Origin of the sequence: Bifidobacterium vespertilionis (genome assembly GCF_008698145.1) — a bacterium.
Classification (GTDB): Bacteria; Actinomycetota; Actinomycetes; order Actinomycetales; family Bifidobacteriaceae; genus Bifidobacterium; species Bifidobacterium vespertilionis.
The window spans coordinates 1-57,671 of record NZ_RZNZ01000016.1; the positions used below are offsets into that span (position 1 = coordinate 1).

42 protein-coding genes and 2 pseudogenes (1 of these 44 running past the window's edge) are annotated in these 57,671 nt (G+C 64.3%); 15 read left to right on the forward strand and 29 right to left on the reverse strand.

The genetic code is table 11. The features are described from left to right. Nucleotides 1-656: 656 nt before the first annotated feature. Nucleotides 657-1,550: a hypothetical protein gene (locus EMO90_RS10145; protein ID WP_150354553.1), complete on the forward strand. Its 894-nt coding sequence runs from the start codon at nucleotides 657-659 to the stop codon at nucleotides 1,548-1,550. A gap of 83 nt (nucleotides 1,551-1,633) precedes the next feature. Here EMO90_RS10145 and pyrE read toward each other — a convergent pair whose 3' ends face one another. The 14 genes from pyrE to EMO90_RS10215 all read right to left on the reverse strand — a co-directional run bounded on the left by pyrE (nucleotide 1,634) and on the right by EMO90_RS10215 (nucleotide 21,042). Further along, nucleotides 1,634-2,329, reverse strand: a complete 696-nt coding sequence (gene pyrE / locus EMO90_RS10150) for an orotate phosphoribosyltransferase (protein ID WP_150354552.1) — start codon at nucleotides 2,327-2,329, stop codon at nucleotides 1,634-1,636. A gap of 58 nt (nucleotides 2,330-2,387) precedes the next feature. Next, a complete protein-coding gene (locus tag EMO90_RS10155; protein WP_150354557.1) occupies nucleotides 2,388-3,359 on the reverse strand; it encodes a dihydroorotate dehydrogenase in 972 nt (323 codons plus the stop codon). A gap of 4 nt (nucleotides 3,360-3,363) precedes the next feature. Then, nucleotides 3,364-4,191: a dihydroorotate dehydrogenase electron transfer subunit gene (locus EMO90_RS10160; RefSeq protein WP_150354551.1), complete on the reverse strand. Its 828-nt coding sequence runs from the start codon at nucleotides 4,189-4,191 to the stop codon at nucleotides 3,364-3,366. 45 nt (nucleotides 4,192-4,236) lie between these two features. Further along, the gene (gene pyrF, locus EMO90_RS10165; RefSeq protein ID WP_150354550.1) at nucleotides 4,237-5,208 is read right to left on the reverse strand and encodes an orotidine-5'-phosphate decarboxylase; all 972 of its coding nucleotides are present in this window, start codon (nucleotides 5,206-5,208) and stop codon (nucleotides 4,237-4,239) included. A 54-nt stretch (nucleotides 5,209-5,262) separates the two neighbouring features. Then, nucleotides 5,263-6,813: a dihydroorotase gene (locus tag EMO90_RS10170; RefSeq protein ID WP_190972058.1), complete on the reverse strand. Its 1,551-nt coding sequence runs from the start codon at nucleotides 6,811-6,813 to the stop codon at nucleotides 5,263-5,265. Further along, entirely contained in the window at nucleotides 6,810-7,232 is a 423-nt protein-coding gene (locus tag EMO90_RS10175) for an aspartate carbamoyltransferase regulatory subunit (RefSeq protein WP_150354548.1), read from the reverse strand. Before EMO90_RS10175 ends, EMO90_RS10170 begins: the two co-directional genes overlap by 4 nt. Next, entirely contained in the window at nucleotides 7,232-8,218 is a 987-nt protein-coding gene (pyrB, locus tag EMO90_RS10180) for an aspartate carbamoyltransferase (protein WP_150354547.1), read from the reverse strand. Before pyrB ends, EMO90_RS10175 begins: the two co-directional genes overlap by 1 nt. 313 nt (nucleotides 8,219-8,531) lie before the next feature. Next, on the reverse strand, nucleotides 8,532-11,714 hold the full coding sequence (locus EMO90_RS10185; RefSeq protein WP_150354546.1) for a bifunctional [glutamine synthetase] adenylyltransferase/[glutamine synthetase]-adenylyl-L-tyrosine phosphorylase: 3,183 nt from the start codon (nucleotides 11,712-11,714) through the stop codon (nucleotides 8,532-8,534). Nucleotides 11,715-11,740: 26 nt separating this feature from the next. Beyond that, nucleotides 11,741-12,586, reverse strand: coding sequence for a methylenetetrahydrofolate reductase [NAD(P)H] (gene metF / locus EMO90_RS10190; protein WP_150354545.1), 846 nt, complete (start codon nucleotides 12,584-12,586; stop codon nucleotides 11,741-11,743). An 87-nt stretch (nucleotides 12,587-12,673) separates the two neighbouring features. Continuing rightward, a complete protein-coding gene (gene metE, locus EMO90_RS10195) occupies nucleotides 12,674-14,977 on the reverse strand; it encodes a 5-methyltetrahydropteroyltriglutamate--homocysteine S-methyltransferase (protein ID WP_150354544.1) in 2,304 nt (767 codons plus the stop codon). 414 nt (nucleotides 14,978-15,391) lie between these two features. Further along, nucleotides 15,392-15,949, reverse strand: coding sequence for a SixA phosphatase family protein (locus tag EMO90_RS10200; RefSeq protein ID WP_150354543.1), 558 nt, complete (start codon nucleotides 15,947-15,949; stop codon nucleotides 15,392-15,394). A 25-nt stretch (nucleotides 15,950-15,974) separates the two neighbouring features. Next, complete coding sequence (locus tag EMO90_RS10205) at nucleotides 15,975-17,072, reverse strand: tRNA (adenine-N1)-methyltransferase (protein WP_150354542.1); 1,098 nt, start codon at nucleotides 17,070-17,072, stop codon at nucleotides 15,975-15,977. A gap of 828 nt (nucleotides 17,073-17,900) precedes the next feature. Continuing rightward, on the reverse strand, nucleotides 17,901-18,698 hold the full coding sequence (locus EMO90_RS10210; RefSeq protein ID WP_150354541.1) for a DUF1295 domain-containing protein: 798 nt from the start codon (nucleotides 18,696-18,698) through the stop codon (nucleotides 17,901-17,903). Between the two features lie 196 nt (nucleotides 18,699-18,894). After that, nucleotides 18,895-21,042, reverse strand: a complete 2,148-nt coding sequence (locus tag EMO90_RS10215; RefSeq protein ID WP_223849798.1) for a DUF2075 domain-containing protein — start codon at nucleotides 21,040-21,042, stop codon at nucleotides 18,895-18,897. A 214-nt stretch (nucleotides 21,043-21,256) separates the two neighbouring features. On the opposite strand from EMO90_RS10215, the gene EMO90_RS10220 reads away from it, so the two are divergent. Continuing rightward, nucleotides 21,257-21,628: a hypothetical protein gene (locus EMO90_RS10220; RefSeq protein WP_150354540.1), complete on the forward strand. Its 372-nt coding sequence runs from the start codon at nucleotides 21,257-21,259 to the stop codon at nucleotides 21,626-21,628. Nucleotides 21,629-22,332: 704 nt separating this feature from the next. Continuing rightward, nucleotides 22,333-23,256 carry a hypothetical protein gene (locus EMO90_RS10225; protein WP_150354539.1) on the forward strand — a complete coding sequence of 308 codons (924 nt, stop codon included), beginning with the start codon at nucleotides 22,333-22,335 and terminating at the stop codon, nucleotides 23,254-23,256. Between the two features lie 62 nt (nucleotides 23,257-23,318). On the opposite strand, the gene EMO90_RS10230 is transcribed toward EMO90_RS10225, so the two are convergent. From EMO90_RS10230 to EMO90_RS10265, 8 genes are all read right to left on the reverse strand, one after another. Next, nucleotides 23,319-24,212, reverse strand: a complete 894-nt coding sequence (locus EMO90_RS10230; protein ID WP_150354538.1) for an ABC transporter ATP-binding protein — start codon at nucleotides 24,210-24,212, stop codon at nucleotides 23,319-23,321. A 115-nt stretch (nucleotides 24,213-24,327) separates the two neighbouring features. After that, nucleotides 24,328-25,575 (reverse strand): glycogen synthase, encoded by a 1,248-nt coding sequence (glgA, locus tag EMO90_RS10235; RefSeq protein WP_150354537.1) that lies wholly within the window; start codon nucleotides 25,573-25,575, stop codon nucleotides 24,328-24,330. A gap of 886 nt (nucleotides 25,576-26,461) precedes the next feature. Further along, entirely contained in the window at nucleotides 26,462-27,154 is a 693-nt protein-coding gene (locus EMO90_RS10240) for an L-ribulose-5-phosphate 4-epimerase (RefSeq protein WP_150354536.1), read from the reverse strand. A 45-nt stretch (nucleotides 27,155-27,199) separates the two neighbouring features. Further along, complete coding sequence (locus EMO90_RS10245) at nucleotides 27,200-28,087, reverse strand: L-ribulose-5-phosphate 3-epimerase (RefSeq protein ID WP_150354535.1); 888 nt, start codon at nucleotides 28,085-28,087, stop codon at nucleotides 27,200-27,202. A gap of 44 nt (nucleotides 28,088-28,131) precedes the next feature. Beyond that, nucleotides 28,132-29,499 carry an MFS transporter gene (locus tag EMO90_RS10250; RefSeq protein WP_150354534.1) on the reverse strand — a complete coding sequence of 456 codons (1,368 nt, stop codon included), beginning with the start codon at nucleotides 29,497-29,499 and terminating at the stop codon, nucleotides 28,132-28,134. 17 nt (nucleotides 29,500-29,516) lie between these two features. Then, nucleotides 29,517-30,479, reverse strand: coding sequence for a sugar kinase (locus EMO90_RS10255; protein ID WP_150354533.1), 963 nt, complete (start codon nucleotides 30,477-30,479; stop codon nucleotides 29,517-29,519). Nucleotides 30,480-30,609: 130 nt separating this feature from the next. Continuing rightward, complete coding sequence (locus EMO90_RS10260) at nucleotides 30,610-31,290, reverse strand: 3-dehydro-L-gulonate-6-phosphate decarboxylase (protein WP_150354532.1); 681 nt, start codon at nucleotides 31,288-31,290, stop codon at nucleotides 30,610-30,612. A 6-nt stretch (nucleotides 31,291-31,296) separates the two neighbouring features. Beyond that, nucleotides 31,297-32,286 carry a phosphotriesterase family protein gene (locus tag EMO90_RS10265; RefSeq protein WP_043167105.1) on the reverse strand — a complete coding sequence of 330 codons (990 nt, stop codon included), beginning with the start codon at nucleotides 32,284-32,286 and terminating at the stop codon, nucleotides 31,297-31,299. 272 nt (nucleotides 32,287-32,558) lie between these two features. Here EMO90_RS10265 and EMO90_RS10270 point away from each other — a divergent pair, with 272 nt between their 5' ends. From EMO90_RS10270 to EMO90_RS10280, 3 genes are all read left to right on the forward strand, one after another. Continuing rightward, nucleotides 32,559-33,557 carry a sugar-binding transcriptional regulator gene (locus tag EMO90_RS10270; protein WP_150354531.1) on the forward strand — a complete coding sequence of 333 codons (999 nt, stop codon included), beginning with the start codon at nucleotides 32,559-32,561 and terminating at the stop codon, nucleotides 33,555-33,557. Nucleotides 33,558-33,658: 101 nt separating this feature from the next. Next, the gene (purC, locus tag EMO90_RS10275; protein ID WP_150354530.1) at nucleotides 33,659-34,411 is read left to right on the forward strand and encodes a phosphoribosylaminoimidazolesuccinocarboxamide synthase; all 753 of its coding nucleotides are present in this window, start codon (nucleotides 33,659-33,661) and stop codon (nucleotides 34,409-34,411) included. Nucleotides 34,412-34,444: 33 nt separating this feature from the next. Continuing rightward, the gene (locus EMO90_RS10280; protein WP_150354529.1) at nucleotides 34,445-36,541 is read left to right on the forward strand and encodes an SWIM zinc finger family protein; all 2,097 of its coding nucleotides are present in this window, start codon (nucleotides 34,445-34,447) and stop codon (nucleotides 36,539-36,541) included. 557 nt (nucleotides 36,542-37,098) lie between these two features. Here the strand turns inward: EMO90_RS10280 and EMO90_RS10285 are convergent. The 4 genes from EMO90_RS10285 to EMO90_RS10300 form a co-directional block, all read right to left on the reverse strand. Beyond that, a complete protein-coding gene (locus EMO90_RS10285; protein WP_150354528.1) occupies nucleotides 37,099-37,578 on the reverse strand; it encodes a tripartite tricarboxylate transporter TctB family protein in 480 nt (159 codons plus the stop codon). A gap of 184 nt (nucleotides 37,579-37,762) precedes the next feature. Continuing rightward, nucleotides 37,763-39,295, reverse strand: a complete 1,533-nt coding sequence (locus EMO90_RS10290; protein WP_150354527.1) for a glutamate synthase subunit beta — start codon at nucleotides 39,293-39,295, stop codon at nucleotides 37,763-37,765. 1 nt (nucleotide 39,296) lies between these two features. After that, the gene (gltB, locus tag EMO90_RS10295; protein WP_150394999.1) at nucleotides 39,297-43,868 is read right to left on the reverse strand and encodes a glutamate synthase large subunit; all 4,572 of its coding nucleotides are present in this window, start codon (nucleotides 43,866-43,868) and stop codon (nucleotides 39,297-39,299) included. Between the two features lie 268 nt (nucleotides 43,869-44,136). After that, entirely contained in the window at nucleotides 44,137-44,745 is a 609-nt protein-coding gene (locus EMO90_RS10300; RefSeq protein ID WP_150354525.1) for a TetR/AcrR family transcriptional regulator, read from the reverse strand. Nucleotides 44,746-44,945: 200 nt separating this feature from the next. Here EMO90_RS10300 and EMO90_RS10305 point away from each other — a divergent pair, with 200 nt between their 5' ends. The 9 genes and pseudogenes from EMO90_RS10305 to EMO90_RS10335 form a co-directional block, all read left to right on the forward strand. After that, nucleotides 44,946-46,238: an NADH:flavin oxidoreductase/NADH oxidase family protein gene (locus EMO90_RS10305; RefSeq protein ID WP_150354524.1), complete on the forward strand. Its 1,293-nt coding sequence runs from the start codon at nucleotides 44,946-44,948 to the stop codon at nucleotides 46,236-46,238. 45 nt (nucleotides 46,239-46,283) lie between these two features. Further along, nucleotides 46,284-47,090 (forward strand): SDR family NAD(P)-dependent oxidoreductase, encoded by an 807-nt coding sequence (locus EMO90_RS10310; protein ID WP_150354523.1) that lies wholly within the window; start codon nucleotides 46,284-46,286, stop codon nucleotides 47,088-47,090. Between the two features lie 712 nt (nucleotides 47,091-47,802). Next, a complete protein-coding gene (locus tag EMO90_RS10315) occupies nucleotides 47,803-49,182 on the forward strand; it encodes an ATP-binding protein (RefSeq protein WP_150354522.1) in 1,380 nt (459 codons plus the stop codon). A gap of 43 nt (nucleotides 49,183-49,225) precedes the next feature. After that, nucleotides 49,226-49,393: a hypothetical protein gene (locus tag EMO90_RS12205; protein WP_190972057.1), complete on the forward strand. Its 168-nt coding sequence runs from the start codon at nucleotides 49,226-49,228 to the stop codon at nucleotides 49,391-49,393. 78 nt (nucleotides 49,394-49,471) lie between these two features. Beyond that, nucleotides 49,472-49,828 (forward strand): annotated as a pseudogene (locus EMO90_RS12740) (D-alanine--D-alanine ligase A); the annotation flags it as partial. After that, complete coding sequence (locus EMO90_RS10320) at nucleotides 49,808-50,752, forward strand: ABC transporter substrate-binding protein (protein ID WP_395953269.1); 945 nt, start codon at nucleotides 49,808-49,810, stop codon at nucleotides 50,750-50,752. The pseudogene EMO90_RS12740 and the gene EMO90_RS10320, both read left to right, overlap by 21 nt. Nucleotides 50,753-50,771: 19 nt before the next feature. Then, complete coding sequence (locus EMO90_RS10325) at nucleotides 50,772-51,704, forward strand: ABC transporter permease (RefSeq protein ID WP_150354520.1); 933 nt, start codon at nucleotides 50,772-50,774, stop codon at nucleotides 51,702-51,704. 92 nt (nucleotides 51,705-51,796) lie between these two features. Beyond that, the gene (locus EMO90_RS10330; protein ID WP_094666790.1) at nucleotides 51,797-52,615 is read left to right on the forward strand and encodes an ABC transporter permease; all 819 of its coding nucleotides are present in this window, start codon (nucleotides 51,797-51,799) and stop codon (nucleotides 52,613-52,615) included. A gap of 6 nt (nucleotides 52,616-52,621) precedes the next feature. Beyond that, nucleotides 52,622-52,918: pseudogene (locus EMO90_RS10335) on the forward strand (ATP-binding cassette domain-containing protein); the annotation flags it as partial. A gap of 62 nt (nucleotides 52,919-52,980) precedes the next feature. Here the strand turns inward: EMO90_RS10335 and EMO90_RS10340 are convergent. The 3 genes from EMO90_RS10340 to EMO90_RS10350 form a co-directional block, all read right to left on the reverse strand. Further along, nucleotides 52,981-54,855 carry an ABC transporter ATP-binding protein gene (locus tag EMO90_RS10340; protein WP_395953271.1) on the reverse strand — a complete coding sequence of 625 codons (1,875 nt, stop codon included), beginning with the start codon at nucleotides 54,853-54,855 and terminating at the stop codon, nucleotides 52,981-52,983. An 89-nt stretch (nucleotides 54,856-54,944) separates the two neighbouring features. Continuing rightward, nucleotides 54,945-56,885: an ABC transporter ATP-binding protein gene (locus EMO90_RS10345; protein WP_223849796.1), complete on the reverse strand. Its 1,941-nt coding sequence runs from the start codon at nucleotides 56,883-56,885 to the stop codon at nucleotides 54,945-54,947. A gap of 498 nt (nucleotides 56,886-57,383) precedes the next feature. Further along, on the reverse strand, nucleotides 57,384-57,671 hold the 3' portion of the coding sequence (locus EMO90_RS10350) for an aminotransferase class I/II-fold pyridoxal phosphate-dependent enzyme (protein ID WP_150354518.1). 96 nt of this gene lie beyond the right edge of the window; only the last 288 of its 384 coding nucleotides appear in the window; its start codon lies beyond the right edge, outside the window — the gene reads right to left on this strand; the stop codon is at nucleotides 57,384-57,386.

The following is a 57,671-nucleotide window of genomic DNA, read 5'->3' on the forward strand; positions in this document are numbered from 1 at the left end:
TTGCATTGTCTGCTGTTGTGATGGTGTATCCATATACCATCCAACACGCGCCGGGTGTCAGCCATGCCCCGAGACACGTGTCAGCCATGCCCCGAGACACCTGTCAACTATCCGCTCGAACTGGACACACCATCATTTCAATCTCCACACTCCACGTCACACGCCATGTCACATCCCGCGTCACATGTGTAGTAGAAACGGACGGAAATCGGCCAGAAATCGTCCGTTTCTACTACATCAACCTGTGCGCGAGCTCCGCCGGCGTCCTGGTGTCTCGATCTGCCCAGTTTGCACAAACCCATCGCAATGGATCCGCTCATCCTGGCGCACAGCGGGAACAGAATGAGCAAATCCGATGGCGTAGCGGCCCAACACAAGCTCAACACAAGCTCCACCACATCGGATTTGCTCAATTTGGCGCACGCCGGGAACAGAATGAGCAAATCCGATGACTGAGAGGGCTAAAACAGACCGCACCGCAATGGATCTGCTCATTCTGATGGAAGTACGGCCCAGAATGAGCGGATCGGATGTCCTGCGGCAACGCTGCGCCCGGCACCAATCCCGCCCGTCCCCGGCCACATGAACAGTGCGTGAACTTCCCTGCCGGGGAATGCCAGAAGCCATAGACTGGAACTGCATGCACTGGAATCGCAATGGCAGATCGCAACGACGTGACGGGAGCGGAACGGAACAAGATGGCCGACGAGCACACCGACAAAACCCACGAATCCCACAAACTCAACGAAACCGGTAAGGCGGACGGGACCGGCAAATCCGGCAAACAGCCTCGGGAATCCCATAAAACCTTCCAAGGCCTGAAGCCCCTGCCCGTTCCGAAATCCTTCCCGGGCATCCCGTCGCTCAAGGACGGATCGATCAGCAAAGCGACCGTGGTCACAACAGCGGTCACGGCTGTCGTCGCGCTGCTGATCGGTGCTCTTGTGGGCTACGGCATGCGCAACCCCGTCGACAGCAGCGAGTACAAGGCCATCTCCGGGCAGCTCGCCGACGCGCAGAACTCCCTGACCACCACGAAGGATCAGCTGGACACCACGAAGGACAAGCTCAAGGATGAGCAGACACACAGCGAGGAATTGGAGGAGGACAACGACACGCTGAACAGCCAGGTGACCTCGCTGACCACCGAGCGCGACAAGCTCAACGAGACGATCAAGCAACTCACCCCGAATGTCAACCCGGGATCGAACCCCATCGAGATTCTGGACATCAAGGACATGGGAGCCGAATACGGCTTTCGCGAGCTCGAATTCACCGTCAAGAGCAACGTGGCCGCCATCCTCACCAGCGTGAGCATCCAATTCCAGATCGTGGATGGCAACGGCAACATCTCGCGCAGCGATTCCGCAGGGGCATACAGCGTGGTGCTCAACCCCGGCAAGACCACGGTGGCCACCACCTTCACCGAGGACCGGGGCTATGGCAAGGGCTCGAAGATCGTGCCGGTCAAATGGACCTACCGAGTGCAGAACGGCAGCTACACCGACGGCGACTACGGCGAGGGCGTGAAGACCGGCGAGATCAAATAGCCAAAGCACCGGCGGTACCGATCCCGCACGGTCTCACGCCCGAAGGCCCGCAGCCTCACATCCGCAGGCCTAACGCCCCAGTCTCACGCCCCGTACTCGGCGAGGTACGCGTCCGCGGCGGCCTTGATCTCCGGCGTCACATACGGCTCACCGGAAGCGGTGCGGATCTGCTGTCCGGCTTCGAAGATCTCACGCACGTTGGCGATGGCGAACACCGGGAAGCCGAACTCCGCCTCAACGGCCTTGACGGCGGACAGATCGGAATCCTTCGTCTTCTCCATGCGGTCGACGGACAGCACCAAGCCCACCACCTCGACGTTGGCCTCGGCCTTGAGCTTGGGAATGACCTCGCGCACGGCGGTGCCGGCGGTCATCACATCGTCCACCAGCAGCACCTTCATGCCGTCCTTCAGCTGGGTGCCCACCATCATGCCGCCGTCGCCATGGTCCTTCTTCTCCTTGCGATCGAAGGTGTAGCCCACCTCCATGCCGTGCGCGCTGGTGAGCGCGATCGCGGTGGACACGGCCAGCGGGATGCCCTTGTAGGCCGGGCCGAACACGGTGTCGATGTCCTGCGGCAGGTTGCCGGCCTTGATCTCATCGGCGATCTTCTCCGCGTAGAACGCGCCCAGGGTGGCGATCTTGCGGCCGTCGTTGAACGCGCCGGCGTTGATGAAGTACGGCGACTTGCGTCCCGACTTCAGGGTGAACTCGCCGAACTTCAGCGCCTGCGCGGCGAGCAGGAACTCGGTGAAGCGATGGTCGAGGCTGGTTGTCATGGGAATGGTTCTCCTTTGGCTTGATACTCGAAAAATTCAGCGCGAACTGCCAGCGCCCCTAGCGCCAGGTCTTGCCCTCGGCGAGTTTGGCGGCAAGTTCGGGGCGGCTGTCCAGCAGATCGTCGAGCTCGCGTGCCACGCGCAGCGGGGCGACCGGATCGAACAGGGCGGCCGCGCCCACCTCCACGGCGTTGGCGCCGGCGTAGAGGTATTCCAACGCCTTCTCGCCCGAATCGATGCCGCCGATGCCGATGATCGGCACGTCCGGCAACGCGGTGCGCACCTGCCACACGCGGGCCAGGCCGATGGGCAGCACGGCCGGGCCGGACACGCCGCCGGTCACGTGGTCGATGATCGGACGGCCGGTGCGCGTGTTGATGCGCATGCCCACGATCGTGTTGATCAGGCTCAGCGCGTCGGCGCCCGCCTCCACGGCCGCGCGGGCCGGCAGGGTGATGTCAGTCACGTTCGGGGTGAGCTTGACGATCATCGGCTTGTCCGTAAGCTCCCGCAGACGCGAGATGAGACGGTACAGGGCGTCCGGATCGGCGCCCACGCTCATGCCGCCGTGGCTCACGTTCGGGCAGCTCACGTTGATCTCCAGCATGTCCGCGGGGGAATCGGCGAGCTTCTCCACCACCTCGGCGTAGTCATCGTCGCTGTGGCCGGCCACGTTGGAGATGACGTTCGCGCCGATCTTCTTGAGCTTGGGCAGATCGTCCACCAGATAGTGGTCCACGCCGGGGTTCTGCAGGCCCACGGCGTTGATGTTGCTGGCCGGGCCCTCGGCCGTGCGCACGCCGGGGTTGCCCTCCCACGGCACGGGCGAGACGCCCTTGGTGCACACCGCGCCGAGCTGGCTCACATCGTAGAACCAGCGCACGGCCGCGTACTGGAAGGTGCCGGAGGCGGTGCCCACCGGGTTCTTCCATTTGACGCCGGCCACCACGGTGGGATGCTTCCACTCGTGGGGCTCGTACAGGTTGATCGCGGGCTTGTTCATGGTCGCCGTCGAGGTCACGTTCGCCATCATCCTACTCCCATCCAAGCTGTTCGCGGGTGAACACGGGTCCGTCGGAGCACACCTTGAGGCGGCCGTCCGTGGTGTCCACGGTGCACAGCACGCAGGTGCCGTAGCCGCAGCCCATGCGCTGCTCCATGCTCAGCTGGCACGGCAGGTCTCGCTTGGCGGCCCAGGAGGCGACGGCCTTCATCATCGGCAGCGGACCGCAGGACAGGATCGTCACGTCGCCGGCGGAGCCGAGCAGGGCGTCCTCGTTGCGGTCGAGCAGGGTGATCACGTTGCCCTCGGATTCGTCGATGCTCAACGTGGTGTCCGCGTAGCGGCCCACGAACCGGTCGGCGAAATGGTCGTTGCGGTAGCCGAACACGGCCGTGCAGGTCACGTCGTCGCGCCCGGCGAGCCGCTGGGCGGCGTGGATGAGCGGCGGGACGCCCAATCCACCGCCCACGAGCACGTAGTGTCCGGGGGCCTTGACGTTGAACGGGCGGCCGAGCGGGCCGAGCACGTCGATCATGTCGCCGGCCTCAAGCGCGGCCAGATCAGCGGTGCCCTTGCCGATCACGGCGAAGATCACGCTGACCAGATCGCCCTCCACCTCGCTCACGCCGAGCGGGCGGGGCATGGGCTTGAGCGGATCGGGGCTGAACAGGTCCACGAACTGCGCGGGCCTGGCGTTGGCGGCGATGTACGGGTCGCGGAACGTCAGTCGCACGACGCCGGCGGTCAGTTCGGCCACGTCGGTGATCTCAACGGGGTGGCGCGGCGGGAAGAACCCGGCCGCGACGGCCTGCGACACGATGTCCGCGGGCGCTGCGGGGGCGGTTGCGGTGATGGTCATGATCCCTCTTCTCCTTGTAGCCGATGGCTGATCGGTCCGCGTCCGTCAGCGGTAGACGGCAACGCGCAGGTTGTCGCGCATGTCGATGGCGGCCTCGCGGGCGCAATCAGCCACGAGGTCCAGGGCGTCGTCCGCGCTCATCGATTCGCTGTACCTGCCGCTCTTCCTCCACGCGCCGATGATGCCGCGCGAGGAGTTGACGATCGCGCCGGAACCGTCGGCGTCGAACATGCCGGCCACGTCGGCCGCGGTTCCGCCCTGAGCGCCGTAGCCGGGCACGAGGAAGAACGTGTGCGGCATGCGATTGCGCAGCGCGCGGCCCTCCTCGGGATGGGTGGCGCCCACAACGGCGCCAACGCGCGAGTAGCCGTGGTCGCCGATCGTCTCGACGCCCCAGCGCTCCACCAGATCGGCCACATGCTCGTACACCTTGCCGCCGTCCGCGAGCTCGAGCTCCTGCAGCTCGCTGGAGGACGGGTTGGAGGTGCGCACCAGCGCGAAGATGTCCTTGTTGGCGTCCACGGCGGCGTCCACGAACGGGGTGATGCCGTCGGTGCCCAGATACGGGTTCACGGTGACGGCATCCTCGTGCCACGGGTCGTACACGGCCCCGCCGTCGGCGTCGCGCACGCCGGACAGATGGTGCGCGTAGGCGGCGGCGGTGGAGCCGATGTCCCCGCGCTTGACGTCGCCGAGCACGTACAGGCCGCGATCGGCCGCGTACTCGCAGGTCATGGCGTACACATCCACGCCGTTGGTGCCCAGCGCCTCGTACATGGCGATCTGCGGCTTGACGGCGGGCACGATGTCCGCGACCGCGTCGATGATCGCGCGGTTGAACTCATAGAAGGCCACGGCGAGCTGGGCCGCGGGGACTTCCTCGGGGCTGTCGACCTCGCCGCGCACCTCGTCGGCGAAGGAGGCGACGACCTGCGGGGGCACCAGGGCCTCGGTGGGGTCGAGGCCGACGACGCTGGGGTTCTGCTTTTCTTCGATCGCGTCGATCAGACGGTCCATGCTCGGTTCCTTTCCTTGAAGTTCCTTTATGTGTTCCTTTACGTTGCTTCGCAGCTACTTCAGCCGGCTGAACACCATCTTCGAGCCGATGATCGTGGCCAGCGGCCTGCCGGTCACGTCCCATCCGCCGAACGGGGTGTTGCGGGCATTGGAGTGGAAGTCCTCCGGATCCACGGTCCACGCCTCGTCGGTGGCGAGCACCACCAGATCGACGGCGTCCGGATCGTCCACCTTGCCCAGGTCCAGCAGGCGGTTGCGGCCTTCGACCACGGTGCCGTCGGACTCGGTCTCGCTGTTCGGCGCGGGTTCGGAGAACGCCTCCACCAGCGCGGCCACGTCGGTGGCCTCGTGGCCCATGAGCCGCTCCGGCGCCACGGACATGAGTTCGATGAGCCGGCGGTCGGAGATGTGCCCGCCGTCCACCAGCACCTTGTGGCACACGCCGTACGCGCATTCGAGCCCGATGATGCCATTGGGGGCCTCCAGGAAGCCGCGCTCCTTCTCCTCGAGGGTGTGCGGGGCGTGGTCGGTGGCCAGCAGATCCACCGTGCCGTCGGCGATGGCCTCGATGGTGGCCCGGCGGTCCGCCTCGCTCCTCAGCGGCGGGTTCATCTTGGCCAGCGTGCCGTACTTGAGCAGCGCCTCGTCGCTCAGCGCCAGATAGTGCGGCGCGGTTTCGCAGGTGATGGGCAGGCCCTCGGCCTTGGCCTTGCGGATCGCGTCGAAGCTGATGGCCGTGCTCACGTGCTGGAAGTGCACGTGGACGCCGGTTTCGCGCGCTTTGGCGATGTCCCTGGCGACGATCCTCAGCTCGGTGTCCTCGGGGATGCCGGGCACGCCGAGCTCGCGGGAGACCGGACCCTCGTTGACGGCGCCGGTCTCGTGGTGCTCGCAGTGCTCGATGAGCGGCAGGCCGGACTCCTTGGCCAGCGCGAACACGGCGTCCAGGGTATCCGGGGTGACGGCCGAGCCGTCGTCGCTGATCGCGGTCACCGGATGCGCAAGCTGGGCCGCGTCCTTGGACCCGTCGTCCACGCCGGGCATGTAGCGTCGCCACTTGGCGAATTCGGTGGCCTCGTGGCCGGCGCGGCCCTTGGACGCGCACACGCACAGGTCGTAGCGCACGGGCAGATCGCCGGCCATCTTGTGCGCCTCGGCGTAGTGCTGCAGGTAGTCGATGACCGTCCCGTAGCCGGCGCCCAGCACCTCGTCCGCGCCGGGCTCGCCCTCCGCCACCGGCTCGCCGTCCATCGCGGGCACGGTGTTGGGCATGATGAGCACGTTGGTGTATCCGCCCGAGGCGGCCGCCATCGCGCCGGAGACCATGGACTCCTTGTAGGTCTGGCCGGGGTCGCGGAAGTGCACGTGCGGGTCGGCGAAGCCGGGGGCCAGCGTGAGCCCCGTGGCGTCGATCTCGATGTGATCCCGCAGTCTTACCTCCACGAAGGAGCCGTTGGCCGGAAGGTCCTTGGGCATGATCAGCTCGCCGGGGATGATACGCCCGGTTTCGTCGATCAGGCCATGGCCGTCGGCGAAACCGGGGACCACGAGGTCGATCACCTCGTCGGTGTCCCACACCTTGATGTTGCGCAGGGTGAGCATCAGAGCTTGGCTTCCTCGTCGCAGTAGTCGCAGCGGTACTCCTGCTTGGCGGTGTGGGCGAGGTGGAACATCTGGTCGATGCCGCGCTCGGTCTTGGTCACGCAGCGCGGGTTCACGCAGGTGATGACGTTGACCATGTGCTCGGGCAGGTTCGGCTTGATCTTCTCCACGATCCTGCCGCCGCGCACCACGTCCACGGTGGCCTGGCGGGCCACGAAGCCTAGCACGTCCAGGTTGACGTCCTGCTCCGGGTCCTCGATCTTGATGATGTCCTTGGAGCCGTACAGCTGGCTGTCGGTGTTCATGATCAGCGCGAGCTTGGCGGTGGACGGGTCGATGTTGAGATACTTGAGCACCGTCAGGGCCGTGCCGGCGGGCACGTGGTCGATGATGATGCCGTTCTGGATGCTGGTGACTTCCATCAGGCCTGAACCTCCTTGGGCGTAAGCGGGACGTAACCGGGCAGCTCGTCGCCGAGCAGCGAGCTTTCGAGGGCCATGCGCATGAGCATGCCGTTCTTGACCTGCTCGAAGTAGGCGGCGCGCGGATCGTTGTCCACCTCGACGGCGATCTCGTTGATGCGCGGCAGCGGGTGGAGCACGGCCATGTCCGGCTTGGCGAGGGAGAGCTTCTCCTCGTCGAGGATGTAGGTGTCGCGCAGGCGCAGGTAGTCGTCCTCGTTGAAGAAGCGCTCCTGCTGGACGCGGGTCATGTACAGCACGTCCAGATCGCCGATCACCGCGGACAGGTCGCGGACCTCCACGTAGGAGCAGCTCGGCGTGGCCTTGATGCGGTCGATCACGTACTGCGGGGTCTTGAGCTCGTCCGGGCTGATGAGCACGAAGCGCACGTTGCCGAAGCGGCACAGGGTCTCGATGAGCGAGTGCACGGTGCGGCCGAAGGTCAGGTCGCCGCACAGGCCCACGGTCAGGTCCGTGACGCGACCGAAGCGGGACATGAGCGTGGCGAGGTCGGCCAGGGTCTGCGTGGGGTGCATGTGGCCGCCGTCGCCGGCGTTGATGACCGGCACGCTCGCGGCGCGGGAGGCGACCAGGGCGGCGCCCTCCTTGGGGTGGCGCATGGCGACGATGTCCACGTAGTTGGAGACGGTCTTAAGCGTGTCCGAAATCGACTCGCCCTTGCTCACGGAGCTCAGCTGGGCGCCGGCGAAGCCGATCACGCTGCCGCCGAGGCGCAGCATGGCGGTTTCGAAGCTCAGACGCGTGCGGGTGGAGGGCTCGTAGAACAGCGTGGCCAGTACACGTCCGTCGCAGGTGTGCGCGACTTCGCGGCGGTGCGAATCGATGTACGCGGCCTTATGAAGCAGTTCCTCGATCTGATGGGTAGAAATGTCGTCAAGTGTGACCAGGCTGCGTCCCTTGAGCGGAACTTCAGTTTGTTCTGACACGGCTCACCTTTCAGTTTTGTGATTCACAAGGTGGCCACGCAAAGTGACCTTGTCAAGGGTACGCTACTTGCCAGACATGGAATGTTCACCGAGTCTTCCGGGGGCGCGGATCCGGCCCGCTGCGCGCCCCGTCACGCTCCCCGTCACGCGGCGCGGGTTGCGTCACGGGGAGCGACCGCGCCGCGTGACGCAGTCCGGGAACCGTTGTGGCACAAGGCCTTTCGAACCACGTCACGCGGCGCGCCCGCTCCCTGTGACGTGGTTCGCTCCCAGTGACAGACTTCGCTCCCCGTGACGCAGCCCGCGCGGCCGACTACCGCGCGAAGCGGGAGTACCGCCGACCGGGGCGCACCGAAAGGATGCGCGGCGGGGTCTTGCGCTCGGCGGGCTTGGTCTTCGAGATGCCGTAGAACAGGCGCTCCACCACCTCGCGGCACTTGCGCATCGCGCCCATGAGCTCGTTGTCGAACTGCTGGCCACGGTGGGCGCTGTGGCCCAGGTACACGGCGATGCCGCCCAGGGAGTACATGTCGTCCGGCAGCACGTCGGCCTGGTTGGCGCGCCCGCTCCACAGGTAGTTGCCGTTGCGCGCGGCGGTGCACATGCGCCACGCATGCTCGAGGATCCTCGCGTCGCCCTGGTCGATGAATCCGAGCCGGACCAGCTGCCCCAGCGCCTCCAGTGTGCCGTTGACGCGCAGTTCGGCGTACTCGCCGGCATGCTGCAACTGCAGCAGCTGCACGGTCCACTCCACGTCCGAAAGCCCGCCCTTGCCGAGCTTCAAGTGCCGGTCGCGACGCACGCCGCGGGGCAATCGCTCGGCCTCCATGCGGGCCTTGAGCTTGCGGATGTCCGCGAGCTGAGCGGGGGTGAGCGGGTCGGCGCAGTAGCGCAGCGGATCGGCGATCCCGGTGAGGAAGTCGTGCGCCAGCACCGCATCGCCGGCCGCGTACCGGGCCCTGAGCAGCGCCTGATGCTCCCAGGTGCTCGCCCAGGAGGCGTAGTACTCGCGGCAGGAGGCGTAGGATCGCACGATCGGCCCGTTCTTGCCCTCCGGGCGCAGATCCAGATCGAGCTCGATCTTCGCCTCCACGCTGGTGGGGCCGGACAGGACCTTGCGCATGTCGTCCACCACGGCCTTGGCGAACGCACCGGCGTCGGCATCGTCCGCATCTGCGGCCGGTCGGTAGATCAGGATCGCGTCGGCGTCGGAGCTGAAGTTCACCTCTCCCCCGCCATAGCGTCCCATGCCGATCACGGCGATCGACGCGGCCGCAGAGGCCATGCCACGCTCGCGCAGCTGATGGGCCACGGACCAATCGAGCGCAGCCTGGATGATCGCGTCGTACACGTCGGTCATGCCCTTGAGGCTGGTGGCGTCGTCGATCAGGCCGCTCATCCAGCCCAGGCCGATGCGCTCGATCTCATGGCGGCGCATGGCGCGGATCGACGTGGCGAAGTCGTTGATGGACTCGGCATAGCGCTCCAGCGTGGCCTTGCACTGCACGTCCAGATTCTCGCGCACGCGGGGAGCCAGGGACTCGTCGCTGCCCAGCCAGGTGACCGATTCAACGGACTTGGTGAGCGCGTCGCCCAGATAGCGCGAATTGGACAGCACGTGGCACAGGCGCTGCGCGGCGGACGTGGAGTCACGCAGGAAGCCCAGATACCCGCTTTCACTGCCGAACTTCTCCTCGAGCTTGCGCCAGCCGAGCAGTCCCATGTCCGGGTTCTGACCGTCGCCCAGCCATTCGAGCACGGCGGGCAGGATGATCCGGTTGATCTTGGCCGCGCGGGACACGCCGCTGGTCAGGGCCTCCACATGGCGCATGGCGGCGTCCGGATCGGCGAATCCGATCGAGGCGAAACGGGTCCTCGCCGCATCGCTGCTCAGCGAGATCTCGTCGGGATCCAGCTGGGCGCTGATCGGCAGCATGGGGCGGAAGTAGATGTCCTGATGCAGGTGCCGCACCTCGCGGCGGATCGCGTCGAACTGCTCGACCAGCTCCTCCGGGTGCACCCCGAGCGCCCTGGACAGACGGCGCAGTTCGGCGTTGCTCTGCAGCGCCTCGCGATCGATCTGCCTCTTGCGCTCGATCCCGCCCACACTGCCGGCGCCGAGGTCCGGGAACAGGTGAGTGCGCTTCAAGGCCCACATCTGCTGTCGGTGCTCCAGCACGCGCTCGAACCGGTAGTCGTGCGAAAGCTTGACGGCCTGTTTGCGAGAAACGTAGCCGCCGTCGGACAGGGCCTGCAGCGATTCGAGGGTGGAGGCGGTGCGCAGGTTCTCGTCGGTGCGCCCGTGCACCAGCTGGAGCATCTGCACGGTGAACTCCACGTCGCGCAGACCACCGCGGCCCAGCTTGATCTCGCGGTCCTTGAGGGGCGCGGGAATGAGATCCTCAACGCGTTTGCGCATTTGTTGGCAATCGTATACGAAGTTCTTGCGCTTGGAGGCCGACCAGACGAACGGGCGGGTCATCTCCCGGTACGCCGCGCCGAGCTCGCGGTCGCCGGCCACCGGACGGGCCTTGAGCAGCGCCTGGAACTCCCAGCTTTCCGCCCAGTGCTCGTAGTAGCCCTTGTGCGATTCGAGCGTGCGCACCAGCGGGCCATCCTTGCCTTCGGGGCGCAGGCCGCCGTCGATCTGCCACAACGTGGGTTCGGCGCAGCCCATGATCACGGACTGGCACACGCGCTGCAGCAGGGTGCCCATCTTTGTGCCCACGCGGATCAGGGCCTGATGGTCCAGCGTGTCGTCCGCCGGCTCCACCACGTAGATCAGATCCACGTCGGAGACGTAGTTGAGCTCCTGCGCGCCCAGCTTGCCCATGCCGATGATCGCGAACCGGCAGTGCTCGCCGCCGTCCACCTCGTGACGAGCGATGGCCAGGGCCCCCTCAAGGGCCGCGTCGGCCAGATCGGACAGCATGCGGCTGATGGCCGGCTGGACGTACAGCGGATCGTCGGCGGTGACGTCGATGGCCATGATCGCGGCCAGATGCCTGCGGTAGGTGCGTCTGAGTTCGGAGGTGGCGTCGGCCAGATCGAGGCCCGCCACAGGGGCGTCTGCGGAGGGGTCGGCGCCGATCGCCTCGAGAATGCTCGCGCGGCGCTGGGCGGCGCTGAGCTGGCCACTGCGGCACGGGTCGGCCGCGGCCGCCGCCACAAGGTCCGGGCGGATGCGCATGAGCTTGCCCATTTCGTCGGAGGCGCCGAGGACGGCGATCAGACGGCGCTGGGCGTCCTCGGTGGGGGCGAGCTCGTCGAGCGTGGTGCGGCGGCTGGGCAGCGCGGCCAGGACGCCGTGCAGGTTGCGCAGGGCGACGTCGGGGTCGTAGGCGCGCTCCAAGGCGGACAGCAGCACCCCGAGATGATGGTCGTCCATGCCGGCCTGACGCAGCAGGTCGATCTGCCGCTTGGCCTCGTCGAGATCGAGGATGCCGGCATGGATGAGTTCGCGCGCGCTCACGGCGCCTTCATGGATTTGTGGCATACGCTCCAATGTACCCGAAAACCGTCTTATCTGGCGAACAGACATCCCACATTCTGCCAGATGCGGCGGGTGCCGCCCGGATGGTTCATGGTGTACAGATGGATGCCGTCCACGCCATGGGCCACCAGATCGGTGATCTGGTCGGAGGCGTAGTTGATGCCGGCCGCGCGCAGAGCCTCGGGGTTGTCCGCCCACTTGTCCAGAATGCGGTTCAACTTGGCCGGGATGCGCGAGGCGTTGCGCTCGGCCATCCTGCGCACGGACTTGGCGCCGCGCACGGGCATGATGCCGGCCTCGATCGGCACGTCGATGCCGGCCGCGCGGGCCTTGTCCAGGAAGCGGTAGAAGTCGTCGTCGTCGTAGAACAGCTGGGAGATCAGGTGGCTGGCGCCGGCGTCCACCTTCTTCTTGAGGTTGGCGATGTCCTCGTCCAGCGACTCGGCCTGGTAGTGGCCCTCCGGATAGCAGGCGCCGAAGATCTTCAGATCGGGGCGCTTCTCGCGGATGTAGGCCACCAGATCGCTCGCGTGCGGGAAGGCGCCCACCGGCTCCTGATCGGGCAGGTAGTCGCCGCGCAGGGCGAGCACGGCCTGCACGCCGGCCTCATCGAACATCTCGAGCGCGTGGTCGATCACCTCGTGGTCGGAGTACAGGGCCGTCAGATGGGCCACGGTGGGGATGCCGTACTCGGTGCGGATGGTGTGCGCGATGCGCGCGGTGGCCGTGCGGTCGGACGCGGTGCCGTGGCCGTAGGTGACGGAGATGAAGTCGGGCTTCAGGCCCTCCAGTCCGTCGAGGGTGTCGTAGATGGTGCCCACGGGCGCGTTGCGCTTCGGGGGGAAGACTTCGAGGGAGAACATGGGGGTGGTCATTGCGGGTTCCTTTGATGGTGAAATGCGATGGGAAACGAATCGGCTCCCCTCGATGCGAAGGGAGCCGATGTCATGCAAGGTCCATGCCTACTTGGCAAGCTTGGCGCGGACGGCCTTGGCGGCCGCGACAAGATGCTTGAGGCTCGGCCAGGTCTCGGCGTCGCCGCGGGTCTTCAGACCGCAGTCGGGGTTGATCCAGACCTTCTCGACGTCCATCTTCTTGAGGATCTCGCCGATGCGCTCCTCGATCTCCTGCTCGGAGGGGATGCGCGGGGAGTGGATGTCGTACACGCCGGGGCCAGCCTCGGTCTCGAAGTGGGCGTCGTGGATGGCGTCCAGCACCACCAGATCGCCGCGGGAGGCCTCGAAGGAGATCACGTCGGCGTCCATCGCATCGATGTCGCGGATGATGTCGTTGAACTCCGAGTAGCACATGTGGGTGTGGATCTGTGTGGTCGGCTTGACGGCGGAGTGCACCAGACGGAACGCGGGAACGGCCCAGTCAAGGTACTTCACATGCCAGTCGGACTTCCTGAGCGGCAGCTTCTCGCGCAGGGCGGCCTCGTCGATCTGGATGACCTTGATGCCGGCGGCCTCGAGGTCCAGCACCTCGTCGCGGATGGCGAGGGCCAGCTGCTGGGTCTGCTGCTCGTGGGTGATGTCCTCGCGCGGCCAGGACCAGTTGAGGATCGTGACCGGGCCGGTGAGCATGCCCTTCATGACGTGGTCGGTGCGGCTCTGCGCGTAGGCGGACCACTCAACGGTGATCGGCTTGGCGCGGGAGACGTCGCCCCACACGATCGGGGGCTTGACGCAGCGGGTGCCGTAGGACTGCACCCAAGCGTTCTTGGTGAACAGGAAGCCGTTGAGGTTCTGGCCGAAGTACTCGACCATGTCGTTGCGCTCGAACTCGCCGTGGACCAGCACGTCGAGGCCGATCTCCTCCTGATGCTTGATGCAGGCGTCGATCTGGGCCTTGATGAACGCGTCGTAGGCCTCCTTGGTGATCTCGCCCTTGCGCAGCTTGGCGCGCTCGGCGCGGATCTCCTTGGTCTGCGGGAAGGAGCCGATCGTGGTGGTGGGCAGCAGCGGCAGGCCCAGGGCCTCGCGCTGGAGCTTCTGGCGCTCGGTGCGGGCGGGCTGGCGGACGAAGTCGGCGTCGGTCAGCTTGGCGATGCGGTCGGCAACGGCCGGGTCCGCGGGGGTGCGGGTGCCGTCGAACAGCGCCTGGTTGGCGGCCAGCGCGGCGTCGGCCTTGAGCTCCTCGTCGCTCTTGGAGGCCAGGGTGGCGATCTCCTTGAGCTCGCCGAGCTTCTCCACGGCGAACGCGAAGTGCTTGAGCTTGTCCGCGTCGATGCCGGTCTCGCCCTCGGTGCTGAACGGCACGTGCAGCAGGGAGCTGGCGGTGGAGACGGCCACGTTCCCGGTCTTCTCGCGCAGGGCGTCGATCAGGCCCAGGCTGATCGCGTAGTTGTTGCGCCAGATGTTGCGGCCGTTGACCACACCGGCGAAGATCGTGGTGGCGGAATTGACGCCGTAGCGCTCCACGGCGTCCAGATTCTCGTCGCGGCCCTCGTTGAGGTCCAGGCCGATGCCGTCGAAGCCGAGCAGGTTGACGGTCTCGTACACGTCGGCGATGTGACCGAAGTAGGTGTTGAGCAGGACCTTGACCTTGCCTTCGCGGGCCGGCAGGATCTTGGCGTACAGGCTCTTGAAGAGCTCCACGTCGCCGGGCTCCTTGTCCAGCACCAGATACGGCTCGTCGAGCTGCACCCATTCGGCGCCCAGCTCGGCGAACTTGGCCAGAACCTGCGCGTACACGGCGGCGACGGCCTGCACGAGGCCCTTGTCCAGATCCAGCTCCTGCGCCTCGGAGTTGCGGGAGAGCTTGAGGAAGGTGTACGGGCCGATGAACACCGGCTTGGTGAGGATGCCCAGCGCCTTGGCCTCGGCGAACTCGTCGAACGCCTTGGTGGAGTTGAGCTTGACCTCGGTGGCCGCGTCGAACTCGGGCACCAAGTAGTGGTAGTTGGTGGTGAACCACTTCTTCATCGGCAGGGCGGTCACGTCGCCGGCCTCGCCCTGGTAGCCGCGGGCCATGGCGAACAGCGTGCCCTCGGCGTCCAGCGACAGGCGCTGGTAGCGCTGCGGGATCACGTTGAGCAGGATCGCGGTGTCCAGCATCTGGTCGTAGTAGCTGAAGTCGTTGCTCGGGATCAGGTCGATGCCGGCCTCCTGCTGCAGCTTCCAGTGCTTGGCGCGCAGCTCCTTGGCGGTGGCGCGCACGGCGTCGATGTCGTTGGCGCCCTTCCAATAGCCTTCGATGATCTTCTTCAGTTCGCGGTTCTGGCCGATGCGCGGGAACCCGGAAACCGAGGTGAGAACGGACATGCTTCCTCCTGAACGAACAGTCTTAACCCGGCTAAACTACCACGGATCGGGAGGGTGTGGGACATCAGGTGAGTCTGCATGTCGGTATAAATGCGGTTTATAGCATCAAGGACTTCACTCGACATCTTTGACACCGAACCGTCAGGCGGACAGTCCGGTGGACTGTCCGTAGGCAGGCCGAGCCGTGAAGCGAACGCCGGCGGCGTTCGCAGGCGAGGACGAACGACAGTGAGCAAATAAAGCCGCGGCCGCAGGCCGACCGCGGTTGCGGTCGAGCCGCCACCAAGGCGGCGACGTGAATGTCAAAGACTTCACTCGACATCTTTGACACCGAGCCGTCAAACGGACAGTCCGGTGGACTGTCCGTAGGTAAGGGGAGCCGCCGCCAAGGCGGCGACGTGAATGTCAAAGACTTCACTCGAAGTCTTTGACATTCAACACGGCAAGCAGATCGCCGGAGTGGACCTGCCACTCGTCGAAGGGCTTGTCCGATCCGAAGATCGCCACGGCCGCAGTGGACATGCCCAGCGTGAGCAGATCGAGCGCGGCGGGATCGGAATCCGACGAGGAAAGCCACTGGCAGCTGATGGACACGGTCGGCTCATGGCCCAGGATCAGCAGCACGCGGGTCTTGCCGGGGGTGTGCGCCAGCTCGTCGAGCACGGCCTGCACGCCGCCGTCGTACAGGCTCTGGCGGTTGTCCACGTTGGGCTTGTCGCCGAAGAACTTGAGCATCCGATCCAGCGTCTGCTGCGCGCGGGTGGCCCCGGACACGGCGATGCGATCGGGAACCAGCTCCAGCTCCGCGAGCCCGCGCCCCACGGTCTTGGCCTGCTTCAGTCCCTTGTCCGTCAACTCGCGGTCCCGGTCGCCTTTAGCGCTGAAGGATTCGGCCTTCGCGTGCCGCATGACGATCAGCACATGCTTGTACGCATCCAGCTTCTTGCCCAGTTTCTTGAGATTGACGCCCATGGTCCGCACTCCCCCTTGTTTGGTTTTATGCATCCAGTGTAGTCGTTCCGGACTCCTCGCCACGCGAGGACCACGCGGCATCGGCTGCGGCCACCTGACGGTCGAGGTCGCGTATCACCTTGCCGAGCTTGCGATCGGAGATGTCGCGCAGCTCAAGCTCCGCCAGATCGCGCGCCTCGGCGCTCTCCGAATCCACATCCGTGTAGGTGTCCTTGGTGGCGCGGTCGCGTTTGCGCAACGGCTCCACGCCATCGGCCATCGCGCGCGAGACCAGCAGGAAGCCCGTATGCCCCACCATCGTGTGGTCGGGTCGGACCGCAAGCCCCTGCACCTTCCACGTGCGCTCCAGCGTCTCGGTGACCTGCGGCTCGGTCCATTGGGCGCTGTCGCGCAGGGCCTCGGCCAGACGGCTCAGCTGGGTGGTCGTGGTCACGTACGCCACCAGCACGCCGCCGGGGGCGATCACGCGGTGCGCCTGCTCGAGCCGGTTCCACGGGTCCAGCATGTCGAGCATGATGCGGTCGAACCAGTGCTCCGGCAGCGTGGCCGCCACTGAGTCAAAATCTCCCACCCTGAGATCCCACCAGGACGGCTTATGGCCGTAGTACACGGTGGCGTTGGCCTCGGCCACATGCGCGAACTGGGGGCGCAGCTCGATCGTGGTGAGGTTGCCGTCCTCCCCCACCGCGTCCAGCAGGTGCAGGCTCATGGCGCCCGACCCGGCGCCCGACTCGAGCACGCGCATGCCGCGGCGGATGTCGCCAAGCGAGAGCACCTGCGCGATGTCCTTGGGGTACATGATCTGCGCACCGCGAGGCATGGAGAGCACGTAATCGGCCAGACGCGGGCGCATCACCGCATACTCCCATCCGCCGATCGCGCGCGCCGACTTCCAAGGCTTGTTCACATCGCGCTCAGGATGGACCTGATTGACCTGCGCGTCCCGCTTGGCATGCACCGTGGTCACCACGGTACCCTCGCTCGAGCCGATCACCTCGTCATGCAGGATCAGCCCATGCTCGGTCTGCGTGGAGCCGCCCGGAACCAGCTGGTCGGTGATCATCTTGCCCCTGCGGTCGGTGAACTGCACCTTCTCGCCCGCCGTGAGTGGTCCGCGTCGCATGTCCGTTCCGTTTTCCTTCCCGTTCCGGTCCGTTTCGATTCGGCTAGGAAGTCTAGCATCGGGGCGGTATCCCCTGGGCACTGCGTCATCCTGAGCACTGAGTCGTGAAGCGGACAGCCCTCTTCGTCATCCTGAGCGGAGCGCGAAGCGCGGAGTCGAAGGATCCTTGATCTGCGCATAAGGTTAAGGATCCTTCGACTCCGCTGCGCTCCGCTCAGGATGACAGCAAACGGCCTCTTCGACACCAATGGCCTACCCACCAGCCATTTTGAACTTGGCCACCGTATACGGCGAAGTCGAAGGATCCTTGAGCCCGGTGGAATGGCTGTCTGCAGCATGTTTTCGAGGTGTTTTCGATGCGCGCGACGGTTGTTCCGCGGCTATTTCGGGGCTATGTTGCACACTGGGGGCGGATTTCGGCCTTTGCGGGATGCTATACATCAAAGTGGGGGCGCGAAAACCCGGGCATCCGCCATATTTGTCGCGTTGGCTTGGCTGTTTTCCGCGGTTTTGCAATGGCCGTCTTTCCCGCGCGCCTGCCATGGCGTGGCCGGGACGCCCCCACTTTGACGTATATCGCTCGGAAAAGGCCCAAATCCGCCCCCACTGTGCAAAATATCGAGTTGAAACCGTGACCCTAAGCGCTAATCCGTGAAGCGGACAGCCCTCTTCGTCATCCTGAACCGCGCAGACGCCCTCCCGTCATCCTGAGCGGAGTCGAAGGATCCTTAACATTGCGCACAAATCAAGGATCCTTCAACTCCGCTCTACGCCGCTCTACGGGCTCCACTCAGGATGACAGCAAACGGCCTCTTCGCCACCAACGGCCTACCCCACCAGCCATTTGAACTTGGCCACCGAATACAGCGGCACGAACGGGATGAGGATCGGCGTGCGAGCCGCATAATCGCGGTATTCCGAATCATCACCGTAGTTGCGGGTCTGGCGGATCTCCAGCCGGCGGGCACCGCCGAACATGATCCACGTGATGCACGTCCAGCCCGCGACCATCGCCGCCCACTGCCAGAAGCCCTGCGCCGCGGTCCATCCGGATATGAATACGCCGGTCCACGTGAGCACCTCGCCCAGATAATTCGGGCATCGCACCAGCCGGAACACGCCCACATCGCAGAACCGCTTCGGATGGGTTTTCTTGAAAGCGCTCTTGGTATGGTCGGCCACCGATTCAAGCACGATGCCCATTGCCATGACAATCGCCCCAATCACGCCCGCCGCATCCGTCGCCGCCTGATTTCCCAATCGGAACAGCACCGGTGATGCCTCACACGCATACAGCAGCGCGCACGCCGCCCACGTGGCGATCTTCGCCACCATTGGCACGCCCGACCCATCCTTGATCTCCCGCTTCATCGCATCGCGGTACGCCCCGCTGCGCCGCTCGCGCGCCAGCAGGAACCCGCCCAGCCGGCATCCGTACACCACGAGCATCACGCACAGCGCAGCCGTCAACGGCGACAGCCCTTTCGCGAACATGATCGCGAGCGCCACGCCTATGCCGGCGATCGAAAACCCGTACCCGAGCGAAATGAACCAGACGAACCTGCGGAACCCGATGGCGCTGACCACGAGCGCCACGGCGAAGAGGATGAAGAATGAAACTGCCATGCGGTCAATCGTACGGGGAACCGCGCTGGAACGCGCACGGGTTATTGCAGGAGTTCGCTGGACAGTACCGATTGGTCGTCGCGCAGCAGGCAGGACAGCAGTACCACGAACCAATAGCGAACTTATCGCGCACTCGAGGGGAAGTACCCGGCACTTCGTTGGACGTATTTTCCACCTTGGTTCCGCAATCGTCCCATCACCCGCAGCATTCCTTCAGCTTCCTCTGCAGTTCGGGATCGACCGCGAACAGATACAGGCCATGCACGCCACGCTTGAGCAGCACGTTAAGCTGGTTGCGCAGATTGGACTCCGAGAAGTCGCCCAGATCGCGCCGCTTGTTCGTCGCCTGACGACTGTGGCTCGCCGACTTGTCGAATACGATGCGCCCATCACGATACTTCACGGATGGGCCTATGATGACACCGGCGAAGTTCAGATCGAATCCCTGAATCGTGAACGTGGAGCCGACCTCGTTGATGGTGTACGGCTTCTCCGCCCACGCCAGATCCTTTATCGACTTGCTTCCCCCGCCAAAAGCGGCTTTGGGAAGCTGATAGTTCCATGGCATGCAGAACCGGTCTTCCCGTCCTTCCGCACCCGACTCGGATTCGGGAACATATCCGCGGTGATCGCCATCCGCCAACCCCATGACCCAAGTACCGTCGGCATCACGATGTAGCGACACCGTCCAGCACCCGTTCGGATCGGCGGCATTCTTTGTCTTCTCAACGTATCGCCAATCATATGTGGCCAATATCCTGGAGAGCCCGACGCCATTCCATCCGTCCGCCCTTTCCTCGGTCTTCTTCCGGATTGCACGGTACAGGTCCACCGGGGAATCGAACACCTTGATCTGGTAAGGGGCGCGAATGAGGTTGCCATCGCGATCCCGGTCCCCATCATCCTTGGGAAGTTTCGAAAGACCACGGCCCGCCGCGAAGTCATCCACCCATTTCACCACGGCTTCGCTGGCGGCGATGCGGAACTGCCGCTCCAAATGAATATGCGCGACATCGACGGCGAGCGGGCGGAGTCCTTGGGCGGCACCGATTTCCACCGTCGAAAATCCGTCGATCATGCCGGCGGTCTTCCTGTCATGTCTGGTCAGCTGATCATTCGGAAACAATTTCGCCAAGGTTTCTGGATGCCACTGCTGAGCAGCCTGCAGAATCTGGTTGGGATCGAACACGGCGACCACCACACGCGCACGGCGAAGGATGTCGTACAGATGGTTCTTGCCTGAATACCCCTGATTGCCCTGTGTCATCAGCAGATGGGCCTCGTCGATGAGCACGACGTCGGCCGTGCCGATGACATTCTCCAAATCGGCTTTGTTGGTTTCGCCCTGTTTCCCGCTGAATCGATTGATGAATTGGGTGGGCAGCATCACGATCTCGTCGTCGTTCTTCTGCAACCCAAGCTTTATGGCGATCTGGTTGTACACATGCACCTGTTCTTTGTGGTTCACCAGCAGATAGGACTTCAAAACCGCCTTGCTGTCCCGATCCACCAATTCGGTGGCGATCCGGTAGAACAGGTGGCTGAGCAGCACGGTCTTGCCGGTGCCGGCGACGCCTTGAACAAAGATGAGTTTGGGAACATCCGTCTCATTCCCGCTGGTGTCCGCAACCAGCGGTTCAAGCTGCTTGAGTATCGCATCCTCGGCGGCTACCTGGCCGGGGCTGAGCCTATGGAACGGCGATGCCTTGAACAGCGCGGAATCCCTGATGATCTCCTCGGCGGGGAACAGCTTCGGATCCTGCTTGTGCAAGCCCAGCCAGATCTCGGAGAACACGCGGTCGAGCTTGTCGGATGTGTAATAGTCGCCCTGCGCGTTCGTGCGTCGATTGCCCAGTTTCGCGACCGCCTCCACGCTGGACATGTAGTGCATCAGCCGATTCTCCACATCCAGCGTCAGCGACTTGTTGAACAGCGGATGGCCGATCACGTACTGGCTAAATGATGAGGCATCCTTCGCAATTGCATCCGCAATGGCTTTCCAATCCTCACGGCTGCTCGGATCGGTTTCAAGATGCTCTCCGGTCCGGCGCATGATGTCATTGGTCTCGCCCACGTACGCCGTGTATTCGATCTCCCCGGTACGTCGACGGCTTCCGTCGGAATACACCACGTACACCGTTGGATAGTCGATCACGTACTTCAAATCGGACTTCTGGCTGAAAGACAGCAACTCCCATTCCAAGTACGTCATGCCATGGCCAGCATCGGATTCCGAATCCGCTTCGCCATGGTTCAAGATCATATAGGCCGTCGCGAAATCCCTGAATTCGTGCTTGCCGTACGGCAGGTTGAGGATAACCGGATCGTCGTCTGCTGTGCTCATGGAGGCCACGTTACGGCTCCGATCGGACCGTCTCCGACTTGGCGATGGCGACGGATCCGCCGTGCCCATCCGGCATGCGCCGCGGCCGCCATGTGACGGAGCTAACAGGCATTTCCTCCCCGGGACACGGCCCCGCATGGGAGAATCGGTATCAGCGGCGGTTCGATTCCGGGCCGGCGCCACACATTCACTGATGAAGGGATCGGCACCAATAATGATCATTCTCACCAACCTCTCCCCAGCCAGGGCCATGGCGATGATCGCCACGGGCCTGCTCATGATCGCGCTGACGGCATGCGCCATGCAACCGCCGCGACCGGCCGTCACTTCTCCCGCACAGAACGGGACCGCCAACGCCCCCGTCGCCACTTCGCCCACCCAGTCGGGCGACGACGATGATCGCAATGACGACCGGGACGACAACAAGGACGACAACACCAACAACGGCAACCAGCCGAACGGCGGCAACGATGGCAATGACGACGCCGACGGCAATGACGACGCCGACGATCGCAATGAGGCCGACAACCGAGACGACCAGGACGATGACGATCAGAACGACAAGGACGACCAGGACGACAACTGATTCATAGCCAATTCCTCCCGTCGTACTGAACGTTCGCGGTCATCCTGAGCGTCTCTCTCAGTCATCCTGAGCGCAGCGAAGGATCCTTAATTCGTGCGCGGATTAAGGATCCTTCGACTCCGGGCTTCGCCCTTCGCTCAGGATGACGAGAGACGAACGCTCACTCAGGATGACCAGAGAGGCAAACGCTCGCTCAGGATCACGGTTTCAACTCGATATCTCGCACAGTGGGGGCGGATTTGGGCCTTTTCCGAGCGATATACGTCAAAGTGGGGGCGTCCCGGCCATGCCATGGCAGGCGCGCGGGAAAGGCGGCCATTGCAAAACCGCGGAAAACAGCCAAGCCAACGCGACAAATATGGCGGATGCCCGGGGTTTCACGCCCCCACTTTGATGTATAGCATCCCGCAAAGGCCGAAATCCGCCCCCACTATGCAAAATAGCCCCGAAACAGCCGCGGAACAGCCGTCGCGCGCATCGAAAACACCTCGAAAACATGCTGCAGACCGCCATTCCACCGGGCCCAAGGATCCTTCGACTCCGCCCAGGATGACGCGAGCTTATCCACAGCACCGCCCCGCGACGCGACTTGTCCACTTATCCACCGCCGCAGGCCCCGCGCTTTCGAATCCAGCCTTGATCTGCCTACGGTGGGGACACGGGAGACCGATGGGCGGTCACCGTCAACGAGAAGGGACACGACGATGGCACAGGTCAATCTGGAATGCCGCGACAGGGACAACACAAATCCCACGATCCTGTATCCGGGGGATGTGGCGAACGTCATGCGCGAGATGCAGCCGGAGGCATATCGCGAGGCACGGCGCACGTTCGTCAAGGAGGTCGGCATTGATCCCCGCAACGTGCGGGACGCGAACTTCCGCGGGTTCACCAATTATCTGTTCAGCGAGTGGCTGACCTACGACGTCCGGCTTGTCGCGGTGGAGGACGATGACGCAGACGACGCGATGGACGATGAGGTCCCAACGTACAAAGGGCCGACATACGAGGAGATAGTCGCGAGGGAAGGCCCGAGCGGCTGCACGCTGGAAGACAAGGTCGCCATCACGCCATTCGATTGGGTCGCCTCGCGCGCGCACGACAACGGCCTGGTCGACGACGACCAGTTCAGGGACATGTGCGAGGTGTCGGACACGAACTTCGCCTCGTGGTTCTGGATCCGGAAGGCCAGCGCCGGCAGCCAGCTGCTGGTGCTGGAGGACATGGAGGAGGGTACCGAATACCAAGTGACGGACAGTGCGACGTCGGCGCGCTACGACGGCACTGCCGGAGGCAGTCTGGTGGGCCGTCTGGCCAAGGTGCGCGACCAGTGGCGTCTGATCGCCCCGCCGCCGATGGTGATCCGGGAACCCAACGACCAGCAGGAGTACAACCGCGTGAATATGCTCGCCCAACTGATGCTGCCGGATTACCTGCAAATGGTCGCCATGCTGCTGCCGATGAGCCCGGTCTATCAGGATGAGATCGCGGCCAGGCATGCATCGGGCCGCCGCAATGCGAACGGCGGCGGACGCGGAAGCAACCACGGTGGCGGATCCAGCAGCAATCGACGCCAGCAGCGCAGGAACCTCAATAACCGGGGCAATCGCAGAAACCGCGGAAAATAGCAGGTTCCGCTATCAGGCGCTATCAGGCGCTCAGCCACACCTCCTGATTCCGGCTGCCGCCATCACACCGCGTACGCGGACCAGCGGCCGTGCGAGTGCTCCACCTCGATGGGCATGCCGAACAGGTCGGACAGCCGCTCGTCGGTGAGGCCCTCCTCGAGCGGGCCCTGATAGACGATCGTGCCGGCAGAGGGGTTGCCGGCCGCGTCGATGCCGTCGCGGAACGAACCCGCCGCCCCGGCCGCATCCTCGGCGGGCACGGGCTTGCGGCCCATGATGGCGATGTGGTCGAATCCGGCGGGGATCTCCTCGAGCCGGTGCGTGACGAGCACCACGGCGCGGCGGGAATCCTCGGAGCCGATGCGGCTCAGCGTGCGCATCACCTGCTCGCGGCCGCCCAGATCGAGACCGGTGGTCGGCTCGTCCATGATGAGCAGCTCGGGGTCGCCCATGAGCGCGCGGGCGATCAGCACGCGGGTGCGCTCGCCTTCGGACAGGCGCCACATATGCTTGCCTTCGAGGTAGCCGACCGAAAAGTCGCGCAGCAGCTGGCGGGCGCGGGCGTACTGCTCGTCCGTGTATTCGTCGCGCCACTTGCCGGTCACGGCCGTGAGCCCTGTGACCACGGCATTGAGCGGGTCCTCGAACTCGGGGAACTGCCGACCCAGATCGGCCGAGGCGAGGCCAATGCGCGAGCGCAGCTTGAACACGTCATACTTGCCCAGCTGGTGACCGAGGATGAACACGCGGCCCTCGGAGGGGAAGGTGCGCGTGGCGAGCATGCCCACGGCCGTGGACTTGCCGATGCCGTTGGGACCGAACAGCACCCAGCGCTCCCCCGCGCGGACCGTGAGATTCACGTCGGTGATGATCACGCGGCGGTTGCGGCGGAATTCGACGTTTTCAAGCTGGAGGACGACGTCGTTGCCGCTGGTGTTCTCATTCACTGTGTACATTCCTTTCGAGTCGCATTGCCAAGACGAAAAAGGGCTTCCCCCAATTGTAGGGGGAAGCCCGTCGCGGCCACCGGCCAGTGCCGGTAACCGGAACGCTACTTGCGCTACCTGCGTGCTACTTGCGCTCGTCGAGCACGGACTGGTAGACCTTCACGGTCTGGTCGGCGATCGACTCCCAGCTGAAGTGGTCGCGGGCGCGCTCGTAGCCGGCCTGGCCCATCTTCTTCGCGAGTTCGGGATCGGCCATGACCTTGTCGATCGCGGCGGCCATGTCGTGCACGAATTTGTCCGGGTTGGTCGGGGTGCCGGTGCCGTCGTGCAGCTGGTCGATCGGCACGAGGTAGCCGGTCTCGCCGTCCACGACGACCTCGGGGATGCCGCCGGTGGCGGAGGCGACGACGGGCAGGCCGCACGCCATGGCCTCAAGGTTCACGATGCCCAGCGGCTCATAGATGGACGGGCAGATGAAGGCGTCGCAGCCGTGCTCCAGGGCGTTGAGCTCCGGGCGGGGCAGCATCTCCTCGATCCACACGATGTTGCCGCGCTCCTCATCCAGCTTGGCGAACGCGGTCTTGACCTCCTCGGCGATCTCCGGGGTGTCCGGGGCGCCGGCGCACAGGACCACCTGAATGTCCTTGGAGATCAGGTGCAGCGCCTTGAGCAGATAGGGCAGGCCCTTCTGGCGGGTGATGCGGCCCACGAACAGCAGGGTGGGCTTGGAGCGGTCGATGTTGTAGCGGTCGAAGACGCCCCAGGCCGGATCGTCCTCGGCGGGGGTCTCGAAGTCGGACATGGTGATGCCGTTGTGCACCACGACGACCTTCGCCGGGTCGACGTTCGGGTAGGCCGCGAGGATGTCCTCGCGCATGCCGCCGGAGACGGCGATCACGCGGTCGGCGTGCTCGTAGGCGTCCTTCTCGGCCCAGGAGCTCAGGTTGTAGCCGCCGCCGAGCTGCTCGCGCTTCCACGGGCGGAAGGGCTCGAGGCTGTGCGCGGTGATGACCAGCGGGATCTCGTGCAGCTGCTGGGCGAGACGGCCCGCCAGGCAGGCGTACCAGGTGTGCGCGTGGATCAGATCGGCGTCCACATCGTTGGCGATCTGCAGGTCCACGCCGAAGGTCTTCAGCGCCGGGTTGGCGTCGGCCAGCTCGGACGGGGTGTCATAGCCCACCACCTTCAGACTGCCCTTGGCGGCCTCGGCATTGGGGATGGCCGGGACGTCCGCCGCGGTGCGCGGGCCGTCGAACGCGCGCACGGTCACGTCGATGCGCTCGGCGAGCACCTTGGACAGCTCCTCGGCATGCACGCCGGCGCCACCATACACATGCGGCGGGTATTCGCGGGTGAGAATGTCGACCTTCATCTGATTTGCTCCTTCATTGGGAATCATCGGACCGGAACGATTCCATGATACCCCGCAGGTGTGGAGATGGGCGGCACCCGAACTACAAGTTCTGCCAGCAAGTCCTCCCGCTTTCGGGTTTGCTGGCAGATCTTGCAACTCGGTTCGATGCCGAGGCATCCTGAACGAAGCCAGTCGTAACGTCATCCTGAGCGGAACGAAGGATCCTTGATTTTGTGCGCAGTCTTCAAGGATCCTTCGACTCCGCTCAGGATGACGTTGGGGGCTCTCGCTACGCCCCGGAGACCCTGGAGGACACGAGAGTGATCGCAACAGCGCCGAAAGCCCCACATCGGTCCGCCCGCAAACTGCCCACCTCACAAACTGGGCAAATGCGGACGTTGGATTCGCGAACTGGGCAGATCCGATCTTCTGCAACCGGTTTTCAGCCTCCAGATGGCAGGATCCGCCCAGTTTGCGCGGCGGAAGTCCCAATCTGCCCAGTTTGCGGCGCGAATTAAACGAATTAGGCACGAACTGGGCAGATCGGGCCGATCCCGGGGTTCGCCGTGACCTGGCGTGTGACCGGGTGCGTGACACGGCGTGCGGTGTGACCGGGCGTGTGACAAGGGATGGGCACGCCCGGTCACGAGGTGCCGGAATCGTTGAAATAGCGCCTTTTTGAAATCCCTGTGACCGGGAATGGGCACACCATGTCACACTCCCGGTCACACCACACACCCGGTCACGTGTTCGATATGCGGGGCTTTCGTCATCCCGAACACCCCGCCATATCAGTGAGGAGCACTGATATGGCGTTTGGCGCGTGTGTCCTCTAGGCGCCCCCCGAGGGAAGGCGTGCGAAGGCACGTCAACCGAGGAGCAACGACGAGGACACTCCGCCAGCTCAGTGCTGGCCGTAGACGTTCTGGTAGCGGTCGTTCAGCTTATCGATATCCGCCTGCGGGATCTCGATGATGTCGCCAAGCTGACGGGCCGCCCACATCGTGTGCGCGACCTCCTCGGTCATGGCGGCGGCCTTGACCGCGGCCTCCGCGTCCTTGCCGATCGTGAACGGGCCATGGTTCTGCATCAGCACCGCCGGGGACTTCGGGTACTTCTTCAGCGTCTCCACCACGCCCTCGCCGATCGCCTCGGAGCCAATCAGACGGAACGGGCCAACCGGCACCGGGCCGCCGAACTCGTCGCCCATCATCGTCAGGCCGCACGGGATGTTCTGGCCCGTGACCGCCCACGCGGTCGCGTACGTGGAGTGCGTGTGGACCACGCCGTACACGTCCGGCATGTTGCGGTAGATGTACGCGTGCGACGCGGTGTCCGAGCTGGGGGCCTCGGTGCCGTCGACCACGTTGCCATCCAGATCGCACACGACCATGGAACCCGGGGTCAGGTACTCGTAACGCACGCCGGAGGGCTTGATCACGAACAGGTCAGCCGTGCGCAGGCGCTGCGACACGTTGCCGGCCGTCCACACGACCAGATTCCACTTGATCAGCTGCTCGTGCAGGGTCGCGACGACCTCGCGCACCTGCTTGACCTCGGCCCGCACTTCGGGACCGTAATCAGCCAACGTTGCCATATTCCATTCTCCTTTCGGATTATTCCAATCAGAATTCCGCCGTCACTATGCGGCGCGGCCCAGAACGGGCTCCTGCGTAATGCCCACACGGTCGAACAGGCCGTCGAAGTAGGCCTTCGCCGCCCTGACCTCGGCGATGGGATCGGCGGACTTGCTCGTCCACATCTCCACCGTGTAGCTCCCGTTGTAATCCAGACGCCTGAACAAGCGCAGAACCGCCTCGAAATCGACGGTCCCGTCTCCGAACGGCACCTCCTTGAACTGTCCCGGGAAGTCGGCTGTGACCGGTTTGGTGTCCTTGAGGTGCACGGCGACGATGTTGTCGATGTTCGACTCGATCTCGTGCGCCACATCGTTTTCCGGCCAGGCGGTGAGATTGCCGACATCCGGATAGGCCTGCAGGAACGGGCTGTGGATCTGGGTCTTGAGATAGTCGACCTTGCTCAGGGAGTTGAGGAACGGATCGTCCATGGTCTCGATGGAGAGCATCACCATCTTCTTGGCGGCCATCTCCACGCAGGTGCGCAGATTCTCGATGAACCATTCGCGGCTCGACTCGGTTTTGGGCTCGTAGTAGACGTCGTATCCCGCCATCTGGATGTTGCGGATGCCCAAGTCGACGGCCAGATCGACGGCCTTGGCCATCATGTCGAGGGCCTTGGCGCGCACCGCTGGATCGGCCGACCCAAGCGGGAAGCGACGGTGGCCGGAGAGCATCAGGGTGTTGATGCGGCTGCCGGTTCGCCACATGGCGTCGCGGAAGCTCGCGCGGTCCGATTCCGTCCAATCAAGGCGAGCGAGCCGCTCGTCGCTTTCGTCGACGGAGAATTCAAGGAAGTTGAAACCCAGATCGTGGACCAGATCGAAGGTCTCCTCCCATGTCAGGCCCGCTGGCAGGGCCTTTTCGTAGATGCCTACGGCATTGACGGTCATATTATTGTCCTTTGCTGGTTGGAGGTGCTGGTTGGAGGAATGTGTCAGAGGGATTCGAGGTCCGCGCCCTTGGTCTCCCGGGCGAACAGGTAGATGATCGCGCCCAGGACGAGGCAAACCCCGAAGAAGGAGAACGCGGTGGTGACGACGCCGAGACTGATGCTCTGCGAGACGGCCCCGCCGCCGATGAGCACGCCCATGAGGCTCGGCCCGACGATCTTCGCGATCGCGCCAAGGCCGTATCCCAGGCCTATGCCCGTGGATCGCACCTCGTTGGGGAACTGCTCGGATCCAAACGCGTTGATGATGCCGAAGACGCCGTCGGCGAACATCATGATGACGAGCACCTCAACATAGAACGCCCAGCCGGAGCCGTGGAACAACGCGGCGGAAAAGCAGGCCGCGGCGCCGATCATGCCGTACATGAACATCGTCCAGCGGCGGCCGATGCGGTCGGCGAGCCATGCGGATCCGAACCGGCCGATGCAGTCGGCGACGGCCACGCCCATGAACAGGTAGGCGACCATCTGGGTGTCGAATCCGAAGGCGTCCTTGAGCAGCGTCTGCCCCCACGACTGGATGGCGAAGCTTCCCAGAATGAAGCAGAACGATCCCAGCGAGACGATGACGAGCGGGCGCAGGTGATGGGCGAACAGCTCGCCGTAGGACGCCTTGCGCTCGATCCTGATCTCCGGAAGCGCGCCGACCTCCTCCTCGGGGATGTCCATCGCCCAGGCGAGCGATCTGCGGGCCTGCTCGGGCTGGCCGTGGAGCAGGTGGAATCGCGGGGATTCGGGGACGAAGTGGATCCAGATGAGCAGCAGGGCGGACACCAGGCTCAGAGAGACCAGCACGCGCCAGTTGTCTCCCACAATGCGCTGGCAGATGGAACCGAGCAGCAGCCCCATCGGGATGAACACCGACGCGAGGCCGGCGAGCAGTCCGCGCTGTTTGGAGGGGACGAATTCCTGCACGTACGGGATGGAGGTGATGTTGAGCCCGCCCACGCCCATGCCCACACCCACGCGGCAGATCGCATACAGGTACCATGCTCCGTCCGGAATGCACAGGGTGAGCACCGTGAACACAAGGAAGAAGATCACGCAGCAGCGGAAGGATCCGCGCCGGCCGATGCGGTCGGACATGCGGCCCCACAGGATCGAGCCGGCGACGGTCCCGAGCCCCGTGCAGGAGGTGATGATGCCGGCTTGGACGCCGGTCAGGTTCCATGCCCCGGTGAGCAGGGCGATGACGAACCCGACCATGAAGATGTCGAAGAACTCGGCTATGTTGCCCACAACGGCAAGCGCGACAAGGCTTTTCTGATGACCGGTGAGCGGCCGGGAATCGATCTGCCCGTACGCGGTGGCGGAGGGCGGTGCGGACGGCGGGGAGACGGTTGACGAGGTCATGTCGATCACCCCGTCTTTCAGCGGTCGATGTCGGTGCCGAGCGGAATATCGAGTTCGCCGGGTCGCACTCGGGTCAGATCGCCGCGATGGGTCAGGGCCACCTTGGAGGCGTACTGGCCCCACTTGACGCCCTCGCGGATGTTGCCGGACAGGTAGCCGTGGATGGTCGCGGAGACGAACGAGTCGCCTGCGCCGGGGCGGTCGATGACGTTCACCGGCGTGGTGCGGTAGGGGTAGAAACCCTCGCGGCCGCGCAGGTAGGGGCCATCGGTGTGGTTGGTGGAGACGATGTACTTGCAGCCGAAGCGGTTCTGCAGCTCGGCGGTGACCTCCTCGGGCGTGCCGGTGATGCCGAACACCTTCTCGGCGTCGGCGATGGAGCAGAACAGCACGCTGGCCTTGGCGGCGATGGGTTCGAGGACCTCGCGGGCCTTTTCGCCGCTCCACAGCTTGCGGCGGAAATTCACGTCAAGGATCACCTCCACGCCGCGCTTGACGGCCTCGTCGGCGGCATAGCGCACGACCTCGGCGGTGGTGTCCGTCAGGGCCGCGGTGATGCCGGTCAGGAAGACGACCTTGGCGTCCAGGATCTCATCCCAGTCGTAGTCGTCGATGCCGGTGGCGCGGAAGGTGGTCCATTCGCGGTCGTAGATGACGTTGGCGGGCATAGGGTATTCGCCGGGCTCCATGAAGTACAGGGCGGTGCGGCCACCGGGGCGGCGGACCATGGCGTCCATGTGCACGCCCACGGAACGGTATTCGGCGAGAATGTAATCACCGAGGTCGCCTTCGGGCAGGGAGCTGGTCCACAGGGTTTCGCGGCCGAGCTGGGAGAGCAGGCCGGCGACGTTGGCCTCGGAGCAGGCGGGATTCATATAGACGGAGCGGGTGAACATCAGCCGTTCGCCGCGACCCACGGTCAGGCGGATCTGGCCCTCGCCAATGGTGGAAAGATCGTACTTGGGGAAATTGGCGGTCATGACGCACTTCCTTGTGACTATAATCAGGTTGGAATTCTTGTAATCGTGATGAATGTCGAGAGTTTCGCGAGGGACGTCCCCGGGCAGGGACGCCCCTCTTTTTTCGGTTGTTCGACGCTTCCGGTTCGGTCTATTCGGGCCAGACCTCGCCGATGACGTCCTGCAGCTCGGTCGCTGCGGTAAGCGGATCGTCGGCCTTGACGATGCCTCGGCCGGAGATGATCACGCCCACCGGCGCTCCACGGAAGAACGGGATGTCCTTGACATTCACGCCACCGGTGACGGTGACGGTGAAGCCCATGGCATGCAGCTCCCGGATGCGCTCGATGTCGTTGGCCCCCCACTTGAGGGTGCCGGCCACCTCGGCGTCGCGCGAGCGGTGGACGATGACATGCTTGGCACCGAGTTCCTTCCACTTGCGCGCCTTGTCGGCGTCGTAGTCCTCGCCGAGTTCGATCTGCACCTCGCCGCCGAACTCGTCCGCGACCTTGACGACCTGCTCGACGGTGGTCAGGGAGGCCCCGGCCACGACCGACACCCAGTTGGCACCCGCTTCAAAGCAGTTGCGGGCGATCAGGGCGCCGGCCTCGGCGATGCGCACGTCGGCCAGAATCGTCTTGTCCGGGTAGAGGGCGCGGATCTCGCGCACGGCCTTCAGGCCTTCGGCGATGATGAGGATCGTGCCGCATTCGATCACGTCGATTTCGCCGATGGCCCGGTTGAGCGGGCGCAGGGCGCTCGGCATGTCGGTGGTGTCGAGCGCGATCTGCAGGCGCGGCCGGGTGAGTTCCGTTTCCGCAATCTCCGCCATTTCGGATCAGCCCTCCTTCTTGAAGGTGAAGAACTCCTGGGCGTTCTTCATGAGCAGCTTTTCGATGTATTCGCGGTCGAAGCCCTCGTCGACCATGCGCGGGCCGTCGACGGCCGGGTTGTAATCCACACCGGAGGTGGCGCCGTACGCCTTCTGGTAACCGCGCTTGCCGGAGTCGGTGCCGAGCAGGATGCGGTCGGCGAAACCGTCCTCGTAGAACGCCTTGAGCTCCATCATGCGGTTGGAGTCGGGCTGATACTTGATGCGGTTGGTGCCATCGATCTCCAGGTAGACGCCGAGCTTGAGGATCTGCTCAAGGTAGTAGACGTCGGCATTGCGCTGGATGTGGCCGATGGCGATCTGGTTGGCAGGCACGCCCAGCTCGAGGAAGCCCTCGGCCTGCTCGAGGCCGCAGGTGCCGTAGGTGGTGTGGGTGTTGATCGGGCAGCCCGTCTCGATGGCGGCGATCGCGGCGGCCTCCATGCACTTGCGCTCGAACTTGGTGATCTTGCCGTACGCGGTGCCGACCTTGATGACGCCGGCCTTGTACGGGGTGCGCTCGACGATCGGACCGGAGTAGTCGTTCTTGTCGATGCCCTCGCGGATGTCGGCGATGACCAGCTCGGCGACCTTGTCGACGTCGTAGCGGTTGATCCAGTGGGACTGGGTCTCCAGATAGACGTGCTCGCGGTGGAAGCCGGTGGCGGCGATGACCTGCAGGCCATCGACAGCCTTGGTGACCTCGGCGAGCTTGTTGAGATCGCGGCCGCAGTTGATCGGGCACATGTCCACGACGGTGCCGCCGTTGGGGCTCCACTTCTTGGAGGCTTCGGCGAAATAGCCTCCCTCCTCGATGGCCTTCTCGACCGAATCGAGCTGGTGGTCGCCGTCGATGTAGACCTCGCCCGCGCCGACGCGGATCAGGTGGTCGTGGCAGTCCACCACGCCGAGGGTGCTGGGGTCGACGTCGCCGAAGATGGTGCGTGCGAATGCCATGGTTGTACTCCTTTGTTATGCATGTTGTTGTTATGCGTTCGGCGTCTTCCGCTTCGAGGCGCCGGTTCCCGTCCCGCCTTGGGTTTCCCCTCGGCTTGCTGACGATCATCAATCTACGGACGACACGCCCAAGGTTCCACAGCACTGGTGAACGGATGTTCATCAACACAATCTTTCACAATAAAGCAGATGCAAATATTGTTGAAATTGCAGCATTATACAGACGTCTTGAATTCTTGCGAAATCAGCCCTATCCGAGATATCATGAACATATGTTCAACGACGACACCATTATGGCGACCACCGCATCCCGCCGGCACATCGATCTGATGCTCAAAGTGGCCCGCGCCTACTACCTGGACGACAAAACGCAGTCCGAGATCGCCAAGGAGATCGGCTACTCGCGCCCCACCGTCTCGCGTCTGCTCAAGGAGTCGCGCGAGATGGGCATCGTGCACATCACGATCGGCCACGCGCTCGAGCGCATGCGCTCACTTGAGGAAGGTCTGAAGCGCAGATACGGGCTTCGGCATGCCCGCGTGGCCGAGGTGCGGCCCGGCGAGGATCCGGCCCTCATCGTTCCCCGGTACGCGGCCTCCCTGTTCACGGAGACCTGCGCGCCGAATTCCCTCGTCACCGTGTCGAACGGCAGCGCGGTCGCAGCCACGGTGCGCGAAGTGCCTGTGCGAGATTGGCCCAAATCGAACGTGGCGCAGATGCTCGGCACGCTGAGTCCAAACAACCCGATGACCGATTCTCCCGACATCTGCCGCATGCTCGCCCAGCGCATCGGCGGCACGTTCACGATCCTGCCCGCACCGATGATCCTGTCGAGCCCCGAGTTGGCCCATGCGATGCGCAAGGAGCCGCAGATCGCCACGGCGCTGGCCCTGGGCGGCGGCGCGGATGTGGCGATCGTCGGCGTCGGCGCGGTCACCACGGAACGATCCGGACACATCTTCGACGCATACATCGATCAGCGCAAGGCGGCCGAACTGCACCGCCAGGGCGTGGTCGGCCACATCTGCGGGCACCACATCGACGCCGAGGGGCGGCACGTCACGACGGATCTGTGCGAACGGACGATCTCCATCGACATCGACAGGCTCCACCGCATCCCGCTGGTCATCGGCGTGGCATGGGGCCCGGTCAAGACGCCGGCCATCCACGCCTGTCTGGTCGGACGACTCATCTCCGCGCTGGTCACCGACCAGTCCACGGCGGAGGCGCTGCTTGCATGGGACGGATCCGAGACGCGCGACACGCCTTGACGCGACACACACCCATTGCTAGCCTGTCACTGTTCCCACACAGTCATTCCGCTTCACGCACCTCATTCGGATGCATTTTCGAATTCACAGGGAAGGTAACCATGGAAAAGCTGGAACTGCTGTATCAGGGCAAGGCCAAGAAGATGTACGCGACCGACGATCCGGACGTACTGTGGGTTGAGTACACGAATCAGGCAACCGCATTCAACGGCGAGAAAAAAGAGCGGATCGCCGGCAAGGGAAGCCTCAACAACCGCATCACCACCCTCATCTTCGAGCTGCTCAAGGCCCGGGGAGTGGACAGCCACTTCATCGGACTCGTATCGGAAACGGAACAGCTGGTGCGGAACATGGACATGTTCCCGCTCGAGATCATCATGCGCAACACCGCGGCCGGTTCGTTCGCCAAGCGTTATGGCGTCGAGGAGGGGGCCTCACTGGACAAGCCGATCCTCGAATTCTGCTACAAGTCCGACCCGCTGAACGATCCGTTCATCAACGGCGATGCCATCGTGGCGCTGGGTCTGGCCACCGAGGAGGAGCTTGCCGAGATCTCCCGCATCGCCCGCGCCGTGAACGATGGCCTCACGGACATCTTCTCCAGGATCGGCGTCCGTCTCGTGGACTTCAAGATCGAGGAGGGCAAAACCCGCGACGGCGTCATCCTGCTCGCCGACGAGATCACGCCGGACACCTGCCGCCTGTGGGATCTCAGGGGCGGTGACGACGGGATCGCGCATCTCGACAAGGACCTGTTCCGCCGCGGCCTGGGCAGCATCATCCCCGCCTACGAGGAGATCCACGCCCGCCTGGCCGGACTCGCCCGTTCCGAAGGTATCGCGATCGACGAGTGACCATCGGCGCTCCATGCCCCTACACTTGGAGGTATGAGCACTTCGCCATCCCACGCCACCCTGCGCAATTTCGAGACGCTGTTCGACTCCGCGCCTCGGATACTCAACCGCGCGATGGACTACTGGGCGAGCGGACGTGTGACGGGCTGCGAGCTGGCGGTGGGTTCCGGCCCGCAGCCTGCACTCTACCGCGCGACCGTCCGGGGAAGCGGGGATGCCGCATACACGGTCGTCATCCAGCTTGCGCCCGCCCAAGATGGGGAAGGCAGGGACGGCGGCGATCCAACGATCGAGACCGCCTCGTGCGACTGCCCGTACACGGCGACGCCGTACTGCAAGCACATCGGGGCGGTGCTCTGCGAGCTGCGCGAGCGGATCTGCGGCGGCATGCCGGACGATGATGGCCGCGGCCACAGGACGCCCCGGAAAACCGCGACGATCCCCCATTATGTGCTCGAACCCGTCATGAACCGCATCGAGCAGGAGGTGCAGGAGTCGGACGGACGGCATGTGCTGTTCTTCTGGTCGGTCAACTGCGTCGACTACGCCGAACATCTGCGCCTCCTCGCCCCGCAATCCGAAGCGCCGCTCATCCCGGCGCCCGAGGCCGGCCGCATGATCCTTGGCCCGATGGAGGAATACCGTCGGCTGCACGGCGGCGATGACGGGGATCCGGACGATCCGGGCGCGCCCGGCCACGGCCTTCCGGGCGCGATGCCGTTCAATCCGCTGCATGGCTCCAACCCGTTCGATCAGGCGCTTTCCGGCCTAGACGCGGTGGTGAGGAATGCGCTGCACTCCACGGATTACGCGAACGCCTGCCTCAATCTGGCCGTGGCCATCCAGGCGCTGGCCGCGTTCACGAACGCCACGCGCGACGATCTGCACATCCTGTCCAACGCGAACGACGTGCTGGTCAGCCAGATCCGCTGCTACATGGAGAATGTCGCCTCCGACGCCGACTCCCCCACCGCCAGCATGGCCCTGGACCGCATCGTCGAGGCCGCGTACAGCCCGGACATCCAGTTCTACGATCCGATGAACGCGGCCATGCTACTGGGATCGGCCCTCGCCTTCGCCCGCCATGACGACAAGACGATGTGGGCGTACGACGTGATCGACACGGCGCTCGAGCGCTTCTCCCCCGCGCACGACGGCGAACTGCCGTTGGCGACGCTGTCCGTTTCCAGGCACATCCTGCGGCATTACCTGCTCATGGTGGCCTACGATCTGCGCACGCTTGCGGACGATCGCGAGGGCCGAGAGGCGTTGTTCCGCGATTACCCGTCGTTCGCGCCGCTGGCTCTGGTCCACGTGATCGAGCTCATACGCGCCGGACGGTTCCGGCAGGCGATGCAGGCAGCACGATCGTTCCTGACCGCGGCCAGTTCCCTGGACGGGTCGAATGAGATCGGACAGGGCGGGCTGCTGGACGGACTGCTGCCGCATGGCTGGCACACGATCATGGAATGCTGCGCAGAGGGGATGGACGATGCGGACGCGCTCGCTTCGCTGTACCGGCGCTACATCGTCCACGCGAATGATCAGGCGGATGTGGCGTACGTGGACCGGCTGCGCCGGCTGCTGCGCATCACGGCCAATGCGGACGACGAGGAATGGCATGCGCAGGCGCTGATGCTGGCACGCGACTGCGCGCGCAACATCGCGTGGCGCATCAAGCACCAGCCGGAGATGGTGGAGAATGACGACGGCAGCGACGGGCGCCACAGTTCCTGGCGCAATCCGGCGTATGAAAGGCTGATCGTTGACGAGAGGCTGTCCGACGATGCGCTCACCTACTGCACGACGGTGGACTATCCCCCGTTGCCCCTGCTCAAGACCATGGCCATCGCGCATCCCGATCGAGCGCGCGATGTGATCTACGCCGCCATGCCGCCGGGCGCGCTGCCGAGCGACCTGACCGGCACCTTCGTTCACGGTTCCGGCTCCGTCTCCCGCGACGATTTGGGCCTCGACGCCCGCCGGCCCGTCTACCGGCAGATCGCCAAGCAGCTCAAGCGACTGGCCACGGTCTTCGGCGAGGACGAAGCCCGCGAACTCGCGCACATCGTGGTGGCCCGCTATCCGAACCGCCGCGCGCTGGCCGAGGAACTGGGATTCATGTTGTAGAAGGAGACTGTCCTTTGGGTCATCCTGAGCGCAGCAGATGGTTGTCATCCTGAGCGAAGGCGCAGCCGGAGTCGAAGGATCCTTACCCCAACCCATTCACACACCCTCCGATCTGCCTAGTTTGCGCCACCACTGGGGCAACACCAAGGACCGCCGATCTCCCGCGACCGGTCCACGGCACCGTCATCCTGAGCACTGAGATGTGAAGTGGAACGTCCAGTGGACAGTCCGTAGGCAGGTCAAGCCGCCGCCGGGCCAAACTGGGCAGATCATGTGCGGGACGGATGGTCGCTTCGTCATCCTGAGCGGAGCGAAGGATCCTTCGCCATTACGCACCGATCATGGGTGCAGAAATGTTAAGGATCCTTCGACTCCGCTACGCTCCGCTCAGGATGACGAGAGAGGTCTACCGGCGCTCAGAATAACAAAGGCCGCGTATCTCAATGCCCCACAATGCCCCATAACACAAACGCCCCGGCATCACTACCGAGGCGTCCAGTCATTCATGAGCGAGCGAACGGTCCCGCCGCATCACACAGCCGCATCACACCGCTATGTCACACCGCGGTGCCGTTGGCGTCCACGTTGGGGTTCTCCCGCGTCGACTTGGCAGCGACGAAGAACAGGCTGAGCACGCCGATCGCGAAGACGATCGACACGGTCAGGGTGGCCCAGATGGGGGCGCCGTTGGGCAGCCACATGATCACGAAGAAGCCGATGACGGACAGGGCGATGAGCACCCAGCTGACGATGCGGAACCAGCCGCGGGCGTTGGACGGGGCGGACAGGCCCTTGGACGGGTTGCGGTAGTCCGGGTTGGTGTTGTACGTGATCTCCTCGTCCACGTCCGTGGTCTTGGCGGTCGGCTTCCACGGGCCCTCGGTATCGGTGCCGTCCTGCAGGCGCTGGGACTTGGCCTGCAGCGCATACTCATCGACCATTCCGGCGCGCTGGCGGCCTCGGGTCTGGTCATACTGCTGCGGGATGCCGCGGCGCTCCCTCTTGGCGGCGGCGCGACGCTCTGCACGATTGGGCATGGAACACAACTCCTTCAATAGTTTTCGGGCATGCGAAAACGCCCGGAATGATTCGGTCCTGCGGTACAGGATACCGCAGGACCGCAATGGTTGGCCACCGACGGACCGCCAATCGGGCCGCCGGTGGCCGGCAACCGAACCGAAACCGAACCGAAACCGGCCGGAGCCAGCCAACCCCGTAGGATCAGCGCGGCAGCATCATCGGCCGCTGGGAAGCGGTGATGGGCGCCGGCAGCTCGGTGGAGCCGGTGAGGTACTTGTCCACGGCGGCCGCGCAGGAACGGCCCTCGGAGATGGCCCACACCACGAGGCTCTGGCCGCGTCCGGCGTCACCGCAGGCGAACACGCCGTCCTGGGAGGTGGCGAAGCCGTCGTTGCGGGCCACGTTGCCGCGCCCGTCGAGCTCGACGGGCAGCTGGTCGACCAGCGTGGTGGTGTCCGGGTGCAGGAAGCCCACGGAGATGAGGACCAGATCGGCGGGCAGCACGCGCTCGGTGCCGGGCTGGCGGGTGAACGGGCCGTTCTCGCCGGGGGCGACGTTGACGACCTTCAGACCGGTCACATGGCCGTTCTCGTCCGCCACGAAGCCCTCGGACGCGGTGGAGTTCTCCACGTGCACGCGGGCCTGCTCCTCCTCGGAGCCGACGAAGTTGACCGAATCGGTGCTGTACACGTAGGTGCCACCCTCCTCCATGGAGGAGGTCTTCTGGTACAGGCGCGCGAAGGTGGGCCACGGGGCGTTGTCCGGACGGGAGCTGGGCTCCTTGGGCATGATCTGCAGGACCGTGACGTCCTTGGCGCCCTGGCGGATGGCGGTGCCGAGGCAGTCGGAGCCGGTGTCGCCGCCGCCGATCACGATCACGTGCTTGTCCTTGGCGGTGATGTCGTGCACGGGCTTGACGCCGTAGACGCGGCGGGTGGCGTCCGGCAGGTACTCCATGGCGAAGTGGATGCCGTCGAGCTCGCGGCCGGGGATCTTCATGTCGCGCGGCACGGTGGAGCCGATGGCCACCACGACGGCGTCGTAGCGGGAGCGCAGATCATCCCACGAAATGTCCTTGCCGATCTCCACGCCGGTGCGGAAGCGGGTGCCCTCGGCCTCCATCTGCTTGACACGGCGGTCGAGCAGTCGCTTGTCCAGCTTGAAGTTCGGGATGCCGTAGCGCATCAGGCCGCCGATGGCGTCGTCGCGCTCGTAGACGACCACGGTGTGGCCGGCGCGCGTGAGCTGCTGGGCGCAGGCCAGGCCCGCGGGGCCGGAGCCGACGACCGCGACGGTCTGGTCTGTCAGGCGCTGCGGCGGCAGGGGCTTGACGTAGTCCAGTCCCCACGCCTGGTCGATGATGGTGACCTCGTCGTTCTTGATCATGGTGGGCGGCTGGTGGATGCCCAGCACGCACGCCTGCTCGCACAGGGCCGGGCAGATGCGCCCGGTGACCTCCGGGAAGTTGTTGGTGGTGGACAGGCGGTTGTACGCGTCCTCCCACTTCTCCTGACGCACGAGATCGTTGAACTCGGGGATGATGTTGCCCAGCGGGCAGCCGGACATGCAGAACGGGGTGCCGCAGTCCATGCAGCGGGCCGCCTGCTCGGTGGTCCAAGGCTGCAGGCCGGATTCGGCGTGGACGTCGAGCCAGTCCTTGATGCGCTCGGCGACAGGACGCTCGGCCAGCTCGCGACGGGTGCGGACCTTCAGGAATCCTCTGGGATCTCCCATGTCAGTGGGCTCCTTCCATGACGTGTTCGTAAGTCTTCTCCCACACGCCGGGCGCGGAGAAGTCGAGGTGGTTGGCTTCGGCGTCGGCCAGCGCCTCGAGCATGGCGACGTAGTGTGCGGGCACCACATGCGTGATGCGCTTGGCGGTCTCGGGCCAGTTGTCCAACAGGGACTGGGCGAAAGCGGATTCGGTCTCCTCCGCGTGCTTCTTGACGAGCTCGTGGACCAGTTCTTCCTCCTTGCCTTCGAGCGGCTGGAAGAGCAGGGATCCATTGTGCGCGGCCTCCGGATTGACCTGATTCATGTCCAGATCGAGCACGTAGGCATTGCCGCCGGAGAAGCCCGCGCCGAAGTTGCGTCCGGTGGGACCGAGCACCACGACGGTGCCGCCGGTCATGTACTCGCAGCCGTGGTCGCCCACGCCCTCCACCACGAAGGTGGCGCCGGAGTTGCGCACGCCGAAGCGCTCGCCCGCCCGGCCGGCGATGAACAGCTCGCCGGAGGTGGCGCCGAAACCGGTCACGTTGCCGGCGATCACGTTGGTGTGCGGGTCGAAGTGGACGCCCTCCTCCGCGCGGACGATGAGCCGTCCGCCGGACAGGCCCTTGCCGGCGTAGTCGTTGACCTCGCCGTAAACGCGCAGGGTCTCGCCGCGCGGGATGAACGCGCCGATCGACTGGCCTCCGGAACCGTGCAGGGTCATGTCGATCGTGTCGTCCGGCAGGCCCTCGGCGCCGTAGCGGCGGGTGATCTCGTAGCCCACCATCGTGCCCAGCGTGCGGTTGACGTTGCGGATCGGCACCTCGATGCGCACGGGCTCCTTGTGGTCGAGCGCGGGCTCGGCCAGACGGATCAGCTCGTTGTCCAGAGCCTTCTCCAGCTCATGGTCCTGCGGCTCCGTGTTGTGCAGGATGGTGCCGGGAACCGGACCGGGCTGCATGAGCACGTTCGTCAGATCCACGCCGTCGGCCTTCCAGCGCTTGATCGCCTCGTTCTGGTCCAGGCACTCCACGTGGCCCACGGCCTCCTCGAGCGTCTTGAAGCCCAGCTCGGCGAGGATCTCGCGCACTTCCTCGGCGATGTACATGAAGAAGTTGATCACATGCTCGGGCTTGCCCTTGAACCGGGCGCGCAGCTCCGGGTCCTGGGTGGCGATGCCCTGCGGGCATGTGTTCTTCTGGCAGGCGCGCATCATGACGCAGCCCTCGACGATCAGCGCGGCGGTGGCGAAGCCGAATTCCTCGGCGCCCAGCAGCGCGGCGATGACCACATCGCGGCCGGTCTTGAGCTCGCCGTCGCACTGCACGACGATGCGGGAGCGCAGGCCGTTGAGGATCAGCGTCTGCTGCGTCTCCGCCAGACCGATCTCCCACGGGGTGCCCGCATGGCGGATCGCGTTGAGCGGGGCCGCGCCGGTGCCGCCGTCGTAGCCGGAGATCAGCACCACGTCGGCATGGCACTTGGCCACGCCGGCGGCGATGGTGCCGACGCCGAACTCGGAGACGAGCTTGACGTGGATGCGCGCCTTCGGGTTCGCCATCTTCGCGTCGTTGATCAGCTGCTTCAGATCCTCGATGGAGTAGATGTCGTGGTGCGGCGGCGGGGAGATGAGCTCCACGCCCGGGGTGGCGTGGCGGACCTTGGCGATCCACGGCGGGACCTTCGCGCCGGGCAGGTGGCCGCCCTCGCCGGGCTTGGCGCCCTGGGCGAGCTTGATCTGCAGGTCGGTGGCGTGCACCAGATAGTCGGACGTGACGCCGAAGCGGGCGGACGCGATCTGCTTGATGCGGCTGTAGCGCAGCGGATCGGTGATGCGGTCGTCGGACTCGCCGCCCTCGCCGGAGTTGGAGCGCGCGTTGAGCGTGTTCATGGCGATGGCGAGCGTCTCGTGGGCCTCCTGCGAGATGGAGCCGTAGCTCATCGCGCCGGTGGAGAAGCGCTTGACGATCTCGCTGGCCGGCTCGACCTCGGAGATGTCGATCGGCTTGCGGTCGTGCTTGAACTTCATCAGGCCGCGCAGGGTCATGATGCGGTTCGAGGTGTCGTTGATGTGGTGCGTGTACTTCTTGAACATCTGGTAGTCGCCGCGCTGGGTCGACTGCTGGAGCAGGAAGATGGCCTCCGGATCGTTGAGGTGATCCTCGCCGGTGCGGCGCCACTTGTATTCGCCGCCGGTCTCGAGGTTCATGTGCGGGGTGGCGGTCCACTGGTTCGGGTAGGCCACGCGGTGGCGGATGGCCACCTCCTCCGCGAGCTCGTCCAGACCGACGCCGCCCACCTGGGAGACCGTGCCGGTGAAGTACTTGTCCACGATCTCCTTGCTCAGGCCCACGGCCTCGAACAGCTGGGCGCCGCGGTAGCTCATGATCGTGGAGACGCCCATCTTGGACATGATCTTGAGCACGCCGATGGACAGGGCCTTGGTGAGGTTCCTCACGGCGGTGGGCGCGTCCACTTTGAGGTATCCGGTGCGGGCCAGATCCTCCACGGACTCGAACGCCAGGTACGGGTTCACGCAGGCGGCGCCGTAGGCGATCAGCAGCGCCACATGGTGGATCTCGCGCACATCGCCGGCCTCCACGGCCATGGAGATCTGCGTGCGGGTGTGGCGGCGCAGCAGGTGGTGCTGGACCGCGCTGGTGAGCAGCAGGGACGGGATGGGTCCCCACGTGTGGTTGGAGTCGCGGTCGGACAGCACGATGAAGTTGCTGCCACCCTCGATGGCCTCGTCGATTTCGGCGAAGATCTCCTCAAGGCGCTCCTCAAGCGCCTTGCCGCCGCCGGCGACCTGATACAGGCCCCTGACGACGAACGGCTTGTAGTAGCCGCCGAGCACCTTGGCCTTGTCCAGGCGCTTGAGCTGGGCCATCTCGTCGGAGTTGATGACGGGCAGCGGGATGAGGATCTTCTTGGCGTGCAGCTCGGTGTCCTCCAGCAGGTTCGGCTCGGGGCCGATCGCTGATTCGAGGGAGGTGACGATCTCCTCGCGCTCCCAATCCAGCGGCGGGTTGGTGACCTGCGCGAACTTCTGGTGGAAGTAGTCGAAGAGCATGCGGCTGCGCTTGGAGAGCACGGGCAGCGGGTTGTCGTTGCCCATGGAGCCCAGCGGCTCCTTGCCGGTGTTGGCCATGGGGGTGAGCAGGAGCTTCAGGTCCTCCTCGGTGTAGCCGAACGCGCGCTGGCGGCGCTGCACGGACTGGCCGGAGTGGCTCACGTGCTCGCGCTGAGGCAGATCGGACAGCTCCACGGAGTTACCCTCCACCCACTGACGGTAGGGATGCTGGGAGGCGAGGGACTTCTTGATCTCCTCGTCCGGGATCATGCGGCCCTCGTTGGTGTCCACAAGGAACATTTTGCCGGGCTCGAGGCGGCCCTTGGCCACGACCTTGGACTGCGGGATCTTGGGCAGCACGCCGGCCTCGGAGGCGAGGACCAGATAGCCGTCGGAGTCGAGCTGCCAGCGGCCGGGGCGGAAACCGTTGCGGTCGAGCAGCGCGCCCACCTGGGTGCCGTCGGTGAAGATGATGTCCGCCGGGCCGTCCCACGGCTCGATCAGCGTGTTGTTGTACTCGTAGAAGGCCCTGACGTCCGGGTCGAGCGCGTCGTTCTTCTCCCATGCCGGCGGCAGCATCATGCTGATCGCGTGCGGCAGGGAGCGGCCGGCCAGGTGCAGCAGCTCAAGGCACTCGTCGAAGGTGCCGGAATCCGAATATCCCGGCGTGGTGATGGGCAGCAGCTCCTTGAACTCGCCGAGCAGCTTGGAGCTCAGGCGGCCCTCACGGGCGGACAGCCAGTTGCGGTTGCCCTGAATGGTGTTGATCTCGCCGTTGTGGGCGAGCAGGCGGAACGGCTGGGCCAGCGGCCAGCTGGGGAACGTGTTGGTGGAGAAGCGGGAGTGCACGATCGCGATGCGCGCCTTCATGCGCTTGTCCGAAAGGTCCTTGAAGAAGGGCGTGAGCTGCATGGTGGTGAGCATGCCCTTGTAGGTGATGGTGCGCGCGGACAGGGAGGCGAAGTAGACGCCCACCTCATGCTCCACGCGCTTGCGGATGCGGAAGGTCTTGCGATCCAGATCGATGCCGGCCAGTTCGCCGTCCGGGTCCGCCACGACCAGCGTCTTGAAGCTCGGCATGGTGGCGAGGGCCTGCAGGCCCAGACCGTCCGGGTTCGTGGGCACGACGCGCCAAGCGAGCACCTCGAGGCCCTCCTCGCGCACGATGCGCGCGATGGCCTGCTCCTGCTGACCGGACGTGGCGATGTCGCGGTCCAGGAACGCGATGCCGGCCGCGTAATGACCGGCCTCGGGCAGGTCCGCATCCACCGTGGCGCGCATGAACTCGTCGGGCATGCTCATCAGGATGCCCGCGCCGTCGCCGGTGTTCTCCTCGGCGCCCACCGCACCACGGTGGTTCAGATTAACGAGCACCTCGATGGCGTCGTCGACGATCTTGCGCTCGGGGCGCTTGTTGAGGGTAGTGACCATACCGACGCCGCATGCGTCGTGCTCGCTGTTCGGGTCGTACAGCCCTTGGGAATTATGGATCGTGAGATCTAGCGGAGCGTGGAAAGTCACCGAAACCACCTTCAACTCTTTTTGGCGGGCTCTTGACAAACCCGCGGTTCTTTGGATAATGCGCTAGTCAGCGTACAACTCGGGTGTGTCAAACACGTTTCGGCGTCCATATACCGAGTCATCGAAAAAGTCAATACCCAATTTTCCGCCGATTCGGGACGATGTCCGCCGCATGCCGCTCGATCGCGGTGGAATGCAGCGGAGCCGCCTCTCGTCATCCTGAGCGGAGCGCAGCGGAGTCGAAGGATCCTTAATCCTACACGCACAATCAAAGGGTCCTCGACTCCGCGCTCCGCTCAGGATGAGACGGCACTTCGCCAAGCAATGCGTGCACATAGTCGTGCAGTTCGGGACGCGTGAGGGCGTGGCCGCGCAGATACGCCCAGTCGAGAACGAGCATCAGGGTGTTCGCGTAGTGGTCGGCGACCAGATCGAGAGGCAACGAGTGCCGCTCCTTGTCAATGCAGGTGCGCATGAGTTCGCGCGACCGATCCGCGATGAAGGATCGCAGGCTGGCGAACAGCGGACCATCGGCCGGATTGTGCTTGAGGACATCCCTTAGCTCGTCCGCTTTGCTCTCAAGCAGATCGGACAACATATCCAGTGCGAGGTCCACGCGCCTCTGCGGTTCAGCCGTCGTCAGATCGGCAGCCTGCACCTGTCCGGACAGAGCGGTCCAACAGTAGCGCAGCAGATCGTCGCGGTCGTCGAAGTAGTTGTAGAACGTGGCCCGCGGGTAGGAGCTGCGTTCGCATAGTTCGTTGACGCTGATCGACGTGAGCGGTTTGGTGCGCAGCAGGTCCATCATCGCACCGGAGAAAGCATCGAGCGTACGCAGTGCGCCGCGGGAGAGTTTCGCATTCAGATCCTTTTTCATGTCATATCCCTTTCGTTTTCCCACCCGTTCGTGCGGGGGCCATCCGGCAACGGCACAGGGGACGCCGGCGTGTTGCCAATGATGCCAACGGTTTTACCATAGCCTATCGTCCAGATTTTTACAAATGTCTAAATATGGATTATCGTATGTTTTAGACAGTTGCAAAAATTTGAACTCATGCACACATCGAAAGGACCATCATGAACGCACACAACACCCCGGGGATCGCCAAGCCCCTCACCCTGCCCTGCGGGGCCACGGTAAAGAACCGCTTCTACAAGTCGGCCATGAACGAGGCACTGGCCGGACGCGACTGCGCGCCCACCGAGGAGCATGTGCGCCTCTACCGCACATGGGCGGAGGGCGGCGCCGGCGTCCTCGTCACCGGCAACGTGATGGTCGACCGCACGCAGCTCGGAGAGCCGGGCAACGTCGCCGTCGAGGACGGGCGCGATCTCAACATGCTGCGCCGATGGGCCGCTGCGGGAACCCGCAACGGGGCGCATTGCTGGATGCAGATCAACCATCCCGGACGCCAGTCCCCCATCACCATCAACCAACATCCCTATGCACCAAGCGGCGGCAAACTGGAAGGCGACTACGGACGGTTCTTCGCCGAACCGACCGCGCTCACCGTCGAGCAAATCCACGACATCGTGCACCGTTTCGCCACAACGGCGCGGATCGCGAAGAAGGCCGGGTTCACCGGCGTGGAGATTCATGCGGCGCACGGCTACCTCATCAACCAGTTCCTCTCGCCCGAGGACAACCGGCGAACTGACGAATACGGCGGCGACATCGAGCACCGCGCGCGATTCCTGTTCGAGGTGTTCGACGCGGTGCGCGAGGCGGTGGGTCCGGAGTTCCCTGTCGCAGTGAAACTCAACTCCAGCGACGTGCCGATCGCCGTGAAGATCGACGATCGCGGCGGGTCGTTCTCAGGCTTCGATGAGAAGGAATCCATCTGGGTCATGAAGCAGCTCGAGAAGCGCGGCGTCGACCTGATCGACATCTCCGGCGGCACACTCGAGAAGCCTCTCATCCAAACCAACAGCGGCGCGGTCGAGGATCGCAGGCGCGGCGTGTACTTCACCGAATTCGCCAGACGTGTCAAGGGCGAGCTCACCGTGCCGGTGGCGCTGACCGGCGGGTTCCGCAACGCGCGGGACATGGAGCGCGCACTCGACGAGGGAATCACGCAAATGATCGGCATCGCACGCCCGCTGGCCCTCGTGCCCGACCTGCCGAAGCGGATCATCCGCGACCGTTGGGACGGCAGCGTAGACCTGCCGTGGGTGACGACCGGAGTCAAGGCGCTCGACCGTGCATTCGGCGGCATCCTCGTCATCAGCTGGTTCGAGCTGCAGATGAACCGCATCGGACACGGAAAACGTCCCGATCCACGGATCGGCGGATTGCGTGCGCTGTGCTTCGCGATCGGCAAGCACGGTCCCGGGGCGCTGGCACCGCGCCACCGCAAGGGCCATCAGTGAACATCCATGACAGATAGCCGAGAAACAACCTTCGGAAGACATACCATGACGACACCCAACAACACCGAACACGCCAACATCGCAGTGATCACCGGGGCCTCGTCCGGTCTAGGGGAACAGTTCTACGAGACCATCGCACACCGATACCCCGATCTCGACGAGATCTGGCTGATCGCGCGACGCAAGGAACGGCTCGAAGCGCTGGCCGAACGATACCCGAACATACGCGCACGCGTACGCGCCTTAGCGTTCGATCTTTCGGCCGCCTCCTCCTACGACGAGCTTTCCTCCATGCTCGCCGAAGAACAGCCGGTCGTACGTGTGCTGATCAACAACGCCGGATTCGAACGCGAAGGATTGCTACGCGACATGGCCCCCAAGGATATTCTTGCGATGATCGAACTCAACGTCATGGGCATGACGATGGTGAACCGCGTGTTTCTGCCGTATATGCGCGCTGGCTCATTCGAAGTAATCACCGGATCGGTCTCCTCATTCGCCCCGATCCCATGGCAGACGGTGTATTCGGCGAGCAAGGCGTACACCCGTTTCCTCGCACGGGCTTTGCACGAGGAGGAGCGCAAGCGTGGTGTGAACGTGCTGCTGATGAGCCCCGGAAACATGAACACCGAAATGAACGTGCAGGGCACATCTACCGGCAAACTCGGACATCTGCCCTATCTCGATCTCAAACGCGAAACCGCGCGCACGCTCATGATGGCCGAACGAGGTCACGCCACCTACACGCCGATGCTGTTCTATAAGCTCTACCGGCTCTTCGCGAAGCTCATGCCGAGCGCGCTCGCCGTCAAAGTCACCAGCATCGAGAACGGCGACACGCACGGCAGATAGGGGCATCTGCCGCCTCGAATGGTCAGCCGATTCGCATGGACAGCCTCCTCATGATCCAAGGCACCAATCCGCGAGCGCGACGGTCTGACGTCGGTAATCGTCAGGCAATGGGCGACCATGCAGTGGCGGGCAACGGTCGAACACAACGGTGCGCCAATCGGTGACACTGGCACGCAGGGATTTCGTCAGCGTTCGTTCGACAGTTCATGCTCGGCGGTAGCGGCGATGGCGTCTCCGTTACCTGCGATGGTGGGCGAGCTAGTGATGATCAGTACGTTGTTGATCATTATGGTTTCCTTTATTGCCGGGATTGACGATTGCCGAAGTGCACGCGCAGGAGCAGCAGGACGAGCAGGATGGCTGCGCATATGATGGCCGCGCCGACCGTGGAGCGTATGGAGCCAACCGCATGGCGGAGTCGAAGGATCCTTAACCATACGCACGCAGTTAAGGATCCTTCGCTGCGCTCGGATGACGCGGGGAGAGCCTCCCCAGCACAAGTCTCCGCCGAGTTACCGGATCTGCCAGCAAACCGGAAACACGAACGACTTACTCGCAGATTCTGCAACCCGATTTGGCGCCGCGTACTGCACATCTCACCGCCATACGCTCAAGCAAATCCTATCTTCACCTTCCATGAGAGAAGATTTGCAGCAATCTTCATCTATAAAAAGTGAAGATAGGCTATAATCTTCATTATTATTAAACGAAGATGGAGGGCATCATGTCGTTGTCGTCACTAATCGCCGAATATCTGGACTTCCGGATTCCGGAATACACCACACGAGACAGCGCCGCCCTCACGGTCCCCGAACCGGCGCGCAACAATGTGATCTACACCATCACGGGCGTGCGACGATGCGGCAAAACCTATGCCATGTACCAGCTCATGGACCGGCTCATCGCCGCCGGAGTCCCGCGCACGAAGCTGTTTCACTTCTCGTTCGACGACGAACGCATCATGCCGTTCACCGATCACACGCTCGCTGACCTTCTCGACACCTACTACCGCATGGTGCCCGACGCTCTAGAAGGCTGCTATCTCCTCTTCGACGAGATCCAAGAGGCACCCTACTGGACGAACTTCATCCGGCGCGTGGCCGAACAGCATAACGTCACCATCGTGCTCACCGGCTCATCGTCGAAACTGCTGTCTTCGGACATTCCCACGAATCTGCGCGGACGATCATTGTCGAGAGAGATGTGGCCCCTCAGTTTCAGGGAGTACTGCCTGTTCCATGACATCCCCACAACGACCGTCGCCGGAGAATATCCTGCGAATATCCGACGCCCCCTGCAAAACGCATGCGTCGACTATCTCAATGCAGGAGGATTCCCCGCAGTGCAGCGCATGGGCACGCTCGATCGCATGCGCATGCTGCAAGGTTATGCGGATGAGATCGTCACCAAGGATGTTCTGGAACGATTCGGCACCACATCCCTGCGGGTCGCCGCACGATTCTCCCGCAACGCACTGCGCTCCACTGGGCTCAAATTCTCCGTCAACGCGCAGGTCAAGTCGATGCGAAGCATGCAGGTGCCTGTCTCCAGCGGCAAACTGTACGATCTGATGGACGATTTCGAAGACGCGCACCTGTTGTTCAAAGTAGGCGGCTTCACCCTTTCCATCCGGGACAATCCCAAAACCCCGTACAAGGTATACGCCGTGGATCCCGGACTCTCCCTGGCGGTGGCTCCGGCCAACCATCTCGACCTCGGACAACGACTGGAAACGGCGGTGTTCATCGAGCTCAAACGACGCTACGGCGATAATCGGACCAATGCCATCGCCTCATATTCGGCCGCAAATTGCCCGGAAGTGGACTTCATCGTCGGAGACGAGGCGACAGGCGACCCGTATCAGCTGATTCAGGTTGCCGCCCAAACCGGTGTCGAGCGCACCATGGTCACCGATTTCGACGATCATTCCCTGAACCGCAAATTCCGCAGCGAAATCGGCAATCTTTCGGCGGCAATAGGCAATACGGGACTGAAGCACGGCACCCTCATCTCACTGGACGAGGAAGGCGAAGTCACCGTACCCGCGGGAACCATCGAGGTGATTCCCGCATGGCGCTGGTTCCTGCAATGAGTCCCGTCGCGGCGTGAACGTGCTGCTGATGAGTCCCGGAAACATGAACACCGAAATGAACGTGCAGGCAGCCGCGACAGGCAAGATAGGACGATTGCCGTTCCTCGACCTCAAACGCGAAACCGCGCGCACACTCATGATGGCCGAGCGCAGGCGCGGCGGCGCACAGACCAACGAGGGCGAACGACCCCAGAATCATGAGACTCACTGAGACTCACGACGGAGATGAAACGGCGTCAGCATGTCCGACCCCCAAACGCGCCATGCGGTCACCTCGCTTGGCCATATCGACGCGGTGCTGCCGGTGCTGCATGGTCCATACGGCGAGGATGGCACGATTCAGGGTCTCCTCGAGATGATGGGTGTGCCGTACGTGGGTTGCGGCGTGTTCGCTTCGGCCGCTTGCATGGACAAGCACTTCACCAAGGTGGTGCTCTCGGCCGCCGGTATCGCCGCCGCGCCCGGCATCACCGTGGACGCGCGCAACTTCACCGCCGCCGATGTGCTGGCGCAGATCGACGAGGCGCAGCTCACCTACCCGCTGTTCGTCAAGCCTTCGCGCGCCGGCTCCAGCTTCGGTGTCACCAAGGTCGAGGCCGCCGAGGAAGAAGGCGCCCTGAACGTCATCGCCCTGCCGCACGACTGGTCCAACTACGGCGAGGTCATCGACACCTTCAAGAAGAAGTACCCGAAGATCAAGGTCACCGAGCTCAACCCGAACGCCTCCTCCAAGGAGGAGCTGGACGCCGCCAAGACCAACAAGGGCACCGACGCCGCTCCGGACGTCTTCGACGTCGGCCAGCAGATCGCCGCCACCTCCACCGACTCCTTCGCCCCGTACAAGGTGCAGGCTTGGGACAAGATCCCAGATGAGAACAAGGACGCCAACGGCGCCTACTACGCCGACTACACCGGCATCATGTCCATCGGCTGGAACAAGGACAAGTACGGCGACATCACCAAGCTCGAGGACCTGCTCGACCCGAAGTTCGCCGGCACCGTGGCCCTCAACGGCAAGCCCGCCGAGGCCGGCGCCGCCTTCAACGGCTACCTGATGATCAACCAGCTGGCCGGCGGCGACATCAACAACCTGCAGCCCGGCCTCGACTTCTTCAAGAAGCTCAAGGACGCCGGCAACCTCACCACCGTTGACGTGACCAACGGCACCATCGACTCCGGCCAGACCGGCGTCGTGATGGACTGGACCTACAACCAGGCCTCCTACAAAAAGGAGCTTAAGTCCAAGGGCGTGAACTGGGAGTACAAGACCTTCCCGAACGCCCAGGTCGTGAGCTACTACAACCAGGCCATCAACGTGGACGCCCCGCACCCGGCCGCCGCCCGTCTGTGGGAGGAGTACCTGTACTCCGCCGAGGCCCAGAACCTGTGGTTCAAGGGTGGCGCCAACCCGGTGCTGCTCTCCTCCATGAAGGAAGACGGCACCGTTGATCAGGACACCCTGAAGGACGCCATCACCATCGAGGGCAAGCCGGTCTCCTACACCAACGATGACGCCACCCGCATCACCGAGTGGCTGCAGAACAACTGGGACAAGACCATCGGCAACTGAGCCTAAGGCAACCGAACCCATGACTGCTGCAATCGCACAGAACGGACCTGCCACCGCCAAGGTGGCGGGTCCGTCCGCTAACTCCAGCTCCTCCACGCTGGCCCGGCACCGTCAGGAACTCGGCACCATCGCCGTCACCCTGCCGTTCTTCGCCTACACCGCGTGCTTCCTGCTCGCGCCCACCGTGATCGTGATCATCGGCGCGTTCCAGACCCGTGACGGCGGTTTCACGCTCGCCAACTTCAACAAGCTGTTCGAAGCCAACACGATTTCCGCGTTCGTCACCTCTATCCTCGTGTCCATCGTCTCCTCGGTGATCGGCGCGGTGGTGGGCGGCCTCGCCTCGTACGCCCTCGTGATCGGCGCCAAGCCCAACGGCCTGATACGTCGCCTCGTCTCCGCCATCTCCTCCGTGCTCGCCCAGTTCGGTGGCGTGATGCTCGCCTTCGCGTTCATCGCCACCATCGGCATCAACGGCATCGGCACGATGCTCATCAAGCAGCTGACCGGTCTGGTCGTCAACCCGAACTGGCTCAGCTCCCTGCCGGGCCTAGTGACCGTGTACTGCTACTTCCAGATTCCGCTGATGATCATCATCTTCCTGCCTGCGGTCGATTCGATCCGTCCGCAGTGGCGTGAGGCCTGCGAGTCTCTGGGCGGCAGCACCTTCCAGTACTGGACCCGCGTGGCACTGCCGATTCTGGCGCCGCGCTTCATCTCCGCGTTCCTGCTGCTGTTCGCCTCCGCGTTCTCCGCGTACGCCACCGCGGCCGCCCTGTTCTCCCAGCGCTCGATCCTCGTGCCGCTGATGATCCAGGGTGCCATGCGTAACGAGATGGACCCGAACCAGCAAGGCTTCGCCCAGGTGCTGGCGTTCGCAATGATCATCGTCGTGGCCATCGTGATGCTGCTGAGCCACGCTGTGGAAAAGAGGGCCGGACGTTGGCAGTGAACGAAACCTCCGCGGCTGCTGCAAACGCTGCCGTCGCAGCCAAGACCGGCGCCACCGGTTCCGCCGGCACGGTCGGCACCAAGCCGCCACAGCTGCGCGCCGCACGCATCCGCAAGCAGAGCGTCATCAAGTTCGTCATCCTGTTCATCACGCTGGCGTTCCTGTTCGTGCCGCTCTTCTCGATGCTCATCTTCACCCTGCGCCACCCGCTGTCCGGCCGTTGGTCCGCCGCCCCGTGGATCGCGATCTTCACCGGCAACGGCGAGTCGCTGGGCGCCGACCTGACCGTGCTGTGGCAGGGCATCGGCACCTCGCTGGCCTTGTGCGTGGTCACCGTCGTGATCATGCTGCTGCTCATGGTGCCCACGATGGTCATCGTCCACATCCGCTCCAAGGCGCTGGAGCGCGCGATCGAGTGGGTCGCCACCCTGCCGCTGACCATCCCGGCCATCGTGCTCGTGGTCGGTCTCGGCCCGATCTACCGCTGGCTGTCGGCGGACGTGCTGAGCACCAACCCGATCTGGCTGTGCTTCGCTTACGTGATCCTCGTGATGCCGTTCGCCTTCCGCGCCATCGCCGTGGGCCTCAACTCCATCGACGTCAAGACCCTGGTCGAGGCCTCCCGCTCGCTCGGCGCCTCGTGGCCGAAGGTGTTCTTCCGCGTGATCATCCCGAACCTGTGGCAGTCGATCCTGTCCGCCTCGTTCATCTCCATCGCCGTGGTGCTGGGCGAATACACCGTCGCCTCGCTGCTCGGCCGTATGAACCTTCAGGTCGCGCTCTACCAGCTCGGCCAGTCCAACTCCCAGATCTCCACCGCCATGTCGTTGCTTGCGTTGCTCTTCGGCGTGGTTCTGCTCGTCGCGCTCGACCTCATTTCCGATGCGATGCGCAAGTCGAAGGAAAGCTAACCAATCATGACCGTTGATGAGAAGACCCTCGTCACCCCGGCCCAGACCGAGGACGAGTTCAAGAACGATCCGACCGCCTCGCTGCAGGGCGTCAAGGCCAAGGATGTGACCAAGGCCGCCAAGAAGCTCCTCAAGGAGTCCGCGGAACGCGGCGGCGGCTCCATCCAGATGCAGGACGTCGTCAAAATCTACCCCGGTTCCACCGTGCACGCCCTCGACGACTTCAACCTCGACATCAAGCCGGGCGAGATGGTCGTGCTGCTCGGCGGCTCCGGCTGCGGCAAGTCCACGGCGCTCCGCTCAGGATGACGGAATGGAACTCCGCTCGCTCAGGATGACGGAACAGAACCCTGCTCGCCCGGCCGCTACCCCTTCAGCCCGGTGTACAGCGTGTAGTACCGTCCGCGCTGGGCGATCAGCTCGTCGTGAGTGCCACGCTCCACAATCCGCCCGGCCTCGATCACCATGATGCAGTCGGCGTTGCGAATGGTGGACAGGCGGTGGGCGATCACGAACGTGGTGCGACCCTTCATGAGCTGGTCCATGCCGGCCTGCACAAGCGCCTCGGTCCGGGTGTCGATGGAGCTGGTCGCCTCGTCCAGGATCAGCGCGGGCGGATCGGCCACGGCGGCGCGCGCGATGGCGAGCATCTGCCGCTGGCCCTGACTCAGGGATGCGCCGTCGGCCGTCAGCTGCGTGTCGTAGCCGTCGGGCAGCTTCTCGATGAAGGCGTCGGCATTGGCGAGCTTCGCCGCGGCGATCACCTCCTCGTCGGTCGCGTCGAGGCGGCCGAACCGGATGTTCTCCATGATCGACCCAGAGAACAGGTGGGTGTCTTGCAGGACCATGCCGAACGACCGGCGCAGATCGGACTTGCGGATGTCCGCCACGTCGATGCCGTCGTAGGTGATGCGGCCGGAGTCGATGTCGTAGAACCTCGTGATGAGGTTGGTGATCGTGGTCTTGCCGGCGCCCGTGGAGCCGACGAGCGCGATCTTCTGGCCGGGCTTGGCGAACATCGTCATGTCGTGCAGGATCGTCTTGCCCTTCACATAGCCGAACGTCACGTCGTCCAGGCGGATGTCGCCGCGCATGGGGACGATCGTGCCATCGGGCTTGTTCCAGCCCCACTGGTCCGTGCGATCCGAAGTGGCCACCAGCGTCCGCGCACCCGTCGCGCCCGCACCGGCGGAACCGGCGGAACCGGCGGCGTCCGGAGCGCCCGCACCCGATTCCCGCACGCTCACCAGCGTGACCGTGCCCGGATCGGCCTCCACGGGCATGTCAAGCAGCTTGAAGATGCGATCGGCGCCGGCAAGGCCCATCACGATCGAGTTGAGCTGCTGGCTGACCTGGCTGATCGGCATGGTGAAGGACTTCACGAACGTCAGGAAGCTCACCAGCGCGCCCAGTGTGAGTCCGGTCGCGCCGTTGATCGCGAGCGCGCCGCCCACGAGCGCGCACAGCACGTACGCCACGTAGCCGAGCTGGTTGTTGATGGGCCCTAGGAATCCGGAGAACTTGTTGGCGTTGTTGGACGCCTCGAACAGCCGGCCGTTGAGTTCGCGGAACTTCTCCTTGGCCTCGCGCTCGTGCGTGAAGACCTTGACCACGCGTTGGCCGCTCATCATCTCCTCCACGTAGCCGTTGAGCGCGCCAACGGACTTCTGCTGGCGGGAGAAGTAGTCGCCGGACTTGCCGGTCATGACCTTGGTCATCCACACCATGATTCCGGACACGGCCAGCACCACCAGCGTGAGCGGCCACGACAGGTAGACCATGCTCGCCAGGATCATCACGATGCTGAACACCGAGTTGATAATCTGCGGCACGGATTGCGAGACCATCTGGCGCAGGGTGTCGATGTCGTTGGTGTACAGGCTCATCACGTCGCCGCGCGAGTTGGTGTCGAAGTAGGACAGCGGCAGCTTCTGCATGTGCTCGAACATGCGGTTTCGGAGCTTCCTCATGAAGCCCTGCGTGACGAACACCTTGAGCACCGCGCTCAGGGCCGCCGCGACGATACCCGCCGCATAGATGGATGCAATCACGCCGATCGCCGCGAGCAGCGGGCCGAAGTCGCGGTCGCCGGTGGTGAGCATGGGCATGATGTAGTTGTCGATGAGGGTCTGGAAGAACAGGTTGCCCCTCACCTGTGCGTAGATGGTGACGACGATCAGCGCGATCACGGCACCGTACTGCCAGCCGTACAGCTTGAGCACGAATCCGATCAGACGCATGAACGTGCGGAACGGATGGTCAAGTTCGCGCGCGGCCTTGGCTCCGGCCGCCGCGCGTCCGGCGTTGTTGCGTGGTCCGGGTCCGGGCATCAGCGCACCTCCTTGTTCGTGGCGGGTGTGACGTTCGTGACGGGTGTTTCAGCGGCGGAATCCGCGGCCGGAGTCGCACTGGCGACCTCCGCAAGGCCGTCGAACGCCGCTTCGTCGAAGTCGCCGCCGCCCTGGGTCTGCAGGTCGTGAATGTTGCGGTAGATCTCGTTGGAGGCCATGAGCTCGCCATGCGTGCCCACGCCGCTGATGCGCCCGTTGTCCAGCACCACGATCATGTCCGCGTCCTGCACGCTGGAGATGCGCTGGGCGATGATGATCTTGGTCACGTCCGGCATCCGGTTGGCGAACGCACGGCGGATCCTCGCGTCGGTTCCGGTGTCCACCGCCGATGTGGAATCGTCGAGGATCAGCACCTTCGGGTCCTTGAGCAGCGCGCGGGCGATGCACAAGCGCTGCTTCTGGCCGCCGGAGAAGTTCTGGCCGCCCTGTTCCACCTTGGATTCGTAGCCGTCGGGGAGCTTGTCGATGAACTCGTCGGCACAGGCGATGGCGCACGCCCGCCGGCAGTCGTCCAGTGTGGCATTCGGGTTGCCCCAGCGCAAATTGCTCAGGATCGTGCCGGAGAACAGCACGTTGTTCTGCAGCACCATGGACACCTTGTCGCGCAGGGCGTCGCGATCGTACTCGCGCACGTCCACACCGCCCACCTTGAGGCTCCCAGCGGTCACGTCGTACAGACGCGGGATGAGGCTGACGAGCGTGGTCTTGGACGATCCTGTGCCGCCGATCACACCCACCACCGCGCCGGAGGGAATGGAGAGATTCACGTCGGAGAGCACCGTGCGGGGCCTGCGGTCGGCCGATCCCGAATCGCCGGAGGCGCCGGCGTCCTTCACGGCCTCGGCACGGCGGCGGGCGGCCGGATCGTGCTCCGAGAGCTCAACGACCGGATAGGCGAAGTCCACATGGCTGAATTCGACCGAACCGTCCGCCACCGCTGTCACGGGATGGCGGGCCGCGGGCATGTCGTCCTTCTCGCCCAGCACCTCGACGATGCGCCGCGCCGACGCGGAGGACATGGTGAGCATGACGACGGCCATGGAGAGCATGACCAGACTCATGAGAATATTCATGCAATACATGAGCAGGCTGGTTAGGTCGCCGGTGGTCAGCTGGTCCTGCACGATCAGATGCGACCCCACCCAGCTGATGAGCAGCATGCAGCCCCACACGGTGAACTGGATGATCGGGTCGATGGAGGCCAGCACGAGCTCGGCCCTGAGGAACAGGTCGTAGATGCGCTTGGATGTGGCCTTGAACACGCGGGCCTGCATGTCCTCGCGGGCGAACGATTTGACCGCGCGGATGGCGGTGACGTTCTCCTCCACCGACTCGTTCATCGCGTCGTATTCGGGGAACGCCCGACGGTAGTACCTCGAGGCGATGGACATGAGGACGCCCAGCACCGAGCCGAGCACCACCACGGCTCCCAGATAGATCAGCGCCATGGTTCCGGAAACCAGGAACGCCATGCACATGGCCAGGATGATGCTGGAGAAGGCGCGCGGAACCATGCGCAGGCACATCATGTAGGCGTTCTGGATGTTCATCACGTCGGTGGTGAGCCTGGTCACGAGGCTCGGCGTGGAGAAGCGGTCGATGTTGGAGAACGAGAACGTCTGGATGTTGTCGTACTGGTCCTGCCTCAGATTCCGGGCGAACCCGGTGGAGGCGCGCGAGCCGAACACCGACCCGAGGCATCCCACCGTCAGTCCCACGAGCGCCACGCACACCATGATGCCGGCGGTGCGCGCGATCACCCCCATGTCGCCCTTTTCCACGCCCTGGTCGATCAGCGTGGCCATGAGCAGCGGGATGATCATCTCGCATGCCACCTCGGCCACCATCCACACCGGCGTGAGGATCGAGTCCCGCTTGAACTCGCCCACGTGCCGCAACAGCTCCCTTACCGTGTTCACGCGCCGCTCCCGGTTTCACAACTTCGTCAATTCACAGAACCCGCTCAGAATATCAGACGATCGCCGAAATCCGGACGCGCAATGGCCACTATTTGCATATCCGCCCTCTGCTCATCCTGCTCATCCTGAGCAAACGACATCACGAGCGCAGCGCGTCCCCTCCCCGTCATCCTGAGCAAACGACATCACGAGCGCAGAGTGACCCCTCTTGTCATCCTGAGCGAAGGCGCAGCCGTAGTCGAAGGATCCTTAATTCCCCGCACTAATGCATACAACGATTGGTGCACAGTGGCCAAGGATCCTTCGACTCCGCCCTGTCGGTGTCCGGCTGCGCCGGACCGTCGCCGCCTTGGCGGCGGCTCGACCGCAATCGCGGACGGCCTGCGGCCGCAGCATTATTCGCTCACTGTCGTTCGCCTTCGCCTACAAACGCCACCGGCGTTTGTTTCACGGCTCAGCCTGCCTACGGACAGCCCACCGGGCTGTCCGCTTAACGGCTCAGTGCTCAGGATGACGGCGGGCGCACTTTGCGCTCAGGATGTCGTCTCCCGGATCCATCGCGGCTTCCATGGACATGAACACGCCCTCCATGCCTCCGGTGGTGACGATGATATCGGTGTCCGGACCGTAGTCGGTGCCGTCGGCCCGATTGCGAAAATCGCACCACGCGCGCCGCAGCGCCTCGGAGCCCCTGTTGGGCGTGTAGTGAGTGTCGCCGGACAGAGCCGCCCGGTAGGCCGCGTCGATCATCGGACGCGGGGTGTCGAAGCCCGGTTCGCCGATCGC

What these genes read in the sequence shown, in the direction of transcription:
- EMO90_RS10145 (WP_150354553.1), top strand. Translation starts at nt 657, where the DNA reads ATGGCAGATCGCAACGACGTGACGGGAGCGGAACGGAACAAGATGGCC.
- pyrE (WP_150354552.1), bottom strand. Translation starts at nt 2,329, where the DNA reads ATGACAACCAGCCTCGACCATCGCTTCACCGAGTTCCTGCTCGCCGCG.
- EMO90_RS10155 (WP_150354557.1), bottom strand. Translation starts at nt 3,359, where the DNA reads ATGGCGAACGTGACCTCGACGGCGACCATGAACAAGCCCGCGATCAAC.
- EMO90_RS10160 (WP_150354551.1), bottom strand. Translation starts at nt 4,191, where the DNA reads ATGACCATCACCGCAACCGCCCCCGCAGCGCCCGCGGACATCGTGTCG.
- pyrF (WP_150354550.1), bottom strand. Translation starts at nt 5,208, where the DNA reads ATGGACCGTCTGATCGACGCGATCGAAGAAAAGCAGAACCCCAGCGTC.
- EMO90_RS10175 (WP_150354548.1), bottom strand. Translation starts at nt 7,232, where the DNA reads ATGGAAGTCACCAGCATCCAGAACGGCATCATCATCGACCACGTGCCC.
- EMO90_RS10185 (WP_150354546.1), bottom strand. Translation starts at nt 11,714, where the DNA reads ATGCCACAAATCCATGAAGGCGCCGTGAGCGCGCGCGAACTCATCCAT.
- metF (WP_150354545.1), bottom strand. Translation starts at nt 12,586, where the DNA reads ATGACCACCCCCATGTTCTCCCTCGAAGTCTTCCCCCCGAAGCGCAAC.
- metE (WP_150354544.1), bottom strand. Translation starts at nt 14,977, where the DNA reads ATGTCCGTTCTCACCTCGGTTTCCGGGTTCCCGCGCATCGGCCAGAAC.
- EMO90_RS10200 (WP_150354543.1), bottom strand. Translation starts at nt 15,949, where the DNA reads ATGGGCGTCAATCTCAAGAAACTGGGCAAGAAGCTGGATGCGTACAAG.
- EMO90_RS10205 (WP_150354542.1), bottom strand. Translation starts at nt 17,072, where the DNA reads ATGCGACGCGGACCACTCACGGCGGGCGAGAAGGTGCAGTTCACCGAC.
- EMO90_RS10210 (WP_150354541.1), bottom strand. Translation starts at nt 18,698, where the DNA reads ATGGCAGTTTCATTCTTCATCCTCTTCGCCGTGGCGCTCGTGGTCAGC.
- EMO90_RS10215 (WP_223849798.1), bottom strand. Translation starts at nt 21,042, where the DNA reads ATGAGCACAGCAGACGACGATCCGGTTATCCTCAACCTGCCGTACGGC.
- EMO90_RS10220 (WP_150354540.1), top strand. Translation starts at nt 21,257, where the DNA reads ATGATCATTCTCACCAACCTCTCCCCAGCCAGGGCCATGGCGATGATC.
- EMO90_RS10225 (WP_150354539.1), top strand. Translation starts at nt 22,333, where the DNA reads ATGGCACAGGTCAATCTGGAATGCCGCGACAGGGACAACACAAATCCC.
- EMO90_RS10230 (WP_150354538.1), bottom strand. Translation starts at nt 24,212, where the DNA reads ATGTACACAGTGAATGAGAACACCAGCGGCAACGACGTCGTCCTCCAG.
- glgA (WP_150354537.1), bottom strand. Translation starts at nt 25,575, where the DNA reads ATGAAGGTCGACATTCTCACCCGCGAATACCCGCCGCATGTGTATGGT.
- EMO90_RS10240 (WP_150354536.1), bottom strand. Translation starts at nt 27,154, where the DNA reads ATGGCAACGTTGGCTGATTACGGTCCCGAAGTGCGGGCCGAGGTCAAG.
- EMO90_RS10245 (WP_150354535.1), bottom strand. Translation starts at nt 28,087, where the DNA reads ATGACCGTCAATGCCGTAGGCATCTACGAAAAGGCCCTGCCAGCGGGC.
- EMO90_RS10250 (WP_150354534.1), bottom strand. Translation starts at nt 29,499, where the DNA reads ATGACCTCGTCAACCGTCTCCCCGCCGTCCGCACCGCCCTCCGCCACC.
- EMO90_RS10255 (WP_150354533.1), bottom strand. Translation starts at nt 30,479, where the DNA reads ATGACCGCCAATTTCCCCAAGTACGATCTTTCCACCATTGGCGAGGGC.
- EMO90_RS10260 (WP_150354532.1), bottom strand. Translation starts at nt 31,290, where the DNA reads ATGGCGGAGATTGCGGAAACGGAACTCACCCGGCCGCGCCTGCAGATC.
- EMO90_RS10265 (WP_043167105.1), bottom strand. Translation starts at nt 32,286, where the DNA reads ATGGCATTCGCACGCACCATCTTCGGCGACGTCGACCCCAGCACCCTC.
- EMO90_RS10270 (WP_150354531.1), top strand. Translation starts at nt 32,559, where the DNA reads ATGTTCAACGACGACACCATTATGGCGACCACCGCATCCCGCCGGCAC.
- purC (WP_150354530.1), top strand. Translation starts at nt 33,659, where the DNA reads ATGGAAAAGCTGGAACTGCTGTATCAGGGCAAGGCCAAGAAGATGTAC.
- EMO90_RS10280 (WP_150354529.1), top strand. Translation starts at nt 34,445, where the DNA reads ATGAGCACTTCGCCATCCCACGCCACCCTGCGCAATTTCGAGACGCTG.
- EMO90_RS10285 (WP_150354528.1), bottom strand. Translation starts at nt 37,578, where the DNA reads ATGCCCAATCGTGCAGAGCGTCGCGCCGCCGCCAAGAGGGAGCGCCGC.
- EMO90_RS10290 (WP_150354527.1), bottom strand. Translation starts at nt 39,295, where the DNA reads ATGGGAGATCCCAGAGGATTCCTGAAGGTCCGCACCCGTCGCGAGCTG.
- EMO90_RS10300 (WP_150354525.1), bottom strand. Translation starts at nt 44,745, where the DNA reads ATGAAAAAGGATCTGAATGCGAAACTCTCCCGCGGCGCACTGCGTACG.
- EMO90_RS10305 (WP_150354524.1), top strand. Translation starts at nt 44,946, where the DNA reads ATGAACGCACACAACACCCCGGGGATCGCCAAGCCCCTCACCCTGCCC.
- EMO90_RS10310 (WP_150354523.1), top strand. Translation starts at nt 46,284, where the DNA reads ATGACGACACCCAACAACACCGAACACGCCAACATCGCAGTGATCACC.
- EMO90_RS10315 (WP_150354522.1), top strand. Translation starts at nt 47,803, where the DNA reads ATGGAGGGCATCATGTCGTTGTCGTCACTAATCGCCGAATATCTGGAC.
- EMO90_RS12205 (WP_190972057.1), top strand. Translation starts at nt 49,226, where the DNA reads ATGAACACCGAAATGAACGTGCAGGCAGCCGCGACAGGCAAGATAGGA.
- EMO90_RS10325 (WP_150354520.1), top strand. Translation starts at nt 50,772, where the DNA reads ATGACTGCTGCAATCGCACAGAACGGACCTGCCACCGCCAAGGTGGCG.
- EMO90_RS10340 (WP_395953271.1), bottom strand. Translation starts at nt 54,855, where the DNA reads ATGCGTCTGATCGGATTCGTGCTCAAGCTGTACGGCTGGCAGTACGGT.